54 protein-coding genes and 2 tRNA genes (2 of these 56 only partly in view) are annotated in these 56079 nt (G+C 58.1%); 26 read left to right on the plus strand and 30 right to left on the minus strand.

What is annotated here, in order from left to right; all coding sequences use genetic code 11:
* Positions 1–716, minus strand: partial view of a class I SAM-dependent DNA methyltransferase gene (locus tag J3R80_RS11140; RefSeq protein WP_275393851.1) — the beginning only. The gene continues 1474 nt to the left of window position 1, outside the view; only the first 716 of its 2190 coding nucleotides appear in the window; it begins with the start codon at positions 714–716; its stop codon lies off the left edge, out of view.
* A gap of 523 nt (positions 717–1239) precedes the next feature.
* Here J3R80_RS11140 and J3R80_RS11145 point away from each other — a divergent pair.
* The 3 genes from J3R80_RS11145 to J3R80_RS11155 are packed head-to-tail and all read left to right on the plus strand — an operon-like array spanning position 1240 to position 2059.
* Entirely contained in the window at positions 1240–1434 is a 195-nt protein-coding gene (locus J3R80_RS11145) for a hypothetical protein (protein ID WP_275393852.1), read from the plus strand.
* Entirely contained in the window at positions 1416–1895 is a 480-nt protein-coding gene (locus J3R80_RS11150; RefSeq protein ID WP_275393853.1) for a hypothetical protein, read from the plus strand. The genes J3R80_RS11145 and J3R80_RS11150 overlap by 19 nt, the downstream gene beginning before the upstream one ends.
* Positions 1892–2059: a hypothetical protein gene (locus J3R80_RS11155; protein ID WP_275393854.1), complete on the plus strand. Its 168-nt coding sequence runs from the start codon at positions 1892–1894 to the stop codon at positions 2057–2059. Before J3R80_RS11150 ends, J3R80_RS11155 begins: the two co-directional genes overlap by 4 nt.
* A 62-nt stretch (positions 2060–2121) precedes the next feature.
* Here J3R80_RS11155 and J3R80_RS11160 read toward each other — a convergent pair.
* A tRNA-Cys gene (locus tag J3R80_RS11160) sits at positions 2122–2195 on the minus strand.
* Between the two features lie 195 nt (positions 2196–2390).
* Here J3R80_RS11160 and J3R80_RS11165 point away from each other — a divergent pair.
* From J3R80_RS11165 to J3R80_RS11175, 3 genes are all read left to right on the plus strand, one after another.
* On the plus strand, positions 2391–3044 hold the full coding sequence (locus J3R80_RS11165) for a methyltransferase domain-containing protein (protein ID WP_275393855.1): 654 nt from the start codon (positions 2391–2393) through the stop codon (positions 3042–3044).
* 56 nt (positions 3045–3100) lie between these two features.
* Entirely contained in the window at positions 3101–4498 is a 1398-nt protein-coding gene (locus tag J3R80_RS11170; RefSeq protein WP_275393856.1) for a TolC family outer membrane protein, read from the plus strand.
* 100 nt (positions 4499–4598) lie between these two features.
* Positions 4599–5462: a hypothetical protein gene (locus J3R80_RS11175; RefSeq protein WP_275393857.1), complete on the plus strand. Its 864-nt coding sequence runs from the start codon at positions 4599–4601 to the stop codon at positions 5460–5462.
* A gap of 10 nt (positions 5463–5472) precedes the next feature.
* Here J3R80_RS11175 and J3R80_RS11180 read toward each other — a convergent pair whose 3' ends face one another.
* Positions 5473–6918 (minus strand): cobyric acid synthase, encoded by a 1446-nt coding sequence (locus tag J3R80_RS11180; RefSeq protein ID WP_275393858.1) that lies wholly within the window; start codon positions 6916–6918, stop codon positions 5473–5475.
* Between the two features lie 120 nt (positions 6919–7038).
* Complete coding sequence (locus J3R80_RS11185) at positions 7039–7356, minus strand: DUF6280 family protein (RefSeq protein ID WP_091429074.1); 318 nt, start codon at positions 7354–7356, stop codon at positions 7039–7041.
* Between the two features lie 215 nt (positions 7357–7571).
* Here J3R80_RS11185 and efp point away from each other — a divergent pair, with 215 nt between their 5' ends.
* Positions 7572–8135, plus strand: a complete 564-nt coding sequence (gene efp, locus J3R80_RS11190) for an elongation factor P (protein WP_275393859.1) — start codon at positions 7572–7574, stop codon at positions 8133–8135.
* 75 nt (positions 8136–8210) lie between these two features.
* Positions 8211–8756 (plus strand): pseudouridine synthase, encoded by a 546-nt coding sequence (locus tag J3R80_RS11195; protein ID WP_275393860.1) that lies wholly within the window; start codon positions 8211–8213, stop codon positions 8754–8756.
* 6 nt (positions 8757–8762) lie between these two features.
* On the opposite strand, the gene J3R80_RS11200 is transcribed toward J3R80_RS11195, so the two are convergent.
* The 3 genes from J3R80_RS11200 to J3R80_RS11210 are packed head-to-tail and all read right to left on the minus strand — an operon-like array spanning position 8763 to position 12120.
* On the minus strand, positions 8763–9506 hold the full coding sequence (locus tag J3R80_RS11200) for a folate-binding protein (protein WP_275393861.1): 744 nt from the start codon (positions 9504–9506) through the stop codon (positions 8763–8765).
* 53 nt (positions 9507–9559) lie between these two features.
* Entirely contained in the window at positions 9560–11437 is a 1878-nt protein-coding gene (locus J3R80_RS11205; protein ID WP_275393862.1) for an ABC transporter ATP-binding protein, read from the minus strand.
* On the minus strand, positions 11434–12120 hold the full coding sequence (locus tag J3R80_RS11210; RefSeq protein WP_275393863.1) for a tyrosine-protein phosphatase: 687 nt from the start codon (positions 12118–12120) through the stop codon (positions 11434–11436). Before J3R80_RS11210 ends, J3R80_RS11205 begins: the two co-directional genes overlap by 4 nt.
* Positions 12121–12277: 157 nt before the next feature.
* On the opposite strand from J3R80_RS11210, the gene J3R80_RS11215 reads away from it, so the two are divergent.
* Entirely contained in the window at positions 12278–13477 is a 1200-nt protein-coding gene (locus J3R80_RS11215) for an aminotransferase class V-fold PLP-dependent enzyme (protein ID WP_275393931.1), read from the plus strand.
* Here the strand turns inward: J3R80_RS11215 and J3R80_RS11220 are convergent.
* A complete protein-coding gene (locus J3R80_RS11220) occupies positions 13474–14586 on the minus strand; it encodes a pyridoxal phosphate-dependent aminotransferase (RefSeq protein ID WP_275393864.1) in 1113 nt (370 codons plus the stop codon). The genes J3R80_RS11215 and J3R80_RS11220 overlap by 4 nt on opposite strands.
* A gap of 95 nt (positions 14587–14681) precedes the next feature.
* On the opposite strand from J3R80_RS11220, the gene J3R80_RS11225 reads away from it, so the two are divergent.
* Positions 14682–14858 (plus strand): Tat pathway signal protein, encoded by a 177-nt coding sequence (locus tag J3R80_RS11225; RefSeq protein WP_275393865.1) that lies wholly within the window; start codon positions 14682–14684, stop codon positions 14856–14858.
* 112 nt (positions 14859–14970) lie between these two features.
* On the opposite strand, the gene J3R80_RS11230 is transcribed toward J3R80_RS11225, so the two are convergent.
* From J3R80_RS11230 to J3R80_RS11245, 4 genes are all read right to left on the minus strand, one after another.
* A complete protein-coding gene (locus J3R80_RS11230; RefSeq protein WP_275393866.1) occupies positions 14971–18036 on the minus strand; it encodes a valine--tRNA ligase in 3066 nt (1021 codons plus the stop codon).
* 126 nt (positions 18037–18162) lie between these two features.
* Entirely contained in the window at positions 18163–20301 is a 2139-nt protein-coding gene (locus tag J3R80_RS11235; protein ID WP_275393867.1) for an autotransporter domain-containing protein, read from the minus strand.
* Positions 20302–20565: 264 nt separating this feature from the next.
* Positions 20566–22194, minus strand: coding sequence for an alpha-D-glucose phosphate-specific phosphoglucomutase (locus J3R80_RS11240; RefSeq protein WP_275393868.1), 1629 nt, complete (start codon positions 22192–22194; stop codon positions 20566–20568).
* 41 nt (positions 22195–22235) lie between these two features.
* On the minus strand, positions 22236–22667 hold the full coding sequence (locus tag J3R80_RS11245; RefSeq protein WP_275393869.1) for an Lrp/AsnC family transcriptional regulator: 432 nt from the start codon (positions 22665–22667) through the stop codon (positions 22236–22238).
* Between the two features lie 130 nt (positions 22668–22797).
* Between J3R80_RS11245 and J3R80_RS11250 the strand changes: the two genes are divergently transcribed.
* On the plus strand, positions 22798–23937 hold the full coding sequence (locus tag J3R80_RS11250) for a type III PLP-dependent enzyme (protein WP_275393870.1): 1140 nt from the start codon (positions 22798–22800) through the stop codon (positions 23935–23937).
* Between the two features lie 24 nt (positions 23938–23961).
* Here J3R80_RS11250 and metF read toward each other — a convergent pair whose 3' ends face one another.
* Positions 23962–24828: a methylenetetrahydrofolate reductase [NAD(P)H] gene (gene metF, locus J3R80_RS11255; protein WP_275393871.1), complete on the minus strand. Its 867-nt coding sequence runs from the start codon at positions 24826–24828 to the stop codon at positions 23962–23964.
* Between the two features lie 100 nt (positions 24829–24928).
* On the opposite strand from metF, the gene J3R80_RS11260 reads away from it, so the two are divergent.
* The 3 genes from J3R80_RS11260 to J3R80_RS11270 all read left to right on the plus strand — a co-directional run bounded on the left by J3R80_RS11260 (position 24929) and on the right by J3R80_RS11270 (position 26967).
* Positions 24929–25834, plus strand: a complete 906-nt coding sequence (locus J3R80_RS11260) for a LysR family transcriptional regulator (protein ID WP_275393872.1) — start codon at positions 24929–24931, stop codon at positions 25832–25834.
* Positions 25835–25906: 72 nt separating this feature from the next.
* Complete coding sequence (locus J3R80_RS11265) at positions 25907–26695, plus strand: inositol monophosphatase family protein (RefSeq protein ID WP_275393874.1); 789 nt, start codon at positions 25907–25909, stop codon at positions 26693–26695.
* A 71-nt stretch (positions 26696–26766) separates the two neighbouring features.
* Positions 26767–26967 carry a hypothetical protein gene (locus J3R80_RS11270; protein ID WP_275393875.1) on the plus strand — a complete coding sequence of 67 codons (201 nt, stop codon included), beginning with the start codon at positions 26767–26769 and terminating at the stop codon, positions 26965–26967.
* A gap of 62 nt (positions 26968–27029) precedes the next feature.
* On the opposite strand, the gene J3R80_RS11275 is transcribed toward J3R80_RS11270, so the two are convergent.
* On the minus strand, positions 27030–27779 hold the full coding sequence (locus J3R80_RS11275) for a rhomboid family intramembrane serine protease (protein WP_275393876.1): 750 nt from the start codon (positions 27777–27779) through the stop codon (positions 27030–27032).
* 45 nt (positions 27780–27824) lie between these two features.
* Positions 27825–31283, minus strand: coding sequence for a bifunctional proline dehydrogenase/L-glutamate gamma-semialdehyde dehydrogenase PutA (gene putA / locus J3R80_RS11280; protein ID WP_275393877.1), 3459 nt, complete (start codon positions 31281–31283; stop codon positions 27825–27827).
* Between the two features lie 109 nt (positions 31284–31392).
* Between putA and J3R80_RS11285 the strand changes: the two genes are divergently transcribed.
* Positions 31393–31872: an Lrp/AsnC family transcriptional regulator gene (locus tag J3R80_RS11285; protein WP_275393932.1), complete on the plus strand. Its 480-nt coding sequence runs from the start codon at positions 31393–31395 to the stop codon at positions 31870–31872.
* A gap of 85 nt (positions 31873–31957) precedes the next feature.
* A tRNA-Leu gene (locus J3R80_RS11290) sits at positions 31958–32044 on the plus strand.
* 492 nt (positions 32045–32536) lie between these two features.
* Here J3R80_RS11290 and ychF read toward each other — a convergent pair.
* Complete coding sequence (gene ychF, locus J3R80_RS11295) at positions 32537–33634, minus strand: redox-regulated ATPase YchF (protein ID WP_275393878.1); 1098 nt, start codon at positions 33632–33634, stop codon at positions 32537–32539.
* Positions 33635–33733: 99 nt separating this feature from the next.
* Between ychF and J3R80_RS11300 the strand changes: the two genes are divergently transcribed.
* Together J3R80_RS11300 and trpA are read left to right on the plus strand one after the other, a co-directional pair.
* Complete coding sequence (locus J3R80_RS11300; RefSeq protein WP_275393879.1) at positions 33734–34150, plus strand: VOC family protein; 417 nt, start codon at positions 33734–33736, stop codon at positions 34148–34150.
* A gap of 60 nt (positions 34151–34210) precedes the next feature.
* Positions 34211–35002 (plus strand): tryptophan synthase subunit alpha, encoded by a 792-nt coding sequence (gene trpA, locus J3R80_RS11305; RefSeq protein WP_275393880.1) that lies wholly within the window; start codon positions 34211–34213, stop codon positions 35000–35002.
* Positions 35003–35005: 3 nt separating this feature from the next.
* Here trpA and J3R80_RS11310 read toward each other — a convergent pair whose 3' ends face one another.
* Complete coding sequence (locus J3R80_RS11310) at positions 35006–36208, minus strand: FAD-binding oxidoreductase (protein ID WP_275393881.1); 1203 nt, start codon at positions 36206–36208, stop codon at positions 35006–35008.
* 51 nt (positions 36209–36259) lie between these two features.
* Positions 36260–36760 carry a DUF2478 domain-containing protein gene (locus tag J3R80_RS11315; RefSeq protein ID WP_275393882.1) on the minus strand — a complete coding sequence of 167 codons (501 nt, stop codon included), beginning with the start codon at positions 36758–36760 and terminating at the stop codon, positions 36260–36262.
* A gap of 130 nt (positions 36761–36890) precedes the next feature.
* Between J3R80_RS11315 and J3R80_RS11320 the strand changes: the two genes are divergently transcribed.
* Positions 36891–37754, plus strand: coding sequence for a DUF1989 domain-containing protein (locus tag J3R80_RS11320; RefSeq protein ID WP_275393883.1), 864 nt, complete (start codon positions 36891–36893; stop codon positions 37752–37754).
* A gap of 9 nt (positions 37755–37763) precedes the next feature.
* On the opposite strand, the gene deoD is transcribed toward J3R80_RS11320, so the two are convergent.
* On the minus strand, positions 37764–38468 hold the full coding sequence (deoD, locus tag J3R80_RS11325; protein WP_275393884.1) for a purine-nucleoside phosphorylase: 705 nt from the start codon (positions 38466–38468) through the stop codon (positions 37764–37766).
* Between the two features lie 29 nt (positions 38469–38497).
* Here deoD and J3R80_RS11330 point away from each other — a divergent pair, with 29 nt between their 5' ends.
* The gene (locus J3R80_RS11330; protein WP_275393885.1) at positions 38498–39040 is read left to right on the plus strand and encodes a DUF4329 domain-containing protein; all 543 of its coding nucleotides are present in this window, start codon (positions 38498–38500) and stop codon (positions 39038–39040) included.
* Positions 39041–39043: 3 nt separating this feature from the next.
* On the opposite strand, the gene J3R80_RS11335 is transcribed toward J3R80_RS11330, so the two are convergent.
* Positions 39044–41011 carry a protein meaA gene (locus J3R80_RS11335; protein ID WP_275393886.1) on the minus strand — a complete coding sequence of 656 codons (1968 nt, stop codon included), beginning with the start codon at positions 41009–41011 and terminating at the stop codon, positions 39044–39046.
* Positions 41012–41236: 225 nt separating this feature from the next.
* Between J3R80_RS11335 and J3R80_RS11340 the strand changes: the two genes are divergently transcribed.
* The 6 genes from J3R80_RS11340 (at position 41237) to J3R80_RS11365 (ending at position 47604) form a co-directional block, all read left to right on the plus strand.
* Positions 41237–42685: a 1-acyl-sn-glycerol-3-phosphate acyltransferase gene (locus J3R80_RS11340; RefSeq protein ID WP_275393887.1), complete on the plus strand. Its 1449-nt coding sequence runs from the start codon at positions 41237–41239 to the stop codon at positions 42683–42685.
* 155 nt (positions 42686–42840) lie between these two features.
* Entirely contained in the window at positions 42841–44130 is a 1290-nt protein-coding gene (gene ccrA, locus J3R80_RS11345; RefSeq protein WP_275393888.1) for a crotonyl-CoA carboxylase/reductase, read from the plus strand.
* 253 nt (positions 44131–44383) lie between these two features.
* Positions 44384–44599 (plus strand): hypothetical protein, encoded by a 216-nt coding sequence (locus tag J3R80_RS11350; RefSeq protein ID WP_275393889.1) that lies wholly within the window; start codon positions 44384–44386, stop codon positions 44597–44599.
* Positions 44544–45257, plus strand: coding sequence for a LuxR family transcriptional regulator (locus J3R80_RS11355; protein ID WP_275393890.1), 714 nt, complete (start codon positions 44544–44546; stop codon positions 45255–45257). Before J3R80_RS11350 ends, J3R80_RS11355 begins: the two co-directional genes overlap by 56 nt.
* A gap of 90 nt (positions 45258–45347) precedes the next feature.
* Positions 45348–45998, plus strand: coding sequence for an acyl-homoserine-lactone synthase (locus tag J3R80_RS11360; RefSeq protein WP_247034617.1), 651 nt, complete (start codon positions 45348–45350; stop codon positions 45996–45998).
* Between the two features lie 67 nt (positions 45999–46065).
* Complete coding sequence (locus J3R80_RS11365) at positions 46066–47604, plus strand: AAA family ATPase (RefSeq protein ID WP_275393891.1); 1539 nt, start codon at positions 46066–46068, stop codon at positions 47602–47604.
* A 15-nt stretch (positions 47605–47619) separates the two neighbouring features.
* On the opposite strand, the gene J3R80_RS11370 is transcribed toward J3R80_RS11365, so the two are convergent.
* The 10 genes from J3R80_RS11370 to J3R80_RS11415 all read right to left on the minus strand — a co-directional run.
* Entirely contained in the window at positions 47620–48387 is a 768-nt protein-coding gene (locus tag J3R80_RS11370; protein WP_275393892.1) for a TIGR02186 family protein, read from the minus strand.
* Positions 48387–49304, minus strand: coding sequence for a sulfite exporter TauE/SafE family protein (locus tag J3R80_RS11375; protein ID WP_275393893.1), 918 nt, complete (start codon positions 49302–49304; stop codon positions 48387–48389). Before J3R80_RS11375 ends, J3R80_RS11370 begins: the two co-directional genes overlap by 1 nt.
* 66 nt (positions 49305–49370) lie before the next feature.
* Positions 49371–50174, minus strand: coding sequence for a purine-nucleoside phosphorylase (locus J3R80_RS11380; RefSeq protein WP_275393894.1), 804 nt, complete (start codon positions 50172–50174; stop codon positions 49371–49373).
* The gene (locus J3R80_RS11385; protein WP_275393895.1) at positions 50158–51123 is read right to left on the minus strand and encodes an ABC transporter permease; all 966 of its coding nucleotides are present in this window, start codon (positions 51121–51123) and stop codon (positions 50158–50160) included. The genes J3R80_RS11380 and J3R80_RS11385 overlap by 17 nt, the downstream gene beginning before the upstream one ends.
* Positions 51123–52220 carry an ABC transporter permease gene (locus J3R80_RS11390; RefSeq protein WP_275393897.1) on the minus strand — a complete coding sequence of 366 codons (1098 nt, stop codon included), beginning with the start codon at positions 52218–52220 and terminating at the stop codon, positions 51123–51125. The genes J3R80_RS11385 and J3R80_RS11390 overlap by 1 nt, the downstream gene beginning before the upstream one ends.
* Positions 52220–53791, minus strand: coding sequence for an ABC transporter ATP-binding protein (locus J3R80_RS11395; RefSeq protein WP_275393898.1), 1572 nt, complete (start codon positions 53789–53791; stop codon positions 52220–52222). Before J3R80_RS11395 ends, J3R80_RS11390 begins: the two co-directional genes overlap by 1 nt.
* A 7-nt stretch (positions 53792–53798) precedes the next feature.
* Entirely contained in the window at positions 53799–54794 is a 996-nt protein-coding gene (locus tag J3R80_RS11400; RefSeq protein WP_275393899.1) for a BMP family ABC transporter substrate-binding protein, read from the minus strand.
* A gap of 156 nt (positions 54795–54950) precedes the next feature.
* On the minus strand, positions 54951–55394 hold the full coding sequence (locus J3R80_RS11405) for a GNAT family N-acetyltransferase (RefSeq protein ID WP_275393900.1): 444 nt from the start codon (positions 55392–55394) through the stop codon (positions 54951–54953).
* Positions 55395–55404: 10 nt separating this feature from the next.
* Entirely contained in the window at positions 55405–56022 is a 618-nt protein-coding gene (gene tsaB, locus J3R80_RS11410) for a tRNA (adenosine(37)-N6)-threonylcarbamoyltransferase complex dimerization subunit type 1 TsaB (RefSeq protein WP_275393901.1), read from the minus strand.
* Positions 56012–56079, minus strand: partial view of a NifU family protein gene (locus J3R80_RS11415; protein ID WP_275393902.1) — the 3' end only. The gene runs 496 nt beyond the window's last position; the window shows 68 of its 564 coding nt (coding positions 497–564); its start codon lies beyond the right edge, outside the window; the stop codon is at positions 56012–56014. Before J3R80_RS11415 ends, tsaB begins: the two co-directional genes overlap by 11 nt.

Below are 56079 nucleotides of genomic sequence, written 5' to 3' on the forward strand. Positions count from 1 at the left end.
GGATTCTGCTCGCGGATGTATTCCTCGGATACCGAGAGCATGCCGCCGGTCCCGCAGGTCGGGTCGTAGATCGTGCGCGCGATGCCGGGCGTGTAGACGTCTTCATCCTCGGTATACATGAGGTGGGCCATCAGGCGGATGACCTCGCGCGGGGTAAAGTGATCCCCGGCCTCTTCGTTGGCCTGTTCGTTGAACTTGCGAACCAGCTCTTCGAAGACGTAGCCCATCTGCAAGTTGCTGACGCGATCGGGGTGCAGGTCAACTTCGGGCTTGGCGAACTCTTGGATCACCATGAACAGACGGTTGGCGTTGTCGAGCTTCTCAATCTCGGCATCAAAGCCGAACTTTGAGAAGATGTCTTTAGCCTTGGGGGAGAAGCCTTCGATGTAGGTGACCAGATTGCGCGCGATGTTGTTTGGATCCCCGAGCAACTTTTCAAAGTCATATTTGCTGACGTTGTAGAGCGGTTGCTCCCGGTCATCGGTTGCGGTTTTGCCGAGGATCTTGTGGATCGCGTCTTCACTGTGGCTCTGGGCCTTCAGCTTTTCGTACTGTGCGAGCACTTTGTCTTTATTCGGAGCGAGAACCAGATCCATGCGGCGCAGAACCGTCATGGGCAGCATGACACGACGATACTGTGGGGGGCGGTAAGGGCCGCGAAGTTTGTTGGCGATGCTCCAAATGAGGCCGACAAGTTTATCGTGGTTCTGATTCAAAGGATTTGCCCCCCAACTGCTCAAGATTATTGCAGGCAATTTATGCGTATTCTTGGGCGTTTGCCATCCGAATTACGGGGCAGCGTAAAAAATGGTTCGCTTTTTAGTTGTGTGTTTTTGGAGTGATTGTGTCTGCACCGAGGCTCAACGGACCGTTGGCCCGCTCACCCCGTTCCAGACATCATTTTTCTGATTTGGTCCGCCCAACATCCCTGACCGTGGCGGTCAACCTTGGGCCATCCCCAAAATAAGCCACCAATTTCCCCTGTCTCGCGGGCAAGCCATTCCTCGCGCGGCAAATTGGCGTTTGATTTCGGCGCAGACATTTTCTTCGCAAATGTGGCCGATTGACAGCCCCTTTCAGGACCGTGGGTCGGGCTTTGCCCTCTCCCACTCTGTTCCGCCGAATACATGCGTATTCGGTCAGATCAGGTGGCCGAGGCGCAGCCCATCGGCGGAAGGGGGCGCGAAGCCTCACCTGCGTCACTTTGATCGAGGAGGCCACAAATGGCACCGAAGTTTGATGTTTATCCGCAAATGGCTGGAACTGTTCCGCGAGGAGTTCGGTGCCGATCCTGTCGCAATGTTCGAAGAGCGCGCCTCAAGGGGCGAGGTCAACAATTGGCGCAAGAAGTGGCTTCATTCGCCCAAGCAGCACGATATGGCAGGAACCCACGCGCACGGATCCTCAATTAGGCGGTGGAAGAGGGGAAGCTGAAAGAGCATCACTGCCGCAAACTCAAGAAGCTCTACCAATCGAACCGCACAGAAATCATCTGGACGAGTGGCGACGTCGCTCAATTCAATAAACACGCGCCGAAATGGGTGCAGAGGATACTGACCGCCGGATGCGAAACCGGCTTGCGAGCGGCCGATCTGGTTCAGGTCAAAATGGACCAATTCGAAGACACGCCGCACGGCAAGCGCCTTCGTTTCAGGACCAGTAATCGCGGCCAGATCGCATATATCCCTGCCACATCGGCACTTGAGAAATTGATCGCAGAAACGCCGGAAGGCCAAGAGGTGTTGCCGGTGTCAGAGCTTGGCAGGCCTTTGATGGCCCGTTGGGCATCGAACCTGATCACCAAGTGGCGGCGCGAAGCTCAGATCCCCCTTGGATCGACGGCAGGGAGAAGACTCTGTCTGATACGCGCGGGACGGCGGCGACAAGATTGGTGAATGCCGATTTGTCTTTGCGCCAGATTGCGGTGCTGATGGGGTGGTCGGTTCGCTACGCGGCGCAGGTAATCGAGCATTATGCGCAGGTTAGCCCGGACGAAAGCGATGCGGTTTTGCGCAAGCTCAATCGAGCAAAATCACTGTCTCAGGAGACAAAAATGTAAACGCCCCTGTAAACGCGGGCCCCCAAACACGGTAAGGAGTAATGTAAGTGATTGTTTTTAAATGGAGGCGAGTACCGGAATCGAACCGGTGTACACGGATTTGCAATCCGCTGCGTCACCACTCCGCCAACTCGCCATCCGTGGTGTTTGGCTTCTCTATCGCCATTTCCGGGGACATGTCCAGCCCGGAACCGCTGTGCGGATGTAAAACAGCTGTTGAAATCAGATTTGTCGGGCTGCGACGCTTTATCCATATCGTTCGGTGCGGGATTGCCGCGTCTGGCTATCTATGGCAAGAGAAGCCAGACGTCTTAGAAATGATAGGCCAGACATGACTGATTTTGCCATGCGCCGCACGATGATGGTGGACACGCAGGTTCGCCCGTCGGATGTGACCAAGTTCCCGATTATTGACGCGATGCTTTCTGTCCCACGCGAAGACTATGTGCCGGATGCCAAGCGCGAAGCGGCCTATGTCGGTGAGAATATCGCGCTGGATGGCGGACGTGTTGTACTGGAGCCGCGCACATTGGCGAAGATGCTGGATGCGGTGGATATTCAGCGTGACGAGTTGGTGCTCGATCTGGGGTGCGGTCTTGGATACAGTTCTGCCGTAGTGGCGCGTCTTGCCGATTTCGTTGTTGCCGTAGAAGCAGACGAAGCGATGGCGGCAGAAGCACAAGCTAACCTGTCCGAGCACGGGGCCGATAACGTTGCAGTTATCGCTGGTCCGTTGGCGGAGGGGAACGAAAAGAACGGTCCCTATGATGTTGTTCTGATTCAGGGGGCGGTCGAACTGGTGCCATCTAAGGTCACGGATCAACTGAAGGATGGTGGCCGGATTTGCTGTATTTTCGCCGAAGGTATGCTGGGCACTGTCAAGGTGGGCTATAAGATTGACGGGAATGTCGTGTGGCGCCACAGCTTTAGCGCCGGGGCACCTGTGATCGACGGGTTTCAGAAATCCCCCGATTTTGTACTTTGATGAGATACGGGACGGTGCTGTCTTAAGCGCGCCCAGCCCGATATGAATGAGGTTGCATGATGGCCGGTCGATTTGGAATGAAATGTGCTGGTGTTCTGATGGCGATCGGTGTTTCGCTCACCCATGCGCCGCTGGCCATGGCGGAAACACTGTCGGATGCGATGGCAGCCGCTTACAAGCACAGTGGTCTGTTGGATCAAAACCAGGCTCTGCTGCGCGCGGCGGATGAAGATGTCGCGATTGCGCAGGCGGCGCTGCGCCCGACCCTGAGTTACGCCATTTCTCATGGCTGGACGAACCCGAACACAAGCATTTCCGGAAATTCCGGATGGGCCACATCTGCGTCTTTGACAGCCGAGTTCCTGATTTACAATTTCGGGCGGGGTAAGGCAGCCGTTGCAGCTCAGAAAGAGATTGTGCTGGCCACGCGCGACAGTTTGATCAGTGTCGAACAGCAAATCCTGCTGCGTGCCGTAAAGGCGTATGTGGATGTCAGATCGGCCGTCGAAAACGCGCAGCTTCAAGGCAATTCGGTTCGGGTTCTGACGCAGGAACTGCGTGCGGCCAACGACCGGTTCGAAGTGGGTGAAGTGACGCAAACCGATGTTGCCTTGGCGCAAGCTCGACTGGCGGCCGCCCGCGCAAACGAAGCCTCGGCGCGCGGCAATCTTGCCATCGCGCGCGAGGAATATCGTGCGGCAACCGGGGATTTGCCGGGGTCATTGTCCGTACCACCTGCCTTGCCAATGACAGCAAAAACATTGGATGCGGCAAAAGCCATCGCACGGCAGGGCCATCCTGATATTCTTGCGGCACAACACAACGTGGCGGCGGCCGACCTTGCCATCGAGATTTCGATGGCGGCCATGAAGCCCGCGCTGGTTGGCAGTGCGGAAACCAAATGGCAGGACGTGGGTGGGGCGGATTTTGTCTCAAACAGTGTTGGCGTGGCGCTTCGCGGAACCATCTATTCGGGTGGCAAACTGTCGGCTGACTATCGCAAGGCGGTCGCCAACGCCGAAGCCGCACGCGCCGGGTTGCACCAAGCGCGTCTGGGTGTTGATCAGGGTGTCGCGAATGCTTGGGCGCAGCTTGCCATTGCTGCCGCATCTCTTGAAGCCACCGAGCGTCAGATCCGTGCCAGCCGTGTTGCCCTGCGTGGCGCACGAGAAGAGGCGCAGTTGGGATCGCGCACCACGCTTGACGTATTGAATGCCGAGCAAGAGCTGCTGAACGCGGAAGCCAGCCGCATCACCGCACAATCCAACCAGTACCTCGCCGCCTATTCTTTGTTGTCCTCGATGGGCTTATTAACGGCAGAGCACTTGAAACTGGGCGTGGTGATCTATGATCCCGAAGCCTATTACAACACGGTCAAGTCCGCTCCTGTCCACCGGGTTAGCCCGCAGGGCAAGCGATTAGACAGCTTGTTGGAAGCACTTGGCAAAAATTGAAACAGTTCGTTCAGTTGTGCGAACGCTCTGCATTGGGTAGTGTTCTGGTAATGAAGGCCGGACGGACCGGTCCAAGGAACAATTTTGCAGGTGTTTTTGCATGTCTGACCCGGTTTCAAATGCCGAGATAGAGGATGTACTGTCCTCGATTCGTCGGTTGATTTCTGAGAGCAAGGCGACCGATGGGCGCGCGGATTCAGGTAAGGCAGAAAAGCTGGTCCTGACACCCGCGTTTCGCGTACATGATGAGAGCAGCGCAAAACCCTCGGGCACGGCAGATGACCGCAACCCGGCCCCGGAACAATCGACCGCGTCTGCGACGCCCCCTCAAAACACGCCAGAAGAAGGCGCAGACCCAGGCGAAGCTGAACGGCGAGGTCCGGTTTTCTCGCACCGCGGTTACACCTTGTCGCCGGATGACGAGCTTGAAGACTATTCGGAAGACATGTCTGCGTCCCCGGACCACGCGGCAAGCCTGACCGGACGTGTCTCGGAGTTCGAGAAGGTCGTCAATAGCCCAGACGATGTGTGGGAAGCAGACGGTGGGGATGAGACAACCCAGACCGATGTCTTGATGTTCCACGCGGCGCGACTGAAAACCGAGGATGAAAACACCATCGTTGGCGAAAGCGAACCGGAAAACTGGTCGGCCAAGTCTACCGATGACGACGCTGATGAAGCGCCGTTTATGGCCGTAACTGATCCCGAAGACGTGGAACCTGCGCCGCCCGCCAGAATTGTCGAGCACCACGCTGAGCGGATGCCTCCAAGCCCGGTTGGGCGTGAGGTCGAGATTGTGGACGATGACACTGACATCATCGATGAAGAAGTCGTTCAGGCGATGGTCGCCCGTCTGGTGCGCGAAGAGTTGCAAGGCGAGGTTGGGGAAAAGATCACCCAGTCGATACGTCGCTTTGTCCGTCGCGAGATTGAGCGCGCGCTGACCCTGAAAGGGTTGGAGTAAGCGCTCCTCGTCACTCTGCAAGTGACAGAAATTGGTCAAGGTCCAGATGGGCTTCGACATGCTGGGCCAAGGCGTTCAGCGTGTCTTCTATGCGGGTTTCATAGCCGGTTGACGCTGCGGTTGCCCCCAAACGTTCCAAATAGGCTTTCCTGAACCCATCCGCCGAGAACAGCCCATGCAGATAGCATCCCAAAACGCGGCCATCGGCGCTGGCTGCTCCTTCGGGTCGATCACCAACCGATAGCCACGCCCTTGCCGTGTCGGGGCCGGAGCTGCGACCGAGATGGATCTCGTAGCCCGAGACAGCCTCGCCCGAGGCGATGTGGCGGGCTTTGCTCAGGGCAAGGGTCTTCTTCGGTTCCAGATGAGTTGTGATTTGAAGATGTCCCAGACCTGTTACCTGCCCGGGTGATCCTTCGATCCCGTCCGGGTCGACAATTGTCTGCCCCAGCATTTGATAGCCGCCACATATCCCCAACACGTGACCGCCGCGCCGGATATGGGCGGCAAGGTCTATGTCCCAACCCTGGGCGCGGAAGTCGGCAAGGTCGGCAATCGTGGACTTGGAACCGGGGATCAGCACAAGATCGGCGTCGCCGGGCAGGGCGCGGCCCGGTTCGATGATGTCGACCGTCACTTCGGGTTCGTTGACCAGCGGGTCAAGGTCATCAAAATTGGCAATCCGGTTCAAGCGCGGCACTGCGATCTTGAATGCGCCACCGGGGCGGGTGGCGATGTCCATCACGTCTTCCGCAGGCAAGCGCCACGCGTCGGCAAACCAGGGCAGGGTGCCCAGATCATGCCATCCGGTGCGGTTCGCGATTGCGGCGGCACCGTCGGCGAACAGGGTGGGGTCGCCGCGAAACTTGTTGATCAGGAAGGCTTTGATCCGCGCGCGGTCCTCGTCAGGCAGCACGGCGTGCGTGCCCACAAGCTGTGCAATCACGCCGCCGCGGTCAATATCACCGGCCAGAATGACGGGCAGGTTTGCAGCCTCGGCAAAGCCCATATTGGCAATGTCACCGGCGCGCAGATTGATCTCGGCCGGGCTGCCGGCGCCTTCGACAATGATCAGATCGCGGCCAGCGCCTAGCCTGTGAAAGCTGTCCAGCACGCGCGGCATCAGATCGGCTTTCGCTTTGCCATAATCGCGGGCCTTCATTGTGGCGAACCGTTGCCCCTGAACAATGACCTGCGCGCCTGTGTCGGTTTCTGGTTTCAGCAACACGGGGTTCATGTCGACCATTGGCTCCAACCCACAGGCACGAGCCTGAAGGGCCTGCGCGCGGCCGATCTCGCCGCCATCGACGGTTACAGCGGCATTGTTGGACATGTTTTGGGGCTTGAACGGGGCCACGCTCAGGCCGCGCGCTGCAAAAACGCGTGCAATCCCTGCCACCAGCAAGGACTTCCCCACGTTTGAGCCAGCACCCTGTATCATAATCGCTTTGGTCATACCGGTTGCATAGGGACTTTTCGCAAATCTGCCCAGCCCTGAACCGACCGATGAGTCACCATCAGCGAAAAACGCGCCCCATGGGGCGCGACCTCTCTCAACCCGAAACGGATTGTTTGCTTATGCAGCTTCTGCCTGTGCGGCGTTGCGCCGCTCGCTTTCTTCGCGGCTGAGTGCCACCGAGGTGCGAATGCCTTTGGAAACAAATTCCATCAGACCCTTCACAACGCGTTCGTTGGGGTCAATGCCAGCACAGCTCAGCACTTCACGCCCATCGCGCGAACGTGCCCAGCGGGCAATCTGATCCGGGCCATTGCCATACTTTTTGTCATCGGCAATAGCGTCGTCCAAGGCAGCCAATACCACAGCGGCAAACAATTTGCGCGCGCGGTTGCCTTGTTCGTTGTTGAAAGCGGTACCGTCTACGGAGTCCAGCATGGTCGTCCTTTATTATTCTTGCTCTTGCGCTCGTCGGAGTAGCGGACAATATGGCGTTTTCTGCGCGATTCGGTATCCCCGCAGCCACATGCCTGCTATGCGTTTATTGCATACCTCTGGCCCCAGACATGCGAAATACGTCGCCTTGCCAGAGCCAGACCACCAAGATATAGGTGCAGGCCAACAGAGTTCAACCTTTTGCGAAGGTTTATGGCATGCCCAAAATCAATGGTAACGAAATCCGCCCCGGCAACGTGTTGGAGCATAATGGTGGCCTTTGGGCTGCGGTAAAGGTCGATCACGTCAAGCCCGGCAAAGGCGGCGCGTTTGCTCAGGTCGAAATGAAGAACCTGCGCAACGGATCAAAACTGAACGAGCGTTTCCGGTCTGCGGACAAAGTCGAACGTGTGCGTCTGGAACAGAAAGACCAACAGTTCCTTTATGAAGATGACGGCATGCTGATCTTCATGGACACGGAAACCTATGAGCAGAACCAGATCCCTGCCGATCTGCTGGGCGACCGCCGCCCCTTCCTGCAGGACGGCATGACCATCGTCGTCGAATTTTACGAGACCGAGGCCCTGAACGCGACCTTGCCGCAGAAAGTCACCTGCACCATCGAGGAGACGGAGCCGGTCGTCAAAGGCCAGACTGCTGCGAACAGTTTCAAACCTGCGCTTTTGGACAATGGTGTGCGCATTTCCGTGCCACCCTTCGTTGGGCAGGGCGAGGCGATCGTGGTGAACACAGAGACCATGGAATATTCCGAGCGCGCGTGACGCGCGCTTATGAAGGCAATCGGGGCAGGGCGGTCGCTCTGCCCTTTTTCGTTGGGGTTCAAACTGGGGGCACATATGACGACCATTCTGTTCAACAAACCCTTCAACGTGCTGTCCCAATTCACTGATAAAGGTTCCGAAGGATCACCGCGCCAGACCCTGTCCGATTACATTGACCTGCCGGGTGTCTATCCCGCCGGGCGACTTGACCGCGACAGCGAAGGGCTGCTGGTTCTGACGGATGACGGTAAGCTACAGGCCAAAATCGCCAATCCCCGTCATAAATTGCCCAAGACCTATTGGGTTCAGGTCGAAGGGATACCGGATGAGGCTGCATTGCAGGCGTTGCGTGATGGTGTCGCGCTAAAAGATGGCATGACCCGCCCCGCAAAAGTCCGTCGCATGGAGGAACCCAGGTCGCTGTGGTTGCGCGATCCCCCCGTGCGGTTTCGCAAATCCGTGCCGGATTGCTGGATCGAACTTACGATCCGTGAAGGCAAGAACCGGCAGGTCCGTCGGATGACCGCCGCAGTGGGGCATCCAACCCTGCGTCTGATCCGGTCTGCGGTCGGGGCATGGACGTTGGACGGGTTGGCGTCCGGAAAATGGCGGCACGCCTGAGGCGCGTTATCCCGTCCAGGATACCGAAGCATCACCGGCTTGCATGTCCGTGCCTGCCCGATCAAAGCGCAGATAGGCGATGGCCTGATTCCCGGACTGGGTAAACAACGTGCCCGCGGGTTTGCCATATGCCACGATCTGCGTGCCGATGGGGGCCGTGCCGTCGATCTGGACCACTGCCAACCCTTTTTTCAGACCCGTCTTATGTTTCATGCGGGCCGTCACCTCTTGCCCGACATAGCAGCCCTTGCGGAAATCCACGCCGTTCAGCCGGTCCAGCCCCGCCTCGAGCGGATAGGTGTCGGGCGTTAATTCGATGCCGGTTTCCGGGATGCAATGGGCGACACGGATGGCATCCCAATCGATGCTATCCTGTGCGGCTTGCCCGTCATAGGCACGCCAGCCAAGCGCCTCATGTCTGGGGTCTGCTAAGGCACCAGCAGGCCTGTCACCAATTCCGCGCGATGGCGTAATATCGGTCGATGTAATCTGTACGTCTGCCCGCAGCTTGTACATGGTAAGCCGCTGGGCCAGCGAAGCCGCGAGCGGTTCTGCCACGTCCAGCAGGATCGCCTCTTCGTCCTGCACCAGAAAGAAGTCCGCCAGATATTTGCCCTGCGGGGTCAGCAGGGCGGCATATACCATTCCGTCGGCCAGCTTGTTCACGTCGTTGCTGATGAGACCCTGAAGAAAATCCTGCCGATCACTGCCAGCGATGCGCAGAACGGTGCGCGGTGTGTCTGTGGTCATTCTGCTCTCCTGTCGCCGTCCCATATATAGACATGCGCGTTTAAAGCGAAAGGTCAGTCGCGGCTGTTTCCCACCAGGCCACGAAACAGATTGCGCACCGACCAACGGGATGGTTCGGCCTGTTCGACCTGTGGCAGGCGTTGTTTGCGGCGTTTGCGTCGGGTGGGGGTCGGCGCGCGTGTGCCTTCGTCCTGGAACTGCAATTTGTAAAGCTGCGCATAGATGCCACCACGCGCCAAGAGCTCATCATGCGTGCCCTGATCGACCACTTGCCCCTGATCCATCACCACGATCTTGTGGGCCTCGCGCACGGTCGCCAGGCGGTGGGCGATGACCAGTGTCGTGCGATCCTTGGACAGCTCGTCCAATGCCTTTTGCACCAACTTCTCGGATTTTGCGTCCAGGGCCGATGTGGCTTCGTCCAACAACAAAAACGGTGCGTTGCGCAGAACGGCCCGGGCGATCGCCACGCGCTGTCGCTGCCCGCCCGACAGGTTCGACCCGCGCGGCCCAGCCTGCGTGTCCAACCCATGCTCCATTTGTGGCAGGAAATCCGAAACATGTGCCACATCCAGCGCATGTTTCAGCTTCTTCTCATCGACATCAGTGCGCCCCATCAGGATGTTGTCGCGCAAGGTTTCGTCGAACAAGAGCGCCTCTTGGCTGACGACCGAGAACAGCCCGCGCAATTTGTTCAGCGGCAGGCGTGTCACATCCGTTCCACCAACCATAACCTTGCCAGTCTTGGCGTCCGCCAGCCGTGTCAAAAGGTTGAAGACCGTGCTTTTCCCCGCGCCGGAGGCCCCGACAAGGGCCGTCGTTTTACCCGCCTCCGCGGTAAAGCTCGCACCTCGCAGAACCGGTGTGTCGCCATAAGAGAAGCTGACATCCTTCAGCTCGATCCGGGCTTTGCGCGCCGGGATGGGCAGTGCGGCTGGCGTCGCGGGTGACAGGATTGACGGGCGTTCATCAAAGACATTGCGGATGCGCGCAAGGCTTGCCAAAGCCGCCTGCCAGGCACCCGACACCTTGCCAAGGTTCCGGAGCGGGTCGAAAACCAGCGCCATGGCGGTGAAGAAGCTCATGAACTCACCGACCGTCTTGGCGCCTGAATTGATTTGCATCCCGCCATAAACCAGCACGCCGAAGAAGCCGACAGCGGCGATGATATCGACCATCGCGACGATCCCGCCCTGATTGGCCTGACTTTGCAAATGGGTGCGGGCGAAGGCGTCAATCTCACGATCTACGCGTCCTTGTTCGTGGCGTTCGGTGCCAGACAGTTTGATCGAGTTGATGCCGTGGAAAATCTCGTCCAGCCGGGTCGAGATCTGGGCCGCCGACGATCGGCTGTCGGTGGTCGTGCGGCGCACGCGCTTTTGCAGGATGCCCATTGGAATGGTCAGGATTGGTGCAGCGGCGACGGCCACAACAACCCAAAGCCAGTCGATGGACAGGGCCACGCCCAAAAGCGCCAGAAGTGACACGACATCGCGGGCGACCGCAGCCAGCACGACCTCCCATATGGTCGCGATGGCCTGAGCGTCTCCGCGTACGCGTTCGATCAGGGTGCCGGGGGAGTTGTCGCGAAAAAAGTTGCTGTCCAGCCGCAACATATGCGCAACCATGTCCGACTGCAGTTTTGCAGCCACACGTTGCCCCACATGCACCATCAACACGCGATGCCCAAAGGCCGCCACAGCGCGTGTGATGAAGATGGCCGCCACGATCAGGGCAACCATCACGATCGACGATGTGCTGCCCGACGAAAACGCAACGTCGAACATCGGCTTGATCATGTAGCTCAGCCCCCCAAGTGCCAGACCTTCCAGCAGCATCAGGAAAACAGCGGCAATAAGCGGCCATCGATAGGCACGCATATAGCTGCGCCACATCCAGCGGATCATGTCAGGGCGCTTGATTTCGCTCATCCTTTGCTCCGCTTGGCGAGAAACGAGGCGGTCACCGCCTCCGGGTCATAGTGGTTTGCCAACCAGTCACGCACCGGGATTGGATCGGCCTCGCAATGGGTGGCATAGCTGTCCAAAAGATGATCCAGAATGCCCGCCTTTGACCAGCGTTGATGTGCGTATTTCAATGACAGTTGCGCCCGTGCCGCGTCGATGCTGGCGTCTTTCTGATCCAACAGATAAAGCGCGGCGGCTATCCCGGTGCGGTCGGCCCCGGACTTGCAATGGATCAGCATCGGTTTCTCGACCTTTTCCATCAGGTCAAGCAGGTCCAGGTAATCCTTTGGGCTGCCCAGAACGCGGGCGAACAGTTCGTGGTCATGCAGGGCCATGCCAAAATCCCTGCAGGCTTCCTTCTCAAACAGGTAGTAGGAAAACTTGTCCGCCCCCCGCAGATTGATCACGCTTCTAATGCCGATTTTTTGCAGGGCCGGGAAGTGGAACGGGTCAGGCTGATTGGATCGCCATGCTTCGGTCGACAACTGGTAACGATTGGGCAGAATACGGCGCAGAAACGCATGATCCACGATGTTGTTGTGACGCCGCGCGGCCCGGCGCCCTTCAGGCGTCGAGATGTCGGTGCCAAACGAGCTTTTCCAGCCCCGTTCCCATTGTTTGATCCGGGCATAGACCTTGGAAAACATGGTGTCTCCAGTTCGCAAGCCCGGCAAAGATGCGGGCGGTATCCCGGCGGTGTATCCTGTCGGGCTGATCCAGACAAGCATAGCGGACAGGCGGGTTGTTGACGCGGGTACGACGGCAGATTACCGATTGGGAAACCTTCTATATGACGAGCGCGCTATGACACTTTGTTTCGGACGTCCCTATGTCGCCATTCCTGGGCCGTCAGTCATACCGGATCGTGTGCTGCGCGCGATGCACCGACCCGGACCGAACATCTATGAAGGCGAGCTGGTTGAGATGATGCCAGCATTGATCGGCGACCTTAAGGCGGTGGCACGCACCCGGCATAACGTTGCAATTTACATTGCCAATGGTCATGGCGCGTGGGAGGCTGCCCTGTCCAACGTAATTGGCCCCGGCGATACGGTCCTGTCACTGTGTACCGGGCGGTTCGGGCACGGCTGGACCGAGATGGCCGAGGCACTAGGCGTGCACGTTCAAATCGAAGATTTTGGTATGCGCACGCCTGTTGATCCGAACCGGGTCGAGACCGCGTTGCGGGCCGATCCAGACCATCGGATCCGTGCTGTCTTGCTGACTCACGTGGATACATCGACATCGATCAAGAACGATGTGGCCGAAGTCCGTGCTGCAATGGATGCAGCGGGTCATCCGGCACTGCTGATGGTCGATTGCATCGCATCCATCGGTTGCGATCAGTTCGAAATGGACGGCTGGGGCGCTGATGTCGCGGTCGCTGCATCGCAAAAGGGGCTGATGGTGCCGCCGGGTATGGCGTTTGTGTTTTTCAGCGACAAGGCCGCACAAGTGCGCAAAGGAATGACCCGCGTTTCCCGCTACTGGGATTGGAGCGATCGGGCCGACCCGGAACTGTTCTACCAGTATTTTGGCGGCACCGCCCCGACGCATCACCTATACGGGTTGCGAGAGGCGCTGGATATGATCGCCGAGGAAGGCGGGATTGAAGCTGTCTGGGCACGTCATTCCCATCTGGCCCGCGCGATCTGGGCGGCGTTTGATTGCTGGGCTGCCTCCGGCCCGCTGGAAATGAACGTGAAAGATCCTGCTCATCGTTCCTGCGCGGTTACGTCACTTCGCATCGGTGCCCCCCATGGTACGGCGCTGCGGCGCTGGACCGAAGAAAAGACGGGCGTAACATTGGGGATCGGGCTGGGCATGCAATCAGATGACGATCCGAATGCCGACGGCTTCTTTCGGCTGGGCCATATGGGACATGTAAATGCACCGATGGTCATGGGGGCGCTGTCTTCCATCCAATCGGGTTTGATGGCGCTGAACATCGCGCATGGGGCGGGCGCGCTCGAGGCTGCTGCGCAAGTGATCTCCGAGGCTTAACCGCGCGCCGTCGCAAGGGCGCTGGGCAAGGCCGCTGCGAAAATTTCCAACTCCTCGGGGCGTCCGGCGGAGACGCGAATGCATCTGCTTTGCGGACTGGCAAACGGCATGCGCACAAAGACATCCTGGGCGATCAGCGCCTCCAGCACCGCTCGGGCAAACGCGCCGTCCCCGCCACAATCGACAGAAACGAAGTTGGTGGCCGAGGGCAGGGTGGTCAGGTTGTTTCCCCGCGCAATATCGGCAATTCGGCGTTTTGCGTCCGCCACATTGGTAACTGTCCGGTGAAGATAGTCCTGATCCTGCAAGGCCGCTAGCGCGCCTGCCTGGCTAATTCGGCACATTCCGAAATGGTTGCGAATTTTGTGGAACGCGGTGATCAGTTCCCGCGCGCCAATTCCATATCCGATGCGCGCCCCGGCCATCCCATAGGCCTTTGAAAACGTCCGCATGCGGATCACGCGTGGATCGTCCGCCACAAGATCCGGGGCCGTTCCGTCCGGCGCAAACTCGACATACGCTTCGTCGAGGACAAGCAGGCACCCTTCCGGCACCGCATCAATCATGCGCTGCATGGTGGCTGCATCGTGCCAAGTCCCCATCGGGTTGTCTGGATTCGCGATATAGATCAGTTTTGCACCGACCTCAGCCGCCCGGGCGATCAATGCGGCCGGGTCCTCTCGGTCGTCCACATAGGGTACCGTCTCGATCCGTCCACCAAATCCCGCGACATGATAGTTGAACGTGGGATACGCGCCCTGCGAAGTGACGACGACATCACCCGGACCGATGATCAGACGCGTAAGATAGCCCAACAACCCGTCGATCCCTTCACCAACCATGATGTTGTCGGCTGAGATACCAAGATGCTCGGCCAAAGCGGTGCGCAGATCAAAATTCTCGGGGTCGCCATATTTCCACACGTCGCGCGCGGCCTGCGCCATGGCATTGATCGCTTTAGGGGACGGCCCAAAGGCGTTTTCATTCGCCCCCAACCGCGCCGCGAATGCACGACCACGCGCACGTTCCTGTGTTTCTGGCCCGACAAACGGGACGGAGGCGGGAAGGCTGTCAGCAAGCGGGGTCAGGCGGGCATAGGTCTTTGTCATACGAGCGTTAGAGCAGGGCGGGTCGCCGTCTACAAGGTTGAAATCTGCACCATGATCCCCATCTGAACGGTGTGATAACGAGTGGAGGGTGACATATGCCCAAGTTGAACAGACGCCTGTTTCTGACCGGCGCGGTCGCAGTCGGGGCCACGCGTGGCTTACCGCAAATCGCCACCAAGGCAGCGAACGCGCCCCCGATGCGCTGGGTGCTGACGCTCGTCTATGATAAGTCGCTGGGCATGATGCGGGCCGTGGAGCGCCTTGTCCCCTAAGGCTTCTTCTGGCCCAAAATATCCCGGGGTAGAGCCAAATCGCTGATTTGGCTCGAAGGGGCGGCGCCCCTCAGGCTCACAACGTGAGCCTTCCCCCTATTGGCACCCGCAATCAGATTTCGCGAAGCCGTGCCAGCGCCGCATTCAGCGTCGCCTCTTCTTCTTCACGCGCTGCAAGGTTTTCCTGCGCCTCTTCCACCACTTCAGGCGGTGCATTCTCGGCGAATTTCGGGTTCTTCAGACGCCCTCGCAACCCGCCGATTTCCTTGCCCAGTTTGCCCAGAGATTTCTCAAGCCGCGCGATTTCTTCGTCCACGTCGATAATGTCGGCCAAGGGCAGGGCGAATATACCGCCTGCAACGGCAATGGTGATCGAGCCTTTGGGCAGGTCCGCCATTTCGGTCATGCTGTCGATCCGCGCCATGCGTCGGATCATCACCTCGTTGTTGGTCCAAGCCGTGCGACCGGTCTCATCCAACTCTTGCAGGATCAGCGGCACTTTCAGCCCGGCGGGCACATGCATTTGCGCGCGGGCGGAACGGATATTTTCGATCAGCGAAATCACCCAGTTCATCTCGCGCGCGGCAGCTTCATCCGTCAATTCAGCGCCATAGTCCGGCCAATCGGCGTGGATCAGCATCGTGTCGCGCTCTGCGATCTGCCCCCAAAGCTCTTCCGTGATAAACGGCATGATCGGGTGCAGCATGATCAGACATTGGTCAATCACCCAAGCCATAGTGGCGCGGGTTTCGGCCAATATTGCCTCATCCTCTGAATTCAGAAGCGGCTTAGCAAATTCGACATACCAGTCGCACACCTTGCCCCAAACAAAGGCATAGAGCCCGTTCGCCGCATCGTTGAAGCGATAGGCGGTCAATGCCTCGTCCAGTTCCACACGCGCGGACGCGGTTTCCGAGACGATCCAGCGATTTACTGTCTGCGTCGGGTTTTTGGGGTCAAAATCGGCGACGGGCTTGCATTCGTTCATTTCTGCGAAACGGGCGGCGTTCCACAGCTTGGTGCCGAAGTTGCGATAGCCCGCGATGCGATCCTTGGAAAGCTTCAACACGCCCCCGATCGAGGCCATGGCGGTGTTGGTAAACCGCAAAGCGTCTGCGCCGAATTCGTCAATGATCTCGAGCGGGTCGATCACATTGCCCGTGGTCTTGGACATTTTCTTGCCCTTCTCGTCACGGACCAGCCCGTGCAGATAGACCGTGTGGAACGGGTTCTTGTGGCAGACAGCCTGAGACATCATCATCATGCGCGCAACCCAGAAGAACAGGATGTCCTGACCCGTGATCAGCACGTCACCGGGGAAGAAGCGGTTAAGTTCGTCGGTGTCCTGCGGCCAGCCCAGCGTGCCGAAGGGCCAGAGGCCGGACGAGAACCACGTGTCCAGCACGTCGGGGTCGCGGACCAGCTCGACCATCGCGTAGTTTCCGTGCTCATCGTTGAAGACAAGTCCCCGGTTAATGTTCAGAACCGTTTCGACCAGGCCATCCTCTTCTTCTGCAAGCGAGACCTCAATTGGGCCAAGCAATCCGCGATAGTACGCTTTTGCTTTTTCCAGTGCTTCGTGTCCTGTCGCGGCGCAGAATGGGATAAGCCCGGTTGTGATTTCGCCAGCTTCATCGAATTTCGGACCGTACCAAACCGGCACCTGATGCCCCCACCAGAGCTGTCGGGAAATGCACCACGGCTCGATATTCTCCAGCCAATGATAGAAGGTCTTCTCGCCGCTTTCGGGCAGAATTTTCACATCGCCATTGCGGACGGCGTCCAGCGCGGGGCCGGCGATTTTCTCGGCGTCCACGAACCACTGGTCGGTCAGCATCGGTTCGATCACCACGTTCGAGCGGTCGCCGAAGGGCTGCATGATCGGCTTGTTTTCGACATACGGCACGGTCTCGGTGACTTGGGTCTCGTTGCCGTCGTCATCCTTCTCAACCCGCGTGACGTCGTGCGTCACAGCCAGACCCTCGGCGGTGATCTGATCGACCACCAGCTTGCGGGCCTCGAACCGGTCAAGCCCGCGGAATTCATCCGGGACAAGGTTCATCGCGGCGATCTTCGCCTCGTCGAACCCTTCCTCACCATTGGCAATGCGCTGGGCAGTTGCGGCTTCGTCTGCATAGGGCAGGCCATCGGCCCGCATATGCCCGCGCGTGTCCATTAGCGAATACATCGGGATGCCGCCGCGCTTGGCGACCTGATAGTCGTTGAAATCATGCGCGCCGGTGATCTTCACCGCACCCGACCCGAAATTCATATCCGGGTATTCGTCGGTGATGATCGGGATCAGGCGGCGATGCTCTTTCGGACCCACGGGGATTTCGCAGAGCTTGCCCACGATGGGCGCATAGCGTGCGTCGTCCGGGTGCACAGCAACCGCACCGTCACCCAGCATGGTTTCGGGCCGTGTGGTGGCAATCGAGATATAGTCGCGCTCCTCCTCAAGCACGACATTCCCGTCCTCGTCCTTCTCGACATAGGTATAGGTCGCGCCATCGGCCAGCGGGTATTTGAAGTGCCACATGTGGCCGGGGGTCTCGATATTCTCGACCTCAAGGTCCGAAATGGCGGTTTCGAAATGCGGGTCCCAGTTGACCAGTCGCTTGCCGCGATAGATCAGGCCCTTGTCGTACATGTCGACGAAGACTTTCAGAACGGCGTCATGGAAGTTGGCCGAGTTCTCGTGCCCAATACGCGGATCACCCGGCGCACCGGCCATGGTGAAGGCGTTGCGTGACCAGTCGCAGGTGGATCCCAGACGCTTCAACTGGTTGATGATGGTTGAGCCGTATTCGCCCTTCCATTCCCAGACCTTCTCAAGAAACTTTTCGCGCCCAAGATCGCGGCGACCGGGCTGCTGGGTTTCGGCCAGCATCTTTTCGACCTGCAACTGCGTGGCGATGCCTGCGTGGTCTTGGCCGGGTTGCCACAGCGTGTCAAAGCCCCGCATCCGGTGCCAGCGGATCAGGATGTCCTGCAGCGTGTTGTTGAACGCATGGCCCACATGCAGCGCGCCCGTCACGTTGGGTGGCGGGATCATGATGGTGAAGCTGTCCGCGCCCGGCTTGGCGTTGGCACCGGCCTTGAAGGCGCCGGATTCTTCCCAGTTTTGATAGATGCGCGGCTCGGCGGCGGCTGCGTCGAAAGTCTTGTCCATGGCCATGGTTTCGTCCCAAGTCGTATGAGTTCAAGACCGTTTACCCAAGACAGCGACAAAGGGAAAGCCCAGCCATAAAAGACAACGCCCGAGCGATGGCCCGGGCGTCGAATGAACGTTCTTTTGCGAAGATCAGAAATCCATCTGATAGCCGATGGTTGCCATCACTGATGGCTTGTCCGCATAGGGTGTTTGATGCACCCCAAGACCCAGATCATAGCTGCGCCCATTGCCCAGCATGTGGGTGTACCGGGCTTCGGCAAACAGCCGGTTCTTATTCTCAAGCGCCGGGCCAGCCACCGCGAAACTCGTCATGCCCGGAATGGCACTGGTGCCCGACACGGTGTCGGCGGAACGCGTCAGATCCCATTCAACACCGGCCGTCAGTCGCACAGCGCCTGCTTGTGAAACCGGAAGGCGCAGATCGGCACCTAGCGTGGCGGTTGTCGCGCTGACCTCGTAGTCATCATAGGTCACGGGAAAAGCCACAGCCCCTGTTTCCGTATACCCATCGCGTTGAACAGACGAGCGGGTGACGCGCAGGAACGGCGTAACCAGCGCGGTCCCGCGTTGCATACCATAGCCAAGCTCGATCGAGGTTGCATGGGCGCTCATGTCGGCGGTGCCTGTCCCGCGTTCGGTGTTTGGAAGGGCGGTGGACCGGGTGATGTCCACCTGGGCCGCAGAACGCGCTGTGGCGAGTTTCCAGTTCAGCCCCTCGGTGGCTGGATGCCCGCCTTGCAGATAGATGCCAAAGGTGCGGAAATTTCCGTCTATTCCAAACCCGGTCAGTGTGTCGTCATCCTTGCCAAGTCCGAACGAGCCGCCGAAAGACAAGTTGTCGGACAGCGCGGTTGCGGCAATCAAACCGGCAAGCGCGGTGTCATTGCCATCACGATTGTTTGCTGCACCTGCTGTAACCTTGATCGAATAGGGGCGACCCAGCCCGGTTTTGCTGCGTTGTCCGCTGGCGCCATCGACGGGCAGTTCAAGCGATTGGCCAAGGGTGAACTGGACCAGTTTGTCCATGTAATGCGCGCCTGCCGCCTGTTCGGCAGCGTTGTTAGACACTTGCGTCAGGGTGTTGATATGATCCAGCATCGTGCCACCGGGTTTTACGGCATCGCGCCATATGAAACCGCGTGAATCGCCCGCGTCATTGCTGGCCACACCAACCACGACAGAGCCGTCGGCACTGATCCCGTTCGCAAACGAGGTTCCGGTGTTGCCCGTGGTCAAATCGCCCAGATCCTGTGCCACGCCGTTTTCGTCCCAGCGCAATGCGCGATACCCCGGTGTCGTCGAATAGCGGGCAGCGCCCGCGACATACGAGCCATCCTGACTGGCGGCGTTGGCGAGCGAGAAGACCACATTCGCCTCATCCGTCGAAGCCAGTTGAACCATACCAGTGCCAGCACTCCAGCGGAAAGCGCGCTGTCCTGTCACCGACGGTGCGACCGATTGGCCGACGACCACAAGCCCATCGCCACTGACGCCATTGGCGCGGCTTGACCCTGTGGCACCACCGATGGTGCCCAGATCGGTGATGGCCCCGCCAACCACGGCGCGGAACGCGTGAATTGCTGTCGCCGTTGTCGCCCGACCGACAACGACGCCGCCATTGTCGCTGATGTCGTATCCATATGTGTCACCGCCCGCGACCAGGCTGGGCAAGGTGACAAAGGTATTTGTCGCGCGCGTCCAGACAAAGGCGCGATCATACGGGGCAGGGTCCGTTGGCGTAGCGGGCGGCGGTGTCGCGCCACCATTGTCATAGATGGTGCCGACAATCCGCGTGCCATCTGCGCTGATGTCGTTTGCCTCGCCATAAACGCCTGCGCTGATTGGAATATTCACAACGCCGGTGGCCTGCGTCCAATAAAACATTGTTGGCAAGCCGCCCGTCCACGACACGCCAGAGATAACCGATCCGTCCTGGCTTGCTCCGGTGGCAAAACTGAAATCACCAATGGCGGGGGCAAGATCGACAAGTGTACCCCCCACATAGGCAAATGCCCGTGGGACGGTACCCGAGTCCGATGCGTTGCCGACAACCACTGACCCGTCGGCAGACACATCCACTGCATCGGATGCCGTTACCAAAGCCCCATCATCAAAGGTTGGAATTTCTTCCATGGTCGGAGACGACGTCTGCGCAAACACCGGATGCGCCGTCAGCGCCAGCGTTGATACGATCGCAAACCGTCGCGCGTTGGTGCTGATTTTGAATGTTGAGCGATGTGATGCCCGATCCTCGGAATAGTTTTTCATTTGCCCCTCGCAACAAAGAACACACGAGATTCCTGAAGAATGCACGGCCGGCCAACATTGAATAGCTTAGCCTGTATCCGACCCGCGCTGCTCGGTGTTTTTCCAAATATTACCAAAATTGCCCAGTCTGGGCGCATAAGATTTAAAAATGCCCTAATAAAGCTGACCGTAGTCGTAAAAAAACAACTAGGCTATGGCCCAAATAATAGCAATACGCTGTGATTTTCCCTGCAAAACACTCCCGATAAGGTGGAAATTCGGCATTCAGGTGATGACGTCTGGTGCCTTTCGTTTCGTGAAGTGTTCGATTTGTACAAGCTCGCTTGTCGCCTTGATGACGTTGGATAGGGCTGTTTGGGCGTCCAGATCATGAGAAGTGTCTGGCGGTGCATATTGTTCAAGATACACCCGTAACGTAGCACCTTCGGTTCCGGTCCCAGACAGGCGTAACATTGCGCGCGCACCGCCTTCAAACGTCAGGATGATGCCCTGACCTGTGCTGACAGAGCCATCAATCGGATCGGTGTAGCTGAAATCTTCAGCCGCATTCACCGTCATTCCGTGCGTGCTTTTGCCAGGCAGGGAAGACAGATTATCTTTCAACGCGTCCATCAACTCCGCTGCCGCATCGCCGGCGATCCCTTCATAATCGTGGCGCGAATAGTAATCGCGCCCGAACGTCGCCCAGTGCTCTTTGACCAGCGTCGCAACAGACACCTTGCGAACCGCAAGTATATTCAGCCACATCAGGACCGCCCAAAGGCCATCCTTTTCACGCACATGATCTGACCCGGTTCCGGCGCTTTCTTCGCCGCACAACGTGGCCCGACCGGCATCCAGCAGGTTACCAAAAAACTTCCATCCGGTTGGGGTTTGAAATGCTTCTACCCCAAGATGGTCGGCAACCCGGTCACTGGCGGTCGAGGTGGGCATTGACCGCGCGACACCCGCGATGCCAATTTGGTACCCCGGCACAAGATGGGCGTTCGCCGCAAGGATGGCCAAACTGTCTGACGGTGTCACGTATATCCCGCGTCCCAGGATCATGTTGCGATCACCGTCCCCGTCGGATGCAGCGCCGAAATCTGGCGCGTCCGACCCCAACATGAGATCATAGAGTGGCTTGGCCCAGACCGGGTTCGGGTCGGGATGTCCGCCGCCGAAATCCTCGCTTGGTATGGCGTTGATGACGGATCCGGATGGTGCGCCCAGACGTTGTTGGAATATCTCTGTGGCGTAAGGGCCGGTGACCGCGTGCATGGCGTCAAACCGAAGGGTGAAAGCACCTGCAATCATCTGGCGGATGGCATCGAAATCGAACAACTCTTCCATCAACGTGGCATAATCCGAGACGGGGTCGACCACCTCGATCACCATGTCGCCGAAACGAACCTCTCCGAGGTTGCTCAAGGCTGGTGCGTCTGCCGCAATGATCTTGTAGCGGTCGATCCGGTCTGCACAGGCGACAATCGCATCTGTTACGGCTTCGGGTGCAGGGCCGCCATTGGCGATGTTGTATTTCAATCCGAAATCACCGCTAGGCCCGCCGGGATTGTGACTGGCTGATAGGATCAAGCCGCCGTTTGCTTTGCGTTTGCGGATCAAGTGGCTTGCTGCAGGTGTCGATAGGATGCCGTTTTGACCTACGATAACGCGCGCCACGCCATTTGCTGCGGCGATGCGAAGAATGGTCGCCATGGCTTCGCGGTTGAAATATCGACCGTCTCCGCCCATCACCAACACAGCGCCCTCGGGCGAAACGGCATCAAAGATTGCTTGCGTATAGGTCTCCAGATAACCGGGTGTCGCAAAGACCGACACTTTCTTGCGCAATCCCGATGTGCCCGGCTTCTGCCCATCAATCGGAGCGGTGGGAATGGTTTGAATGGTCATGGCGGCCTCGTCTGGGAATAGGATAAATCAATGCGACGGTTCTAGCCCAACCGGTTGATCCGCGTCGAGAGGTGGATCAGACTTTCCGAGCTTTTCACCCCGTCGATTTCGCCAATCGCATCAAGCGTTTGATCCAGTTCCGCCGTGGATTTCGCGGCAAGTTGAAGGATCATGTCGAACCTGCCTGACGCCGTATGTGCCGTTTCAACCGCTGTCAGGGTCTTCAGGCGCGCAAGAACGGCCGGGGTCGAACGTGGCTCGATCGCGATCAGAACGGTTGCGCGGATCCGATCGCCACGGGCAGCATCCCCAAGCCGCAGAGCATATCCGGCTATGATGCCTTTTTCTTCCAACCGTTCGATGCGGGCCTGAACAGTCGAGCGGGCAAGCCCCAACCGGCGGGCAAGCGTGGCCACCGGCAGGCGCGCGTTTCCTTCAAGCTGGGCAAGCAATTCGCGGTCTTTTTCGTCCATTTGATTGGTATCCTCGATGTTTCGGCGGAAAATACACGACATATTGTCCGAAATGCCACTGGAAATCGACGGCGACTGTTCAGATTCTAAAAGAGCAACGCGAACAGACCTTTTAGAGAAGCGAACGAACATGAGCAGGCAACCCTCGATCTGGCTGACAGCCCTGTCACATCTGAAATCCGAAACACCACAGCGGCCGGTGCTTTATTTCGCGCCAGCGACCTTGCAGACGACCGTCCAGACGTTTGTCGACGGGTTCGATGGGCTTGTGACCTATGCGGTAAAAGCCAACGATTCCCGCGTTGTGCTGGAAAACCTCGTGGCCTGTGGGATCGGCGCCTTCGACGTGGCCAGCCCGGCCGAAATGCATGCCCTGCGTGCCGTTTCGTCTGACGCCGTGATGCACTATAACAACCCCGTACGCTCGCGCGATGAAATTGCCGAGGCGGTGGCGCTGGGCGTCCGGTCCTATTCCGTCGATGCCCCATATGAGTTTGAAAAGCTGCGCGCGCAGGTCGATCCGGACGGTATCGAGATTTCGGTCCGTCTGCGCCTGCCGGTAGAGGGTGCGGCCTATCATTTCGGCGCCAAGTTCGGGGCGGATGTTGAACAGGCCGTTGCGTTGCTGCGTATGGTGAAAGAGGCGGGCTTCATTCCGTCGATGACCTTCCATCCCGGCACCCAATGTGCCAGCCCGTCAGCTTGGTCGACCTATATTGCAACATGCGCCGAGGTTTCGAAGGAAGCAGGCGTGAAACTTGCGCGTTTAAATGTTGGGGGTGGTTTTGCCGCCAATCGCGGCGTGGCACCCGACCTGGATGCGATCTTTGCGGCGATACATCGTGCGGTCAAAAATGCATTTGGATCAGCCGCGCCCATGCTGGTTTGCGAGCCGGGGCGGGCGATGGTGGCCGAAGCCTTCACTCTTGCCACACGGGTGAAATCCATTCGCGAGGACGGAGCTGTTTTTCTGAATGATGGGATTTACGGCGCTCTGTCCGAAGCCCCGTCCATCGGGGTGCCGGATCGCATTGTGACCGTTCAAACCGATGGGAACCCGCACAAGGGTGCGATGACCAAGCGCACAGTGTTTGGTCCGACCTGCGATTCCATCGACCAACTCCCGGACCCTTTGGCGCTGCCCCAGGATCTGGCAGAAGACGACTACGTGCTGTTTTCGGGGATGGGGGCCTATAGCCTTGCCACGGTCACCCGTTTCAATGGCTATGGGCAGATCGAGATGGTGACGGTGCAGCGCGCTGGGGATTAAACCAGCGCGCCAGCGTTTCTGCTGTCAAGCGACATCCTGCAGCTTGACGCGCGGTGTGATGCCCAAGGCATGGGCCACTTCACGGGTCAGGGCTGGTTTGTTCAGCGTGTAGAAATGCAGATCCTCGACGCCGCCGTCGATCAGGTCGGAACACAGTTCGGTGCATAGCGCAGTGGATAACAAGTCCTCGCGCCCGTCGCGGGCGGCTTTGGCGAAGGCATCGTCCAGCCAGCTTGGAATATGTGCACCGCAGCGTTCCGCAAACTTGCGCACGCCGTTCCAGTTTTCAATCGGCAGAATGCCGGGAATGATCGGCACGTCGATCCCGGCTTTCTCGCATTTGTCGCGGAACCGGAAAAATGTGTCATCTTCGAAAAAGAATTGTGTGATGGCCGAGTTGGCACCGGCCTCAACCTTGCGTTTCAGCCACTCCACGTTGGCATCCAGATCGGCGCTTTCGGGGTGCGGATCGGGATAGGCACCAACGCGGATATGGAAATCACCGGTTTCCGCAAGGGCTTCGATCAGGTCCACGGACGAGGCAAACCCGTCTTTATGCGGCACAAAGCCATCGCTGCCCTTGGGCGGATCACCCCGCAGGGCGACGATCTCGGAAACACCAGTCTGGGCATATTCTTTTGCGATGGCCAATGTTTCATCGCGCGTGGCATCCACACATGTCAGGTGGGCAGCGACATTCAGATCATAATGTTTATGGATGGTTTGCACGGCGTCATGTGTCAATTCACGGGTCGTGCCACCCGCTCCGTAAGTGACCGACACGAAGCCGGGGTCCAATGGCGCCAGTTCGCGCACGGTCTCCCAAAGTCGGAATGACGCATCAAGCGACTGGGGTGGAAAGAACTCGAACGAGATGTTGGGCGTGGTCATGGCGGCCTCGGGATTCGTGGAAGTGACTGTTGCCCTCTTGTGCCGATATTTGGTTTGTGAGACAAATTCATAATTCTCACAATAAACATGAGTCTTGTGCATGTACCTGGAATTTCGTCATTTGCGCACCATCCGTGCGATCCATCAGGCGGGCAGTTTGGCACGGGCGGCAGACATTCTGCACATCACCCAGTCAGCGCTCAGCCACCAGATCAAAGGCTTGGAAGATCAAGTGGGGATGGAGCTGTTCCACCGTCGCACCAAACCGATGAAGCTCAGCCCTGCAGGACTGAAACTACTGCGCCTTGCCGAGCAGATTTTGCCCGAAGTGTCTCGGCTGGAAGAAGAGTTCCGGTCGCTGAAGTCGGGCCGGTCCGGCCGATTGCACATCGCGATTGAATGTCACGCCTGTTTTGACTGGCTGTTTCCGGTGCTTGATAAGCTGCGTCAGGCTTGGCCCGAAGTTGATCTGGATATTCGCCAGCGTCTTGCCTTCGACGCGCTGGAAGCGCTGAGACGGGAGGAAGTCGATTTTGTTATTTCATCCGATCCGGTTGCCCTGCCGGGAATAGCGTTCTCGCCATTGTTCGATTACGAGCCTCGATTTGTCGCGGCGTCCAATCATCGACTGGCCAAGCATGATTATATCGAGGCCGAAGATTTTGAAGAAGAGATGCTGTTGACCTATCCCGTCGACCGATCAAAAACAGACGTGTTCACCGGGTTGCTGACCCCGGAACGGGTTGAGCCGCGGGCCGTGAGGCAGGTGGAGATGACCGAGGTGATCCTGATGCTGGTTGCCGCCGGGCGGGGCGTGGCCGTAATGCCCGATTGGGTGCTTCGCAATGTCGAGGACAATCCAGATTATGTCACGCGATCATTGACCGAGAAGGGGCTGTCCAAACGCATGTTTGCCGCCACACGCGAGGAGGATACGATCATGCCTTACATCGCCCACATGATCAGGTTGTGCCGGTCTGAACCCGTCAAGCTACAGCGCGCATGATGTGGTGAAACGGGCTTGGCAAACAAGGCATCCCAGCGTATACGCGCCGTCTGAGATGATAGGAGCGCCCCGATGGAAGGCAGTGCAAATCTGAACGTGATGATCAAGGCTGCCCGAATGGCGGGCCGCAGTCTTGTGAAGGACTTTCGCGAGGTCGAAAACCTGCAGGTTTCGATGAAGGGTGCGGGCGACTTTGTGTCCAAGGCGGATATTGCTGCCGAAAAGATTATTCGCGACATCCTGATGGAAGCGCGTCCCAACTATGGCTGGCTGGCCGAGGAAAGCAAAGAGATCGAAGGCAAGGATCCCACCCGTCGCTGGATCGTCGACCCGCTGGATGGCACCACGAACTTTTTGCACGGTTTGCCACATTGGGCGATCTCGATTGCACTGGAACACAAAGGCGAAATCGTAGCAGGCGTGATCTATGACGCCGCGAAGGACGAGATGTTTACCGCCGAAAAGGGCGAAGGTGCGTGGTTGAACCAAAGCCGTCTGCGTGTATCCGGTCGGTCGCGTCTGATCGAAGGCCTGTTTGCAACCGGTCTGCCTTTTGCAGGCCGTGCCGATCTACCCGACACGCTGCAAGACCTCGCGCGTATCCTGCCAAGCTGCGCCGGTGTACGCCGGTTTGGAGCAGCGGCGCTGGATCTCGCCTATGTGGCCGCTGGCCGCTACGATGGTTTTTGGGAACGCCGTCTGAACGCTTGGGACGTCGCGGCTGGTTTGGTCATCGTGCGCGAGGCAGGTGGCTTCGTGGCGCCGATCAATCCTGACGGTTCGATCCTGGAAGATGGCGAAATCATTGCGGCAAACGAAGCGATCTTCGACAAGTTTTCAGGTCTTGTACGGGATGCCTGACCCCCGCCGGTAACTGCAAAATACCGCTTCAAGGACATATTGCTGCCTGATTGTTCGGGAAGAAAAGCAATATGAAACGGTTAAAGAATATTGGTGCCCGTATCTCTGGGCTGATCACGGACGAAGACGGTGCGGTTACTGTCGATTGGGTCGTGTTGACAGCATCTCTTGTTATGTTGGGGATGGCCAGCATGTTTATTGTCGCGGGTAATATTCCCGGGCTAACCGATAAGATCAGTAGCGTTGTGGCCAGTCAACCTGTCGGCAGCTAGGAACCTTATTGTGCCGCCACGGGGTCAGCGTTGTTGAGCACGTGCTTTGCCAAACCAATCGTTTATTTCCGACGGCGAATTGCTGGTATTGAGCTTTTTGCGAACTTGTAACGCGCATCTGGATGATCGGGATGCCCGTCCGTGCGGGTCCAAAATGCCTGCCCGCCCAATCCTTTCCAAACTGGCAAGACAAACAGGAATCCGGCGATAAACCCGCCGGCATGCGCCCAATAGGCGACTCCGCCCCCCATCTGTGACCAATTCAGCGCACCGTTGACCACCTGCAATCCGAACCAGAGCAACAGCATCAGCCATGCCGGGAAGGGAACCACTTTGAATATCACGACAATGATGAACAGGACGTCGACGCGCGCGCGTGGAAACAAAAGAAGATAGCCGCCCATCACACCGGCAATTGCGCCCGATGCCCCCACCATTGGGACAACGCTGGAAACGTCAGCGGCCACCTGAAGCAGCGCCGCGCCAAGGCCTGAGACAAGATAGAAGATGGCAAATCTGACATGGCCAAGGATGTCTTCCAGATTGTCGCCAAATATCCATAAAAACAGCATGTTGCCTGCGAAATGCATGAAGCCGCCATGCAAAAACATCGAGGTCAGGATTGTTTCGCACCCGTCCCCGTTCATCAAACGTAGTGGGATCAGACCATATTGGATGAACACACGACCCGATGCGGCCTCGTTGCCATAAAGGGGCAGCATCATCAGAAAGACCATCAGGTTCACGGCAATCAGCCCATAGGTGACATAGGGCGTGCGTTCGGACGGATTGTGGTCGCGTATCGGAAACATGGAAGGACTTGACCCGATGGCGTCCACCGGGTCAAGCGGGTGACCTTATTCTGCGGCCAGATCGGGCGGCTGCGATAGCATCAACAGTTCGGCGTTGCCGCCTGAGGCTGTTGTGTCCACGCACAAGTGCCGTTCATGTGTCACAGCCTCATCGGTGATTGCGCCGGTGATCAGGGACAGGATTGCCCCGCTTCGATCGGCTAATGCCCGTGAAAGCGTTCGTGCGTCCGCCTCGTCCCCCCAATAGACAGCACCGCCGATGCCTTCGACATTGGACAACTGTTCCGCAGACAAGTCGGCAGCAATCACGGCCAATCCGCCATGCGCCTCGATCTCGCTTTTCTGGCGTTCAGCCACGGCTGAGCCGGGGCCAAGACACAGGAATGGCGCGCGGGGATGGGTGGATAATTGATTCAGCTCACCGGTTGGGCCGGGCAGGCGGGTCGATGCAAGTGTGGCTTCACGCGTGGCGGCGTTTATGGCTTGCGCCAGATCCGACGCGGCTTGCGTTCCATGACTGTCCGACCGACCGGTCAATGGGGCCGGGTCTGTCGCGCAGAACCGGTCCATATAGGCCGGACCGCCTGCTTTGGGGCCGGTGCCCGACAGACCCTCGCCGCCAAAGGGTTGCGAGCCGACGATGGCGCCGATCTGGTTTCGGTTCACATAGGCATTGCCCGCATGGATGCGATCAACCACGTGCTGAACCCGGTCGTCAATCCGGGTGTGAAGGCCAAAAGTCAGCCCGTATCCCGTGGCATTGATCGCACTGATGACCGCATCGAGGTTTTCGGCCTTGTAGCGTGCAATATGCAGAACGGGTCCAAAGATTTCACGCTCCATCTCGTGAATGCCGCTGACGCGGATCAAGGTCGGGGCGATGAAGTGCCCGCCGTTAGGGGCGGTCAACTCATGCACCAGCCGCTTATCTTTGCGGGCGGCATCGACATAGGTGCGGATGCCCTCATAAGCCTCGTCATCAATGACCGGTCCAAGGTCGGTCGACAGGTGCCACGGATCCGAAGGTGTCAACTCGTCCATCGCGCCAATCAGCATTTCGGTCAGGCTGTCGGCAATGTCGTCCTGAACATAAAGGCAACGCAGGGCAGAGCAGCGTTGTCCTGCCGACTGGAAACTGGAGGCCACAATGTCGCGCACCGCTTGTTCGGGCAATGCGGTGCTGTCCACGATCATTGCGTTTAACCCACCAGTTTCCGCGATCAGAGGAGCCGCGGGTGACATATGTTGGGCCATCGCGCGGCGGATGATCTGGGCGGTCTCGGTCGATCCGGTGAAGGCAACACCGTCAATGCGCGCATCTGAGGTTAAAGCCGCCCCAACGGTGGCCCCGTCACCGGGCAGAAGTTGCAACACTTCGCGCGGCACGCCCGCTTGGTGCAGCAGTTTCACAGCTTCATAGGCGATAATCCCGGTCTGCTCGGCAGGTTTGGCCAGCACGCCATTGCCTGCCGCCAAAGCGCCCGCAATCTGACCCGTGAAAATCGCCAAAGGGAAGTTCCACGGCGAAATACAAGTGAATACCCCCCGCGCTTCGCGGGTAAGGTGTGGAATTCGCGATGCATAATATCGCAGGAAATCAACAGCTTCACGCAGTTCGCCGAGACAATCCGGCAGCGTTTTCCCGGCCTCTCGGGCAAGAAGGGCAAAGAAGATGCCCAGATGCTCTTCATAGAGATCCGCTGCACGGTTCAGAACTTCGGCGCGCAGCTCCGGCGCGGCGTCCCAACGGGTTGCCGCAGAAAGAGCGGTCTGAACGTCCTCGGCGCTGGCCCATGTAACATGACCAACCTTGTCACCATTGGCGGGGTTGGTGACGGCAACATCTTTCCCACCCTTACGTGCTCCGGCAATCAGCGGTTCGGCCGCAAAGCTTGTGTCGGCAAAGGGTTCGCGGGCCGCGTCAATCTGCGCAAGATGCGGTTCATAGGTCAGGTCCAGCCCTTTGGAGTTCTTGCGATCCCCATAAAGCTCTGGCCCCGTGGGAACATGAGGCGCGGGATGATCCAGCGCATCGAACGGACAGGCGGCGACCTCTTCCGGCGTAACGCTTTCGTCGACGATCTGGTTCACGAAGGAACTGTTGGCGCCGTTTTCAAGCAACCGGCGCACCAGGTAAGCCAACAGGTCACGATGCGCGCCGACGGGGGCGTAAATCCGACAGCGTGTGCCATTTTCATCCATGATGATTTGGTGCAGACGTTCGCCCATGCCATGAAGGCGCTGGAATTCATAGTCATGCGCAGCGATGTCCGAGGATTTTGCCATATCCAGAATAGCCGCGGCGGTATGGGCGTTATGTGTGGCAAACTGGGGATAAATGCGATCCGTCAGCCGCAGCAGTTTGCGCGCGTTCGCGATATAGCTGACATCGGTGGCCACTTTGCGGGTGAACACGGGAAACGCGTCCAGACCTTCGACCTGCGCGCGCTTGATTTCCGTGTCCCAATAGGCGCCTTTCACCAGTCGCACCATGATCTTGCGGTCCAGCCGCTCTGCCAGTGCGTGCAGCCAGTCAATGACCGTGCCGGCACGATGGCCATAGGCCTGCACGACCACACCGAATCCGTCCCAACCGGCCAGTGATTTGTCGGAAAGCACCGCCTCGATCACGTCAAGTGAGATTTGCAGGCGATCCGCTTCTTCGGCGTCGATGTTGAAGCCCATGCCCGCCGATTTCGCCAGATAAGCCAATGCCGAAACACGGGGTACAAGAACGTCCATCACCCGGTCACGCTGGGCGCGTTCGTAGCGCGGGAACAAGGCAGATAGTTTGACCGAGATGCCCGGGTTGGCACGTATGTCACGCGATTTGCAGGCGCTCGCGATTTCCGAGATCGCTTTGGCATAGGACATCTGGTAACGCCGCGCATCGTCATCGGTCAGGGCAGCTTCGCCCAGCATGTCATAGGAATAGGTAAAGCCTTTTGCCTCCATCTTCGATCCGCGCTTCATGGCGGCACCGATGGTTTCGCCCAGCACGAACTGGTTGCCCATCTCTTTCATCGCACGCCCTACGGCGGTGCGGATGACAGGTTCGCCCAGACGTTTGACCGCCCCGCGCAATGCACCGGTGATCCCCGGTTCGCGTTCATCCAACACCTTTCCCGTGACCAGCAACGCCCAGGTCGAGGCGTTCACCAACGAGGAGGACGAGCGCCCAAGATGCTTGCCCCAGTCGCTGGGCGCGATCTTGTCTTCGATCAGCGCGTCGATGGTTTCGGCGTCCGGCACGCGCAGCAGGGCTTCGGCCAGACACATCAGCGCAATGCCTTCATCCGTCGACAGGCCATATTCGGCCAGAAAGACCTCCATCATGCCCGGGTCGGACGAGGCACGGATCGCGCGCACAAGATCGGCCCCGCTGGCCGCGATCCGCGCGCGATCGTCACTGGACAAGCCCGCGTCACTGGCAAGCGCATGGATATGCTGTTCCTCGCCAGCATAGGCAAGATCGTCGATTTTCTGGCGAAGGGCATCGGTCATGTGCGGATCCTCATGGTGTTTGCACTTCCCCTATGATATGCCGAAAACGCAAGGCGATTTTCCCGATTATCGCAAAACTACAGTCGAAGTGGCTGATAATAGGTGTCACATGCAGGAAAACAACCAAGTGGAGCTTGATCGGTTCGATCGCAAGATTCTGGACGTGTTATCCGGACATGGGCGGATTTCGATCACCGATCTGGCACAGCGGATCGGGTTGTCGAAATCTCCGACCCAAGCTCGCGTGCGCCGATTGGAAGCGGAAGGCGTCATCACCGGATATCGCGCCGAGATTGACCCGATCCGTTTGGGGCGGGATCATGTCGCCTTTGTCGAGGTAAAGTTGTCCGACACCCGCGAAGCTGCGTTGAAAGCCTTCAACAAGCAGGTTGCAAGCATTCCCGAGGTTGAAGAATGCCACATGTTGGCGGCGCATTTTGATTACCTTTTGAAGGTACGCACACATGATATGCGCGATTTCCGACGCGTTCTGGGAGAGGCGATTTCAACCCTTCCGCATCTGGCACAAAGCTCAACGCACGTGGTGATGCAGGCGATCAAGGATGACAGCCCTGCATTCCTGACCTGAACGGTCCGTTTGTAAATTCATCTGACCGATTGCCACCAGATTTCATAGAAGGTAGGGAAAGGGCAGGGGCGACGCCCCACCCGGTGCGGGCGTGATGGAATGGTAGACATACCAGACTTAAAATCTGTTGGGCCCTGTGCCCGTGTGGGTTCGAGTCCCACCGCCCGCACCACATTCATCTCTGAATTTCAGGCCTGATACCGCGATGTTCGACCTTTGTTTCGCCCAGCGTCACCGCTGTGTCTTAGGGGCGTGAATTAAGCGTCAATTCGGTTGTCGGGGCATTGATTTATGTGCCGACTTGGCGAAACCTGAACACAGGTCAGGCACCGCAGCATATTTCGCAGCAAGTTAACGCCAAGTTTTATTAGGCCTTTTCGATAACCAGATTATTTATTGAAGACTTTGAACGGGACGGTCGGGGATAGGATACGAGTGATTTTAACATCGTGTATCGACCGTCCAGATGTTCACCATGGTGTTCGGCATGACCGTTTCTGCGATTGGTTTCGCAAACCATGTGAAGGGGAAAGCCAGAACCGCTGACAAAGACAGCGGGGCGGTTTGAGGGGAATTCGATCTCTCCCAGAGCGTGCTGTCCCGCGCGCTCACAGAAAAGCCGGGCTTGGGGTAGCCCGGCTTTTCGCTGTTCTTTCGTGTGGAATCAAGCGTTGAACAGGAAGTGCAGAACGTCGCCGTCCTTCACCTGATAGCCTTTGCCCTCGGCGCGCATCTTGCCCGCTTCCTTGGCCCCGGCTTCGCCGCCCAACGCGACATAGTCGTCATACGCGATGGTTTCCGCCCGGATAAACCCGCGTTCGAAATCACCGTGGATCACACCCGCCGCCTGAGGGGCACGGGTACCTTCGCGGATCGTCCATGCGCGGGCCTCTTTCGGGCCGACGGTGAAGTAGGTTTCAAGGTGAAGCAACTCGTAGCCCGCACGGATCAGGCGATCCAACCCGGCTTCTTTCAAGCCCAGCTCTTCCAGAAACATTTCCATATCATCCGCATCAAGCTGGCTGATTTCTTCTTCGATTTTGGCCGAGATGACGACCGAAGCCGCACCTTGCTCGGCAGCCATTTTTTCTACGGCTTCAGAATATGTGTTGCCGCTGGCCGCGTCGCTTTCGTCAACGTTGCAGACATACAGGATCTTTTTGGTGGTCAGAAGTTGCAGCATGTTCCATGCTTTGCGATCCTCGTCGTCCACCTCGACCGTGCGGGCAGGGCGACCTGCCTCCAACGCTTCCTGGGCCGCGCGCATCAGGCGTTCCAGTTGCACGGCTTCCTTGTCGCCTCCACGCACCTTGCGCACAATGTTTTGCAACCGTTTCTCGATGCTTTCCAGATCGGCCAGCATCAGTTCGGTCTCGATCACCTCGGCGTCTTCGACGGGGTTCACCCGGCCTTCGACATGGGTGACGTCGCCATCATCAAAACAACGCAACACGTGGGCAATGGCATCCACCTCGCGGATATTGGCCAGAAACTGGTTGCCCAGCCCTTCGCCCTTGGACGCGCCTTTCACCAGACCGGCGATATCGACAAAGGTCATCCGCGTTGGAATGATTTCTTTCGACCCGGCGATCGCAGCCAGTTTGTCCAGCCGGTCATCCGGCACGTTCACCTCGCCAACATTGGGTTCGATCGTGCAGAACGGAAAGTTTGCTGCCTGCGCTGCGGCCGTTTTGGTCAGCGCGTTGAAAAGGGTCGATTTGCCGACATTCGGCAGACCCACGATGCCCATTTTGAAACCCATCCCGGCCCCTTTCATGCAGTGTTCGGGGCCTTCTAGGGCTTTGACAGGATGGGTGCAAGCGTGGTGAACTGTGAAGGCGCGCAACAAAGGAGATTTGCCATGCAACCTATTCCTTACGTGTTTTTCAAAGATACCTGCCGTGATGCCGTTACCCGTTACGGCGAGATTTTCGGCAAAGCCCCCGAGATTATGGCGTTCAAGGACATGCCCGAAGAAGATCGCAAACAGATGCCCGACGTGCCCGACGATGCCGTGATGCACGCGAGTGTCGCCATTGGTGACGGGATGTTGTTTGCCAGTGATGATCCAAGCGGCGAGACGCCCGCAATGGCCGGCTGCAATGTCTGTATTTCCTTACCGGACGAGGCCGAGACGAAGCGGGTCTTTGATGCCCTGGCAGAAGGAGGCGACGTGCGAATGCCGCTCAGCCCAATGTTCTGGACGCCTCTTTTCGGCACGCTGAGCGATAAATTCGGTGTGCGCTGGATGATCATGGCGGACAGCGATTACGAGTGAGCCATTGATTTTCCCGCCCGTATTCGGCACATCGGTCCTGAACTTGATGAAGGACCGATGATGACCCGGATTGATGCGAAGTTTGCTGCCCTGGCCGAGAAGGGTCAAAAGGCGTTTGTCAGCTATATCATGGGTGGCGATCCCGACATGGCGACCTCGCTTGAGGTTATGAAAGGACTGCCCTCAGCGGGTGTCGATATCATTGAGCTGGGTGTTCCCTTTACCGACCCGATGGCGGATGGGCCGACCATTCAACTTGCGGGCCAACGCGCACTTGAAGGTGGCATGACCCTGCAAAAGACGCTGGATATGGTGGCCGAGTTTCGCAAAGGGGACGACACCACGCCGATTGTGCTGATGGGATACTACAATCCGATCTATAGCCGGGGCGTGGACAAGTTTCTGGCCGATGCCAAGGCCGCCGGCGTGGATGGGCTGATCGTCGTCGATCTGCCGCCCGAGGAAGATGACGAGCTTTGCATCCCCGCACAGAAGGCTGGGTTGAATTTTATCCGGCTCGCCACACCGACCACCGACGACAAGCGCCTGCCGAAGGTTCTGCAAAACACGTCTGGTTTTGTGTATTACGTTTCTGTCACCGGCGTCACCGGGTCTGCCGAAGCACAGGCGGGCAATGTCGGGCCAGAGGTGGCGCGCATCAAGGCCGCGACGGACATTCCCGTGATTGTCGGGTTTGGTGTGAATACACCCGAAAAGGCGCAGGCGATTGCAAGCGTCGCTGACGGGACGGTCGTTGGAAGTGCCATCGTGGCGAAAATCGCTGCGGGTGAACCTGTTTCGGATGTGCTGGCGTTTGTAAAAACGCTGTCTGATGGGGCGCATCGCGGCTGAAGCCTAGATCACCGCGTGTTCCCCAAACGGGCGGTTTTCAGTGATCCGGTCGTACCCAAACGGACTTAAGTCCAATGTCTGAAATGTGCCAGTGGTGATCAACTCGGCCAATCCGCGTCCCATCGCGGGGGCCTGTTGCAGCCCGTGACCCGAAAAGCCGTTGATGAAGAAGAAGTTATCCACCGCCGTATGCGCGCCAAGAATGGCGTTCTGGTCCAATGTGTTATAGGCATAGTGACCCGCCCATTCGTGGACGATCTTCAGGGCGTCGAATTGTGGAATACGCGTCGCTACGATGGGCCAGACGTGTTGCTCCCATAGACCATGATCCATGTGAAAGTCATCGGGGGCCACCGCCGGGTCGGGGTCGGGGCGCGCGCCGACCATATAGGTTTCAGGGCCATCCTGTCGAATGTGGACACCCGATGGGTCGATGGTCAGCGGCAGCTCGCGGTCAAGCGGGCGTTCTGCCTTGACCACCCATGTGAAACGCTTTCGAGGTTCGACAGGAATGTCCAACCCGGCCATGCGCGCGACCAGATTGGCACGGGGGCCAGCGGCGTTGACAAGATGTCCGCAGGATAGGGTCCGTCCTGAGGAGAGCGTGACATTGCCCACTTTGTTCCGTGCCGTGGTGATCGCTTCGACCTCACCCGCCACATACTCGACACCCGCCGCGATTGCTTTGCGCCGGAACCAGTCAAACAGCGCGCCACCGTCCCAATAGCCTTCATCGCGCGTGCCGTGGCTTCCCAACAGAATGTCGTCCAGCTGATAGAAGGGGAATGCTTGTGCGAGTTCGTCTTGCGTCAAAATGCGGGTTCCTGCCCCCAATTTGTGTTGCATGGCTTGCGCGGCGCACAGCGCGTCGGCTCGCGGCATGGTGTCGGCCAGATAAAGATATCCGAAGTTCTGGATAGACAGATCTTCGATGCGGGGATCACCGCCCATATTGGCGCGCAAATTCTTGATGAACTCTGCGGTGAACTGCGAGATTCGCACATTCAGTGGCTCACTGAATTGCTGTCTGAGGCAGGAGTTCGTATGCGCGGTCGAGCATTGCGCATAGCTTGGATCCCGTTCGACCACCAGCATGCGGCCTTGGAAGTCCGGTGATTGGCTCAACCACCACGCCACCGACGACCCCATAATGGCCCCGCCCACAATGATCACATCATATGATTGGTAAAGCGGATCTGTCGCCATCACAGTCACTTGATCAGGCTGGGCAAGGGATGCTGCGCTGCCAACACCTCGTCACCGCGTTGCCTCCAGCGCCCATGACAGTACGGAATCATGGTCGGGGGAAAGCTGTTCGGCATCACCAACAAAGGTCATGAACGCCTCGCGCGACCCTTCAGAAACACCGATGATTGCTGGAATATCACGTGCCAGCGCTTCGCCGACAGCTTCGCGAAAGCCGCGCCCTTCGGCCTCTTGCTTGCCAAACTTGTTGACGATCAAAAGATCGGCACCGGCTTTCAACCGTTCCTCGGTTTGGCCCACGGCTGTTTCCAGCGCTTCGGGGTTCAGTTTGCAGCCGCGCGCATTGGCGCCCAGAAATTGGCTGATCCGGATTTTCGGGCCGTCAGGCAGGATCAGGACGTCCATGTCGCAATGGTGATCCTCGGCGCGTTCTGTATCAAGCTGGACCGTCCCGCACAGGGTCAGCCCGTGTTGCGCCAATGCATCCGCGACACCAGCAAGCAACAGATTGGTTTGGCCCCGTCCGGGTGCGATGACATAGGCAAGTTTCATGTGGATCCCGATCAATCTGCATATCAGATGACAATTGGACTGAGCGTTGTCAATTGCTGTGTGCCGACCAGACGTGCTTGCGTGGTCCGGCCCGCTGTGGCCAGATGTCAAAAAGAAAAGGTGTCCCAACATGAAGCCTGAAACTCCTGCCAGTGCGCCGCCCCAAGATGCGGCGCAGCGCCGCGCGGTCGCGCCGGTAATCTGCTATCCCGTGGAAGACTTGCCAGCGCCTAATCTTGCGCTGTATCGGGCGGCGCGGGATACAGCGACGAAAACCGCCGAAGTGGTGGTGCCCCCGCGTGATGCCAAGGTGTTTCAGGTGCCGGCGGGTCATTTCTTCCGCATTACATCCATCGAAGGACCACAGGTCGGCGATTTGAACCTGTGGAATCTGCATGATTTGGCGGAAAGGTTCTATTCTGGCAAGACAAGGGCGCTTCACGGCACGCATTTGTCCATCTCAGATCGGATTTGGTCAAGTCAACCGTTTCTGCGCCCCATTGCGACAATCGTCAACGACACGTTGGATTGGTATGGGTTCGACGAATTTGGCGGGTCAGTGCATGACGTGATTGGCACGCGGTGCGACCCCTACACGCATAACTTGCTGGCCGGTGGGCAATATCACCATTGCTGCCACTCCAATCTGACCCGTGCGCTGGCCGATTACCTTGATTGTTCGACAGGCGAAGCAGAGCCGCATATCCACGACGTTCTGAATGTTTTCATGTGCACGGGGTTCACGCGGGACACGGGGCAATACTTTATGAAAGCCAGCCCCGTGCGCCCCGGCGACTACCTTGAGTTCTTTGCCGAGATTGACCTGTTGGGTGCGCTCAGCGCCTGTCCCGGTGGCGATTGCTCGTCCGAGCACAGCTCTGATGCTGCCGCCTGTTATCCGCTTCTGGTCGAGGTGTTCACCCCTGACAAGCGTGCATTGCAGGGGTGGTCACAGCCGCCTGTTAACGGCTATGACCGAACGCATGGCGTTTAAGCGCGCCGATCAGGCGAAGGCGGCTTCCAGCGCAATCTCGATCATGTCGCCAAAGCTTTGTTCGCGCTGATCCGATGGCAAGGCTTCACCGGTTTGCAGGTGATCGGATACCGTCATGATCCCCAGTGCGCGCACCCCGTGGCGGGCGGCAAGGGTGTAGAGTTCGGCGGCCTCCATCTCGACCCCTAGAATGCCGTGACGCGTCATTTCTTTGTTCAGGTCAGGACGCTCGTCATAGAACGTGTCCGAGCTGTAGATCCCGCCCACATGCACGCCAACATCGCGTTTGCGTGTTGCTGATACTGCGGCTTCCAACAGTGTATAATCGGCACAGGGCGAATAATTCAGTTCGCGAAAGATGGTGGAAGACGGTGTCGCGACTGTCGTGCAGGTCATCGCGATGACCACGTCCCGCACTTTGACCTGAGGCTGCATACCCCCGATGGACCCGACACGGATCAAGGTCTTCGCCCCGTAATCGCGGATCAATTCATTGGCATAGATCGACAGACTGGGCATCCCCATACCGGATCCCTGAATGCTGACACGGTTGCCTTTGTAGGTTCCGGTAAAGCCCAGCATTCCACGCACTTCGTTGACCAGTTCGGCCCCTTCCAGAAAGTTTTCGGCGGCCCATCGGGCGCGATAGGGGTCGCCCGGCATCAGGACGGTTTCTGCGATCTGGCCGGGGGCGGCACCAATATGGATGGTCATGGCTGTCTCCTGTGGATAAAGTCGCGCATATGAAAACAAAATCTGTGATCCACGCGCTGTTCGTAGCCCTCTTTATCCTCCCACTTCCCCTCTGGGCGCAAGAGCCCGGCGAGCTTGCCTTGGTAAAGAAGGTGTTCGCGAAGCTTCAACCGATCTCGATCCGGGCCAATCGCGAGTATTGCGGCTATATCGGCTATGATCGCTCCGGCAAGCTGGCGGCGTCAAAGGCCAAGCGCGGCGGCAAAGGCAGTTGCATGGCCAATGATCCGGTCAACCTGGTCACAGTGATCGCGTCTTATCATACTCATGGTGGGTTCTCGACCCGATACGCGAACGAGGTGCCATCTGGCGATGACATGGAAACTGACGAGCTGGAAGGCGTCGATGGCTGGGTTGCCACTCCGGGCGGTCGGCTTTGGTATATTGATACGACCGATATGGTCACGAGCCAGATTTGCGGGATCGGTTGTCTTCCCATGGACGCCCGGTTTCGTGAGGGCGACATGGGAGAAATCGCGCAAAGCTATACCTACGACCAACTGATCGAAAAGTTGGTTGGGCTAGGCGACTGACCTTTATTCGGCCGCGGCGGCTTTCGGGGCAACCAGCGTCACGATATCTTCCATGATCGTGTTCAGCTCGAAATCTTTCGGCGTATAGACCTTGGCCACACCCATGTTGCGCAGACGCTCGGCGTCTTCGTCGGGGATGATGCCGCCTGCGACCACGGGAATGTGACCCAGACCGGCGTCTTTCATGCGCTCCATCAGCTCTTCCAGAAGCGGAATGTGACTGCCCGACAGGATTGAAAGGCCAACGACATGCGCCTTGGTTTCGATGGCCGAAGCCACCAGCTCCTCGGGCGTCAGGCGGATGCCTTCATAGGTGATGTCCATGCCGCAGTCGCGGGCGCGGGCGGCAATCTGTTCGGCGCCGTTGGAATGGCCGTCCAGACCGGGTTTGCCAACGAGGAAGGTCAGGCGACGGCCAAGCGCGTCCGACACTGCATCGACGCGGGCGCGGATGTCCTCCAACCCTTCGGTGCGGTTCGACGGGTTCTTGGACACGCCCGTGGGCGCGCGATACTGGCCGAAGGTCTGGCGCATTACCTCGCCCCATTCCCCCGTGGTGACACCGGCCTTCGCTGCGGCGATTGAGGGGGGCATGATGTTGTCGCCGGACCTGGCCGCGGCGCGCAGGTTGTCCAGCGCGACCTTGACGGCGTTGTCGTCACGATCCGCCCGCCATTGTTCCAAACGCGCGATCTGGTCGGCCTCTGCTTCTTTGTCGGCAACCATGATGGCGCCCTCGCCAGCCGTCAGCGGGCTTTCTGCGGCTTCGGTCCAGCGGTTCACACCGACCACCGTGGTCTTGCCGGCCTCGATCTTGTTGATGCGCTGGGCGTTTGACTCGACCAATCGCGATTTCATGTACTCAATGGCCGCGACCGCGCCGCCCATCCCGTCGATCTGGGCCAGTTCGGCGCGCGCGCCGTCTTTCAGTTCGGCGACCTTGCGTTCTACGGCGGGGTTTTCGTCAAACAGGTCGTCAAACTCCAGAAGGTCGGTCTCATAGGCCAGAATCTGCTGCATCCGAAGGGACCACTGCTGATCCCAAGGGCGGGGCAGGCCAAGGGCTTCGTTCCATGCGGGCAGTTGCACCGCGCGGGCGCGGGCGTTTTTCGACAGCGTCACAGCCAGCATCTCGATCAGGATGCGGTAGACGTTGTTTTCCGGTTGCTGCTCGGTCAAACCAAGCGAGTTCACCTGCACGCCATAGCGGAAGCGGCGGAATTTCGGATCTTCAACGCCGTAACGCTCGCGGGTGATTTCGTCCCACAGCTCGACAAAGGCGCGCATCTTGCACATCTCGGTTACAAAGCGGATGCCGGCGTTCACGAAGAATGAGATGCGGCCAACCATAGCGGGGAACGCCTCGGCGGGCACTTTTTCCTTCAGGTCGTCCAGAACGGCAATGGCTGTGGCCAGTGCGAAGGCCAGCTCTTCCTCTGGCGTCGCGCCAGCTTCCTGCAGGTGATAGGAACACACATTCATCGGGTTCCATTTCGGCAGGTGCTCGCGCGTATAGGCAGCAACGTCGGTAATCATGCGTAAGCTGGGCTTCGGCGGGCAGACATAGGTTCCGCGCGACAGGTATTCCTTGATGATGTCGTTCTGAACGGTGCCCTGCAGCTTCGAGATATCGGCGCCCTGTTCCTCGGCGGCGGCGATATAGAGCGACAACAGCCATGGCGCAGTGGCGTTGATCGTCATCGAGGTGTTCATCTGCTCCAGCGGAATATCTGCAAACAGGGTGCGCATGTCGCCCAAGTGGCTTAGCGGCACGCCGACCTTGCCCACCTCACCCCGTGACAGTTTGTGATCGCTGTCATAGCCCGTTTGGGTCGGCAAATCGAAGGCGACGGACAAGCCGGTCTGGCCTTTCGACAAGTTGGTCCGATATAGCGCGTTCGAGGCTTTGGCGGTCGAATGACCGGCATAGGTGCGGAAAAGCCAGGGGCGGATCGAGTTTTGGCGGGACATGTCAGAGACTCATCGATTTGTTGCGCTGCAGCATTTTTCGCAGACGAAAGAATATTACGCAAGGGCGAATTTCAAGGGAAGAAAATTACGCAATGTTCAGGTCTCATGCGCTGGCGTAAGCAGCAAGGCACGATTGTCATCCCGCATAGGATATCCAGAAAGATGATAGAACTGCCCGTGACGCATTGTCTTTACCTTGTTGCCTTTTCCTGAAAACCTGTCGCCATGACGCGTTCGATAGAATTGCCACTGTGGCTTCTTATTCTGATTCTGGCCTTCGCCACGGTGACGTTCGCGTCCCATTTCCTGTTTCCATCGGTTCGCTGGTTCTTCCGCAAACGGCTTGAACGCGCGGTTGAGCGGCTGAACGAAAAACTCGAACGTCCGATCGAGCCGTTTAAGCTGGCACGTCGCTATGACATGGTGCAGCGTCTGTCTTATGACCCCGAGGTGGCGAAGGCGGTTGCCGAACATGCCCGAAGCGCGGGCGTGCCCGAGCAGGTCGCGTTTGAAACCGCGCAACGCTATGCCCGCGAGATCGTGCCTCGGTTTTCGGCAACGGCTTATTTCGGGTTCGGGATCGGTGTCGCCAAGCTTCTGAGCCGGGCATTCTATCGCGTCAGGCTCGGCGCCTTCGACGAAGCGCGTTTGAAGGAAATCGACCCGGATTCGACCATCGTTTTCGTGATGAATCACCGGTCGAACATGGATTACGTGTTGGTCACATGGCTGGCCGCCGAGCGATCACACCTATCCTATGCCGTGGGGGAATGGGCGCGGGTCTGGCCGCTGCGCATGTTGATCCGATCCATGGGCGCGTATTTTATCCGCCGCAGAAGCCGCAATGCGCTGTATCGCAAAGTTTTGTCACGTTATGTGCGACTGGCAACGGATGGCGGTGTCACGCAGGCGATGTTCCCTGAAGGTGGGCTAAGTCTGAACGGGACAGTTGGCGAACCGAAGCTGGGACTTCTGAGCTATCTCGTGCAGGATTTTGACCCTGCGGTGAATCGCAATGTCGTCTTCGTTCCCGTCGCGATGAACTATGACCGGGTTCTTGAGGACCGGGTGCTTGTGAGAGCCGACATCAAGGGCAATCGACGGTTTGGGTTACGCTTCAAATACGTTGCCCGGCATGTTGGCCGGCATCTATGGCAGTGCCTGACCGGCAAGTTTCATCGCTTCGGCTATGCCAGCGTGTCGTTCGGCCGCCCCTTGTCGCTGAACGACTATCTCGAGACCCACGGGGCAGAGGATTTGCTGGAAGACCTTGGTGACCAATTGATGTCACGCATCCGCGATGTCGTTCCGGTTCTGCCTGTGCCCGTGGTGGCCGCGATCGTGCTGGAGCAGGAAACATTGACCCGAACCGATTTGGAAACCCGCTTTTCATTGCTGGTCTCGGATATGGAGGCGAGGGGTGCCCATGTGCATTTGCCACGGGGCGACATGAGTTATGCGGCCGAAGTCGGTATTCGGCTGCTTATGCAACGCAAACTGATCATTGAAGAAGGCGAGGGGCCGCAAGCGCGATATCGCGTCAACAAACCGGATCGCTTGATTCTGGCCTATTATGCCAATTCCATAGCGCACCTGTCTGATGCCATCACGACGGTTCAGATATCGGACCTAAGCCCGGCCGAAGTCGCTGACGCCGCCGTATTGCCGGATTAAAGCCCGTTGTCGCAGAAATCGTACGCGACATAAAATTACAAAAAATGGCCGATTGTTGTTGCAATCTTGCGGAGCGATACGTAATGCTGCACTAGCAACCGCATTTCTGCATTGCGGCAATAGAATCGGATAACGCGCAACAGAAGGAGGCCCCGATGGCTTTGGATACGCAACCCAGCATCGCTGACTACGATGCCCCGAAGAAGGACTTGTACGAGATCGGTGAGATGCCGCCGCTTGGGCATGTCCCCAAACAGATGTATGCTTGGGCCATTCGCCGGGAACGTCATGGCGAACCGGACAAGTCCTTTCTGGTCGAAGTTGTCGATACGCCCGTTTTGGATAGTCACGAGGTTCTGGTCCTCGTGATGGCCGCTGGTGTGAACTACAACGGTGTTTGGGCTGGCTTGGGCGTACCTATTTCGCCATTTGACGGCCACGGTGCGGATTATCACATCGCGGGGTCAGACGCTTCTGGCATCGTTTGGGCTGTTGGCGACAAGGTGAAAAGCTGGAAAGTGGGTGACGAAGTGGTCATTCACTGTAACCAGGATGACGGCGACGACGAAGAGTGTAACGGCGGCGATCCGATGTTCTCGCCCTCCCAAAGAATTTGGGGATACGAGACCCCGGACGGCTCGTTTGCGCAGTTCACGAATGTGCAGGCGCAACAGCTTTTGCCACGCCCTAAACATCTGACATGGGAAGAAAGTGCCTGCTACACGCTGACACTGGCTACGGCCTACCGGATGTTGTTTGGGCATGCGCCACATGAGCTGAAACCCGGACAGAATGTTCTGGTCTGGGGGGCATCGGGCGGTCTGGGATCCTTTGCGATCCAATTGATCAATGCCGCCGGTGCGAATGCCATCGGCGTGATCTCGGAAGAGGACAAGCGCGAGTTTGTTATGTCACTCGGCGCAAAGGGCGTGATCAACCGCAAGGATTTCAATTGCTGGGGGCAGTTGCCCACCGTGAACACGCCTGAATATGCCGCCTGGTTCAAAGAAGTGCGCAAGTTCGGCAAAGCGATCTGGGATATCACGGGCAAAGGCAACAATGTGGATATGGTGTTTGAACACCCCGGCGAAGCCACGTTCCCCGTGTCGACCTTCGTTTGTAAGAAAGGCGGCATGGTCGTGATCTGCGCGGGGACCACGGGCTTCAACTGTACGTTTGACGTTCGGTATCTCTGGATGCACCAGAAGCGCATTCAGGGCAGCCACTTCGCACATTTGAAGCAAGCCGCCTCGGCCAACCGCATGATGGTCGAACGACGAATCGACCCCTGTATGTCCGAGGTGTTCCCTTGGGAAGAGATCCCGGACGCACATATGAAAATGTTGCGCAATCAACACAAGCCCGGCAACATGGCGGTCCTGGTTCAGGCACCGAAAACCGGTCTGCGCACCTTCGAAGACGCACTTGAGGCCGGCCCGAAATAGGTCAGAAAACCGCTGAAATTTGGCCCCCCGTCCGAACAGGATTGGGGGGCTTTTTTGTCGAATCTTGAGACACTTCACTCGTTATCGAAGCGAATCACATTGAAGTAGAGTTGACCGCTTGGTCGGCTTATTCAGAGATCAGTATGTTACGCAAATCACCCTCCCCATTTATGGGGAGGTCAAATGGGTGAATACCGAAGCGCAAAAACACATGCGAAGGTTGATTTCCAAACTTGCGAGATCGAGGCTTTACATGTCTGATGAATGGATCATTGATGTTCTTACTGACCTGAAGGCTTACGCGGTTAAAAATGGTTTGAACGTCACGGCTGACCAGCTTGACGACGCGCGACTGATTGCCATGACCGAAATCGCTGCTGCCTCACGTCAAGAGACGGAGAACGCGCGCGACTATGAAAAACCGGTTGGAAGACCTTGTCTCTACGTTGCAGGCGGCGAACTCGCTTGAAGACCTGCAAGCCATAACCGAGGCTCTGCGGGATCACTACGACGTCTCTCATACCGTCTATCATTGGGTCAATTCTGTTGGCGAAAGATTTGGTGCAGGCACGTACAGCGCCGAATGGGTCGACCGCTATCTCGAAAAGGATTACTTGCGCATAGATCCTGTTATTTTCGGATGTTTTCAAAGGTTTACCCCCGTAATTTGGAAGTCGCTCGATTGGTCGTCAAAGGCGGCACGCGAGATGTTCCAGGATGCTATGAACTATGGTCTGGGCAATCAGGGATTCACCATTCCGATACGTGGACCCAACGGGCAATTCGCGCTGTTTACCATGAATGCGACCGCGGAAGATGACGCATGGGAAACCTTTGTCGATGAGAACACACACGATCTGATGATCATCTCGCACGAACTCAACAAAAAAGCGCTCGAATTCGAGAAATGGGGTCAGGACGTTCAGTCCCCGTCGCTGTCGCCTCGTGAATTGACGGCGATGACCTGTTTGGCGAAAGGGATGAATCGCGCGCAATCTGCGGCAGAAATGAGCATATCAGAACACACGTTAAGAGTGTATATCGAATCGGCGCGCCACAAGTTGGGCGCCATGAATACAACCCATGCGGTAGCACGTGCGTTGTCTACGGGGATCATAATCGTATAAAATACATCTAAAACGCTCAAGACATTTGCCTTATTTTAACCATAAGGCGACCATCATTTGGCTAACTTATCGGACAAAGGAGCCAAACCGATGCTGCGCTATCTCTATGGTAATGATTTGAATAACTTCCCTCTGCTTGCAGACACTATGTTCCGCGATCGTGCTGAACAGTTTTCTCGTCGGTTGGGCTGGGACGTCCACGTCGACGACGCAGGGCACGAGCGGGATGAATACGACGACATGAATCCCCTCTATGTGATCTGGGAACAAGCAGATGGCCGCCACGGCGGATCCATGCGTTTTCTACCTACAGTGGGGCAAACCATGGTCAACGACCATTTCGATCACCTGACGGACGGGGTGCATATCGAAAGCCCGCTGATCTGGGAATGCACACGTTTCTGCCTTGCACCCGGCGCGGATCGTCGCGCTTCTGCCGCTCTGGCGCTTGGTGCTGGCGAACTGATGGATGCCTTCAAGCTGCGCCACTATGTCGGTGTGTTCGATCCGCGGATGGAACGGATTTATCGCCTGATGGGGCTGGAGCCGGAAGTCATCGGAACGGCTGGTGAAGGCAAAGATCGCATTGGCGTGGGCCTTTGGTCCATGAATGATGATGCATTTGCCCCGACTCTTGCCCGCGTGGGCGTGGATCGCGAAACCAGCAAGAACTGGCTGCGCTATTCCCTGGGTCTTGGCCAGCGTGTTGTTGCGCCGGACGCCATTCCCGCAAGTGCATAAGCGGTAATAGGACGGATCTGCGCCATACCTGCTGGCGCAGCATCAGAGCGCAGGTTAGGGTCGCGCCATGACCATTGGCGCGCACCTGACCTACTCTGACGACCAAGCGGATGCCCATGACCGCGTGGCAGATATGCTGCGCGGGGCAGGGGTGAATCTGGACGATGCGCTGCTAACGCCAATGTCGGACGGAAAGTCACAGGTCATGGCGGTCGTTGGCAAGGCGGGCTCAGGCAAGACGATGTTGCTTGCCCAGCTATACCGCGCATTAGAAGAAGCTGGTGTCGAGGTTGTGTCCGGTGATTGGGAAGGTAAACGCCGAAAGGATCGCAGGACATTGGCCATACTGGCCCCGACCAACAAGGCTGCCAGCGTGCTGCGCAATCGCGGGGTGCCCGCAACGACCATCCATCGTATCCTCTACACGCCCGTCTATGACCCCGAATACGAGAAGATTGCCGAGTGGCTGGCGGGAAATGGCGAACGGCCCGCGATCGAAGGTCTGACAGAGGCGGCGCTGGATCGCGCATTTGCATTCTACCAAGCCCAGAAGTCTATTCCCGGGGCGTTGGCCGCCGCGGGATTGCGCGGATCAGATTTCATTACCGGTTGGAAACGACGGGATGACCCTTTGGACATCGGGTTCGTTGATGAAAGCTCGATGCTGGATGAAAAGCAGTTCAACGATCTGCGCGAAATCTTTCCGACACTGGTGCTGTTCGGCGATCCCGCCCAGCTTGCCCCGGTGGGGCAGTCTGGTGAAATGGTCTTCGATCGGTTGGGCGACAGCCGCAAGATGGTGCTGCACCGCATTCATCGGCAGGAGCAGGACAACCCTATTCTGGACCTTGCGCATGCCTTGGCGGATGACACACTGGATTTCGCATCGTTCGAGCAAATGATCGAAGAGGCTGCGCGTTCAGATGACCGTGTTGTTGTTGCGCCGCGCGTAAATGCCGACCTCATGGCACGCTCTCCGGTTCTGGTGTGGCGCAATGTAACGCGCGTGCGCCTGATCACGGCATTCCGGGGCGCGTTTGGTGCGCCCGAGCATGAGCTGATGCCCGGTGAGCCGTTGATCTGTGATGGAATTGAGCTTCCACTGAAGCACCGCAAGAAACGGATTGATCTGGAAGCGCGTGGCCTGATCAAGGGGGCACAATGTGTCTATCTTGGCCCCGGAAAACGACCGGGGTTTTCCCGATTGCATGTGCTGGGTGCTGAAGACCCGCAATTGTCCGCCGCGTCAATCATCAAGATAGAAATGCCGGACGAAGAAGAGCCGTTCATTCCATATGCCGCACATATGGGCGCGGCTTTTTTGCATGGGGCGGCGGTGACCATCCACAAGGCGCAGGGGTCGCAATGGCCCGAAGTTCAGGTCTTTGCACCAGATATTTGGGCGGCGTCGCGGGCAGGGCGCACCGAGGCCGGGCTGCCTTTGTGGAAGCGACTGGCCTATGTGGCAATCACACGGGCCGAAACGCGCCTGCATTGGGTGAAACGCTATGCCATGGCCCGGCCAGAGGCCGAGCTGTCGACACAAGACCTACCCAGCAAACCGGTCCCGTTTGCATTGGAAGCGCAAGGCGAAGACGTGGCATAGACCCGTCTGGGGTAGTTACGTGCGCAGGATCACCCGGAACAGGGCTGACGCCCCCCAGCCAGCGGCAATCGCAATAACAAGGGACAGAATACCATAGATCAGTGGTTGTTCATGGGCGAGGTTGAAGATCCAACGTTCCAAACCGACCTTCTGCACGTTGATCACGGTTTCATACTGCGAAGCAACGGTCCCCGCGCGCGTCAGATAGATGCGCGTGCGATAGTCGCCTTCGGTCACATTGGCCGGCAAGGCAATGCGTGTGTTGAACAGCGTTTCCTCTTGCAGCTCGACACTGTTTTCCATGAGTTTGTAAAGATCAGACTTCTCGCGAATACGGATCAGCGCGCGGGTGAAATCGCGCGGGTCTTGGTTGGTGAAGGGGGTGTCGCTGATGCGGATCGACCGCTCGACCGAAATGACGTGTTTCAAATCGTCAAGGATCGAGAGTGTCTCGGTCAGCGGGGCCGAAGTTGCGACCGCATAGAAACTTGGCGCAGCGGCGAGTTCTATTGAGTCACTGTTAACCCAGATCCCGAAGCGTCGGTCCTTCTTGCGGACCGTGACCGGATGGGCTGGGCCTTCGACGACGACGATCACTTGAAGGGGGCTGTCGGTCGGGGGCGGGGTGTCGCGCTTGACGGCGCCGAAGATCAGGATCTCGGACCCCACGAAAGTCGCGGTGATTGAAACGCGGTTCTGGCTAAGCCCGGCAACGACCTTTTCCGCAGATGCGGGCAGGGCGGCAAATACAATCAACATGAGGATGGAGAGGAAGCGCAGCATCAGTGCCCTCCCGCCTGACCGATTTCATAAAGCTCGGTCGGTTGGATCAGCAGGTCCAACCCAAGTTTGCCGCAAACCACCAGAACCATCAGCGCCAGCAAGACCCGCAACTGTTCGGCCTTGAGCTTCACGCCAATGCGCGCACCGATCTGTGCGCCAACAACGCCGCCGATCAATAGAAGAACCGCCAGCCCCATATCGACTGTATAGTTGGTCGTGGCGTGCAGAAGCGTCGTGAAAGCGGTCACGAAAATGATCTGGAACAGTGATGTCCCGACGACCACCTTTGTCGGCATTCCCAGCAGATAGATCATCGCGGGCACCATGATAAAGCCACCGCCAACGCCCATGATCGCCGCCAGAATACCCACCAGCACCCCCACGAGAATGGGAGGAATCACTGAGATATATAGGCCCGATGTGCGGAACTTCATCTTGAACGGCAGATTATGCACCCAAGTGTGTTTGCGCCGTTTCGGCACAGCGGATCCGCCGCGCGTTTTCATCAACGCCCGCACGCTTTCGACAAACATCAACGATCCGATGATGCCAAGGAACAGGACATAAGACAGTTTGACCAGCAAATCGACCTGCCCAATAGCCTTCAAAGCATTGAACAATTGCACGCCCAACGCAGCCCCGATCAGACCGCCGATTAGCAGCACCACCCCCATTCGAAGGTCCACCGTCTTGCGCTTCAGATGTGCCAGTACGCCGGAAAATGAGCTTGCGACGATCTGGTTGGCCTCGGTGGCCACCGCGACGGCGGGTGGGATGCCGATAAAGAACAGAAGGGGCGTCATCAGAAAGCCGCCGCCAACCCCGAACATGCCGGACAGTATACCAACGATCCCCCCAAGCCCGAGCAACAAGAATGCGTTTACGGAAACCTCGGCGATTGGCAGGTAAATCTGCATTAGGAAAAAACTCTGGGCTGGCTGTGTATCTACGATCTGTTTCTTTATTGGCCCATGAAGCGGGCGTTAGTCACGCGTTAAGTATCGTCGAACCAGTTTTTCCAGCTTTTCTGCGCCAAGTGGCGCCATAGCCTTGGTATGTTCATGGCTAATCGCCTCGTCCGACAGACCTTGTGCCATGTTGGTGATGGTGGAAAACGCAGCAACCCGCAGTCCAAGGAACCGCGCCAGAATCACTTCGGGTACGGTAGACATCCCGACCGCGTCTGCCCCCAGCGTGCGAATGGCACGGATTTCGGCGGGAGTTTCAAACGACGGGCCGGAGTACCAGGCATAGATACCGGGGGTCAGGGTAATGCCTTCATCCTTGGCGATTTCTGCAAAGCACTTCTGCATGTCTGCGTCGTAGGCGCCCCCCATGGGAACGAAACGTACGTCTGATGCTTCTCCGATCAGGGGATTTAGACCCGAGAAGTTGATGTGATCCGAAATCAGCATCAATTCGCCCGGCGGAATGTCCAGCCGCATGGATCCAGCCGCGTTGGTCAGGATCAGGCGATCCGCGCCCAACGCTTTCAACAGCTCCAGCGGCAGACGCATCGCGTCGGCTTTTCCGTTTTCATAGTAATGCGACCGCCCGCCGAGCACGGCCACCCGCGTGCCCTCCAACTGACCGATCACCAGTTTCGGGTTATGCCCTGAAACATGTGCCTGCGGGAAACCGTCGAGCTGGTCGTAGGGGATTGCGACCCCATCGACCGTGTCGGCCAGATGCCCCAGGCCGGACCCAAGGACCAACCCGACCTCGACCGGCTCAGGTCCGGCTAAGTCGCGCACCTGTCTGGCAAGGTTCTCAGCGCTCTTTGACATAGGGTTGCCCCCCGGCCTTCGGTGCGACGGCGGTGCCGCCGAACCCGGCCAGAATGATCACTGTCAGGATATAGGGCAGGGCCTGCATGAACTGCACCGGGATGACGAATGTGCCCAGGTCGATGTTCTGATACCGGTTGGCAATGGCTTCCAGAAGTCCGAACAACAGCGTGGCATAAAGCGCATGCCAAGGCCGCCAGCGTGCGAAGATCAGGGCTGCCAGCGCGATATAGCCACGCCCCGCGCTCATTTCCTTGACGAAGCCTGCTGCCAAACCAGTGGCAAGATAAGCGCCAGCCAGTCCGCACAGGATGCCCGCGATCAGCATCGCGGCATAGCGCAGCCGGATCACCGACACACCTGCTGTATCAACCGCGGCCGGATTTTCACCCACCGCGCGCAGGCGCAGACCGAAGCGGGTGCGATACAAAACGAACCAAGATAGCGGCACCATAAGAAGCGCCACATAGACAAGGATCGTGTGGCCTGACAACAGGTCGGAATAGATCGGTCCAAGGATCGGCACATCCGCGACTGCATTCGCAAATGGCAGCTCGACCGGCGAAAAACGCTGACCGCCCGACAGGCTCGGCGTCCGGCCACCAAGACCGAACCACGCCGTGCCGATCAGAATTGTAATGCCCGAGGCAAAGAAATTCAGTGCGACGCCGGAGATCAGCTGGTTGCCCTGAAAGGTGATCGACGCAAGGCCATGCACACCAGAGAAGGCGATCGAAGACGCAACACCGGCCAGAAGCCCCAACCAGACCGACCCGGTTGCTGCCGCGACCGCTGCCGAGAAAAAGGCCGAGGCGAGGATCTTACCCTCAAGCCCGATATCGAAAACGCCCGCTCGTTCAGAGAACAGCCCGGCAAGACAGGCAAGCAAAAGGGGTGTGGCAAGGCGCAGGGCGCTGTCGGCGATTTGGATGATCGTCAGGAAATCCATCAGTTCGCCTCCTGCTTCGCGGCCCGGATGAAGGCGCGTTCAACCGGCCCCCGAACCATGTTGTCCAGCGCCCCGGTGAACAGGATCACCAGTGCCTGAATGACGGTGACAAGCTCGCGCGGGATCTTCGTCCACAGGGACAATTCGCTGCCGCCTTGGTAAAGGAAGCCGAACAGAAGCGCGGCCAGCAGCACGCCGAACGGGTGGTTGCGGCCCATCAGGGCCACAGCGATGCCGATAAAGCCCGCCCCTTCGACCGAGTTCAGCACAAGCCGCTCGGCTTCGCCCATGGTGTTGTTGATGGACATCATGCCGGACAGTCCGCCAGACAGAAGCATGGCGACCATGATAATCTTGAACGGAGAAATGCCCGCATAGACCGATGCATCAGACGACAGACCAAAGGCGCGAATCTCGTAACCCAGACGCGAGCGCCACATCAGAAGATAGACGATCACACATGCTGCAAGCGCGACGAACAGCGACACATTCACCGGCGCGGATTTCGAGAAGTTGATCCCTATGGGTGCCAGAAACTCGTGCAGGGTGGGCAGGTGTGTTGCCTCGGGGAAGTTGGCGGTTTGCGGGTTCATCTCGCCCTGAGGGCGTAGCACGTTGACCAGCACATAGTTCAGCGCCGAGGCGGCTATGAAGTTGAACATGATAGTGGTGATAACCACGTGGCTGCCCCGTCGGGCTTGCAAATAGGCGGGGATGAAAGCCCATGCGGCACCAAACACAGCCCCGCCAACCATGGCAAACAGAAGTGCGACCGACCAATGGGGGAAGGGAATGTACAGACAAACCAACGCAACGCCTAGCCCGCCGATCATCGCCTGACCCTCGCCACCGATGTTGAACATCGCGGCCTTGAAGGCAATCGATACCGCAAGCCCGGTGAAGATGAAGTTGGTGGCATAATAAAGCGTATAGCCCCAGCCATAGGTCGACCCCAGCGCGCCGGTGATCATGGTCTGCAGGGCCTTGATTGGATTCTCGCCGATGGCCAGAATGACCAGCCCCGACAACACGAAGGCGATCAGAAGGTTCAGAAGTGGAATTAGGGCCACATCGGCCCATTTGGGCATTTTCTGCATCAGGCTGCATCCCCTTCCTGTGTAACCCCGGCCATCAACAGACCCAGTTCACGTTCATCGGTCTGATCGGGCAACCGTTCGCCCATGATATGGCCATCGAACATCACAGCAATCCGGTCGCTGAGGGACAGGATTTCCTCTAACTCGACCGAGACCAGAAGCACTGCTTTGCCTTGATCGCGCAGTGCGATGATCTGTTTGTGAATGAACTCGATTGCCCCGATATCGACCCCACGCGTGGGCTGCCCGACGAGAAGAAGGTCAGGGTTGCGTTCAATTTCACGCGCCACAACGATTTTTTGTTGGTTGCCGCCCGAGAAGCTTTTGGCTTCCAGCTGTGGATTTGGTGGCCTTACGTCGAAACGATCCATCTTGTCCTGAGCCGTTTCAAGTATTTTAGCGTTATCCATCAAAAGCTTATTCTTTTGATACTCGGGCGCATGGTGATAGCCAAAGACGACATTCTGCCACGCCGGGAAGTCCATGATCAGGCCGTGTTCCTGCCGGTCCTCTGGTACATGCGCGATCCCGCGCTTGCGTCGCGAACGGCCGTCTGAGTATTTCCCGGTCAGATCAATCGGGTCGCCGTTGACGCGAATTTCGCCTGTGGCGGTGGCATAGCCGCCCAGAACCTCCAGCAACTGCGACTGGCCGTTTCCGGATACCCCGGCGATGCCAAGAATCTCGCCCGCGCGCACATTGAGAGAAATGCCTTTCAGGCGTTCCACCCCATGATCGTCAACCATGTGCAGGTTATCGACTTCCAGAATCTTCTTGCCGGGGGTCGCAGGTACTTTGTCTACGCGCAGCAGCACCTTGCGGCCCACCATCAGTTCGGCCAGATGTTCGGGGTTGGTGTCTTTGGTTTTGACTGTCGCTGTCATTTCGCCGCGCCGCATGACAGAGACGGTGTCCGTGATCTCCATAATCTCGCGCAGTTTGTGGGTGATCAGGATGATCGTTTTGCCCTGGTCGCGCAGGCCATTCAGGATACGGAACAGGTGGTCGGCTTCGGCGGGTGTCAACACGCCCGTCGGCTCGTCAAGAATCAGAATATCCGCTTCGCGGTAAAGAGCTTTCAGGATCTCAACACGCTGCTGTACCCCGACGCCAAGATCTTCGATCAGCGTGTCCGGGTCAACGTGGAGTTCGTATTCTTCTGCAAGCGATTTCAGTGACTTGCGCGCCTTGGCCAGCGAAGGGCGAAGCATTGCGCCATCTTCGACCCCAAGGACCACATTCTCAACCACCGAGAAATTTTCAACCAGTTTGAAGTGCTGGAACACCATTCCGATACCGGCTGCAATCGCGGCCTGGCTGTCGGGGATCTGGGTTTCTTTTCCGTGGATGAAGATCTGCCCTTTATCCGCTTTGTAGAACCCATAGAGGATGGACATCAGGGTCGATTTCCCCGCGCCGTTTTCGCCGATGATCCCGTGGATCGTCCCCGGCTGCACGGATATCGAGATGTCCTTGTTCGCCTGCACAGGCCCAAAGGCCTTCGATATGCCGCGAAGTTCGATGGCAGGGGCAACAGTCGCCTGTTGCCCCCCTTTGATCACATCAGCCATTGTTCGATCAGAACTTCATGACGGGGCAGGTGTCGTCCGACTGATAGTCATGGACGGCAATTTCGCCCGAGATGATCTTGGCTTTGGCGTCTTCGACGGCGGCTTTCATATCATCGGTGACCAGCTCTGCGTTGTGTTCGTCCATCGCAAGGCCAACACCCTCATGCGCCAGATCCATAACGCGCACGCCGGGTTTCAGTTCTTCGCCCTCAATCATCGCGTCATAGACCGAAACATCGACCCGTTTGACCATCGACGTCAGAACTTTGCCCGGGTGCAGGTAGTTCTGGTTGCTGTCGACGCCAATCGACAGCACGCCTTCGTCCGCTGCGGTTTGCAGCACGCCAAGACCTGTGCCCCCTGCAGCTGCATAGATTACGTCAGCGCCTTGGCTGATCTGAGCTTTCGTCAGCTCGCCACCCTTCACCGGGTCATTCCACGCGGTTGGTGTGGTGCCGGTCATGTTCGAGATGATCTTGGCATCCGGGTTGGTTGCCAGAACACCCTGCGCATAGCCGCAACCGAATTTACGGATCAGCGGAATGTCCATCCCACCCACGAAACCGACGGTTCCTGATTTCGAGGCCATGGCCGCCATGATCCCAGCCAGATACGACCCCTCATGTTCGGCAAAGGCCACGTTCAGCACGTTGGGCGCATCCGACCAGCCATCATTGGTCACGAACGTGGTTTCCGGGAAGTCCGGGGCCACTTCGGACAAGGCTGCCGACATGGCAAAGCCCAGGGTGATCACCGGGTTGGCGCCGGTTTCGGCAAAGCGGCGCAGCGCCTGTTCACGCTGGGCTTCGGACTGAAGCTCGATCTCAAGATAGCTGCCGCCGGTTTCCTGCGCCCATTTTTCAGCGCCGTTGAAACCAGCTTCGTTGAACGACTTGTCGAACTTGCCGCCAAGGTCGAAAATGATCGCGGGATCGGCCAGCGCCGCCCCGGCGGTCAGGGCCATCGACGCAGCCGCGCCAAGAAATGTCTTCATCAGGGTCATGTTGATACTCCCGGTTGTTGTTGTTGGGGGCCGCTGACGGAATGTCAGCCGATTCCCAGAGTCTGCGAGCAGATCGCTGAATAGGATCATCCGGGATTTTGGGCGGAGGGCAAGGGTGGGGTCAACATTAAGTTTCACTGCCCGGACTGAAAACGCCTATTTTTCAGACGGTTCACGCAAGGGAAGGTGCTTGGCCAACAGGATGGCATCGACCGGGCTGCCTGTCTGGCGTGTATAATATCCGGTCCGGCGTCCAGATTCGCTCCAACCCGACGTAATATACATTGCCCGCGCTGGTTCGTTGTCCGCGGCGACTTCAAGATAAGCCAGCCTTGCGCCGCGCGATTTCGCTTCATCTTCAAAACTGGTCAGAAGCGTGCGCCCGATACCCCTGCCTTGCTGATCCGGGTGGACGACGATTGTCAGAAGTTCTGCTTCGTCCCCGATCACGCGCCCCATTGCAAACCCGTGCTCTGTCCCCGCCACAAGGACATGAGGAGAAGACAACAACGACCGCATTTCCTCTTCGCTCCACGCGCGGCTTGCCTTGAACACCGCAGCATGGAGTTGCGCAAGTTGAACCGGGGTGAGGTCAATCATTCCTTGGCTCTCAGGGAAGGATGACGGGTGCCGGATCGCGGGGCGGGGCGGCATCGGCGGCGCGGATGTATTGCGGGGCAGGGCGCGGGATCGGTGCTTTTCCTGCCCGCGCAAGGCGCGCAGCAGCGATACGCGCAATGGCGGGGGCAGGGTCCGCCAATGCGTCAGGTCCAACGCGCGCACCGGTGAGCGCGGCAGCTTCACGGGCGGACATCAGGCTTGGCGCTTCATCATCGCCACCGGCGCGCAGATACTGAGCATATACATGATCCCGCCGTGCGTCGATCAGCGACCAGACGGGGCGTTTGGCGTCCGCGGCCTGTGCTTCAAGCGATGATACGCCAATCGCGGGCACCCCCAAAGACAACGCCAAACCCCGCGCCGCGGCAACGGATATGCGTATCCCGGTGAAGTTGCCAGGCCCAATCCCGACCCCGATGGCGTCAAGATCGCGCCATGATAAACCAGCGGCGCCCAGCACCTCTTCAAGCAGGGGCATCAAGCGTTCGGCCTGCCCGCGCGACATGGGTTCGAAACGTGAAACGATGATCTTGTCACCCGACAGCAAAGCGGCCGCGCAATGCGCGGCCGAGGTGTCAAATGCTAAAATCAGTGGCTTAGGCGGCAACAGGGCGCACCTCGATCACTTCGGGGATATAGTGCTTCAGCAGATTCTCGATCCCCA

Source organism: Aliiroseovarius sp. Z3 (genome assembly GCF_029105185.1).
Taxonomy (GTDB): domain Bacteria; phylum Pseudomonadota; class Alphaproteobacteria; order Rhodobacterales; family Rhodobacteraceae; genus Aliiroseovarius.

What these genes read in the sequence shown, in the direction of transcription:
- J3R80_RS11170 (WP_275393856.1), top strand. Translation starts at nt 3,101, where the DNA reads ATGATGGCCGGTCGATTTGGAATGAAATGTGCTGGTGTTCTGATGGCG.
- J3R80_RS11260 (WP_275393872.1), top strand. Translation starts at nt 24,929, where the DNA reads ATGTACCTGGAATTTCGTCATTTGCGCACCATCCGTGCGATCCATCAG.
- J3R80_RS11320 (WP_275393883.1), top strand. Translation starts at nt 36,891, where the DNA reads ATGAAGCCTGAAACTCCTGCCAGTGCGCCGCCCCAAGATGCGGCGCAG.
- J3R80_RS11300 (WP_275393879.1), top strand. Translation starts at nt 33,734, where the DNA reads ATGCAACCTATTCCTTACGTGTTTTTCAAAGATACCTGCCGTGATGCC.
- J3R80_RS11180 (WP_275393858.1), bottom strand. Translation starts at nt 6,918, where the DNA reads ATGACCAAAGCGATTATGATACAGGGTGCTGGCTCAAACGTGGGGAAG.
- J3R80_RS11390 (WP_275393897.1), bottom strand. Translation starts at nt 52,220, where the DNA reads ATGCAGAAAATGCCCAAATGGGCCGATGTGGCCCTAATTCCACTTCTG.
- J3R80_RS11220 (WP_275393864.1), bottom strand. Translation starts at nt 14,586, where the DNA reads ATGACAAAGACCTATGCCCGCCTGACCCCGCTTGCTGACAGCCTTCCC.
- J3R80_RS11270 (WP_275393875.1), top strand. Translation starts at nt 26,767, where the DNA reads ATGAAACGGTTAAAGAATATTGGTGCCCGTATCTCTGGGCTGATCACG.
- ccrA (WP_275393888.1), top strand. Translation starts at nt 42,841, where the DNA reads ATGGCTTTGGATACGCAACCCAGCATCGCTGACTACGATGCCCCGAAG.
- J3R80_RS11205 (WP_275393862.1), bottom strand. Translation starts at nt 11,437, where the DNA reads ATGAGCGAAATCAAGCGCCCTGACATGATCCGCTGGATGTGGCGCAGC.
- J3R80_RS11360 (WP_247034617.1), top strand. Translation starts at nt 45,348, where the DNA reads ATGCTGCGCTATCTCTATGGTAATGATTTGAATAACTTCCCTCTGCTT.
- J3R80_RS11395 (WP_275393898.1), bottom strand. Translation starts at nt 53,791, where the DNA reads ATGGCTGATGTGATCAAAGGGGGGCAACAGGCGACTGTTGCCCCTGCC.
- J3R80_RS11405 (WP_275393900.1), bottom strand. Translation starts at nt 55,394, where the DNA reads ATGATTGACCTCACCCCGGTTCAACTTGCGCAACTCCATGCTGCGGTG.
- J3R80_RS11380 (WP_275393894.1), bottom strand. Translation starts at nt 50,174, where the DNA reads ATGTCAAAGAGCGCTGAGAACCTTGCCAGACAGGTGCGCGACTTAGCC.
- J3R80_RS11375 (WP_275393893.1), bottom strand. Translation starts at nt 49,304, where the DNA reads ATGCAGATTTACCTGCCAATCGCCGAGGTTTCCGTAAACGCATTCTTG.
- J3R80_RS11340 (WP_275393887.1), top strand. Translation starts at nt 41,237, where the DNA reads ATGACGCGTTCGATAGAATTGCCACTGTGGCTTCTTATTCTGATTCTG.
- J3R80_RS11195 (WP_275393860.1), top strand. Translation starts at nt 8,211, where the DNA reads ATGACGACCATTCTGTTCAACAAACCCTTCAACGTGCTGTCCCAATTC.
- J3R80_RS11185 (WP_091429074.1), bottom strand. Translation starts at nt 7,356, where the DNA reads ATGCTGGACTCCGTAGACGGTACCGCTTTCAACAACGAACAAGGCAAC.
- J3R80_RS11370 (WP_275393892.1), bottom strand. Translation starts at nt 48,387, where the DNA reads ATGCTGCGCTTCCTCTCCATCCTCATGTTGATTGTATTTGCCGCCCTG.
- J3R80_RS11330 (WP_275393885.1), top strand. Translation starts at nt 38,498, where the DNA reads ATGAAAACAAAATCTGTGATCCACGCGCTGTTCGTAGCCCTCTTTATC.
- deoD (WP_275393884.1), bottom strand. Translation starts at nt 38,468, where the DNA reads ATGACCATCCATATTGGTGCCGCCCCCGGCCAGATCGCAGAAACCGTC.
- J3R80_RS11225 (WP_275393865.1), top strand. Translation starts at nt 14,682, where the DNA reads ATGCCCAAGTTGAACAGACGCCTGTTTCTGACCGGCGCGGTCGCAGTC.
- J3R80_RS11335 (WP_275393886.1), bottom strand. Translation starts at nt 41,011, where the DNA reads ATGTCCCGCCAAAACTCGATCCGCCCCTGGCTTTTCCGCACCTATGCC.
- J3R80_RS11165 (WP_275393855.1), top strand. Translation starts at nt 2,391, where the DNA reads ATGACTGATTTTGCCATGCGCCGCACGATGATGGTGGACACGCAGGTT.
- putA (WP_275393877.1), bottom strand. Translation starts at nt 31,283, where the DNA reads ATGACCGATGCCCTTCGCCAGAAAATCGACGATCTTGCCTATGCTGGC.
- J3R80_RS11400 (WP_275393899.1), bottom strand. Translation starts at nt 54,794, where the DNA reads ATGACCCTGATGAAGACATTTCTTGGCGCGGCTGCGTCGATGGCCCTG.
- efp (WP_275393859.1), top strand. Translation starts at nt 7,572, where the DNA reads ATGCCCAAAATCAATGGTAACGAAATCCGCCCCGGCAACGTGTTGGAG.
- J3R80_RS11240 (WP_275393868.1), bottom strand. Translation starts at nt 22,194, where the DNA reads ATGACCATTCAAACCATTCCCACCGCTCCGATTGATGGGCAGAAGCCG.
- metF (WP_275393871.1), bottom strand. Translation starts at nt 24,828, where the DNA reads ATGACCACGCCCAACATCTCGTTCGAGTTCTTTCCACCCCAGTCGCTT.
- J3R80_RS11385 (WP_275393895.1), bottom strand. Translation starts at nt 51,123, where the DNA reads ATGGATTTCCTGACGATCATCCAAATCGCCGACAGCGCCCTGCGCCTT.
- J3R80_RS11230 (WP_275393866.1), bottom strand. Translation starts at nt 18,036, where the DNA reads ATGGCCATGGACAAGACTTTCGACGCAGCCGCCGCCGAGCCGCGCATC.
- J3R80_RS11235 (WP_275393867.1), bottom strand. Translation starts at nt 20,301, where the DNA reads ATGAAAAACTATTCCGAGGATCGGGCATCACATCGCTCAACATTCAAA.
- J3R80_RS11215 (WP_275393931.1), top strand. Translation starts at nt 12,278, where the DNA reads ATGACACTTTGTTTCGGACGTCCCTATGTCGCCATTCCTGGGCCGTCA.
- J3R80_RS11365 (WP_275393891.1), top strand. Translation starts at nt 46,066, where the DNA reads ATGACCATTGGCGCGCACCTGACCTACTCTGACGACCAAGCGGATGCC.
- J3R80_RS11145 (WP_275393852.1), top strand. Translation starts at nt 1,240, where the DNA reads ATGTTTATCCGCAAATGGCTGGAACTGTTCCGCGAGGAGTTCGGTGCC.
- J3R80_RS11315 (WP_275393882.1), bottom strand. Translation starts at nt 36,760, where the DNA reads ATGAAACTTGCCTATGTCATCGCACCCGGACGGGGCCAAACCAATCTG.
- J3R80_RS11175 (WP_275393857.1), top strand. Translation starts at nt 4,599, where the DNA reads ATGTCTGACCCGGTTTCAAATGCCGAGATAGAGGATGTACTGTCCTCG.
- J3R80_RS11210 (WP_275393863.1), bottom strand. Translation starts at nt 12,120, where the DNA reads ATGTTTTCCAAGGTCTATGCCCGGATCAAACAATGGGAACGGGGCTGG.
- J3R80_RS11350 (WP_275393889.1), top strand. Translation starts at nt 44,384, where the DNA reads ATGTCTGATGAATGGATCATTGATGTTCTTACTGACCTGAAGGCTTAC.
- J3R80_RS11285 (WP_275393932.1), top strand. Translation starts at nt 31,393, where the DNA reads ATGCAGGAAAACAACCAAGTGGAGCTTGATCGGTTCGATCGCAAGATT.
- ychF (WP_275393878.1), bottom strand. Translation starts at nt 33,634, where the DNA reads ATGGGTTTCAAAATGGGCATCGTGGGTCTGCCGAATGTCGGCAAATCG.
- J3R80_RS11310 (WP_275393881.1), bottom strand. Translation starts at nt 36,208, where the DNA reads ATGGCGACAGATCCGCTTTACCAATCATATGATGTGATCATTGTGGGC.
- J3R80_RS11245 (WP_275393869.1), bottom strand. Translation starts at nt 22,667, where the DNA reads ATGGACGAAAAAGACCGCGAATTGCTTGCCCAGCTTGAAGGAAACGCG.
- J3R80_RS11265 (WP_275393874.1), top strand. Translation starts at nt 25,907, where the DNA reads ATGGAAGGCAGTGCAAATCTGAACGTGATGATCAAGGCTGCCCGAATG.
- J3R80_RS11275 (WP_275393876.1), bottom strand. Translation starts at nt 27,779, where the DNA reads ATGTTTCCGATACGCGACCACAATCCGTCCGAACGCACGCCCTATGTC.
- J3R80_RS11200 (WP_275393861.1), bottom strand. Translation starts at nt 9,506, where the DNA reads ATGACCACAGACACACCGCGCACCGTTCTGCGCATCGCTGGCAGTGAT.
- J3R80_RS11355 (WP_275393890.1), top strand. Translation starts at nt 44,544, where the DNA reads ATGAAAAACCGGTTGGAAGACCTTGTCTCTACGTTGCAGGCGGCGAAC.
- J3R80_RS11250 (WP_275393870.1), top strand. Translation starts at nt 22,798, where the DNA reads ATGAGCAGGCAACCCTCGATCTGGCTGACAGCCCTGTCACATCTGAAA.
- trpA (WP_275393880.1), top strand. Translation starts at nt 34,211, where the DNA reads ATGACCCGGATTGATGCGAAGTTTGCTGCCCTGGCCGAGAAGGGTCAA.